The sequence below is a fragment of the Dyella sp. genome, assembly GCF_036746095.1.
GTDB lineage: Bacteria > Pseudomonadota > Gammaproteobacteria > Xanthomonadales > Rhodanobacteraceae > Dyella_B.
Genome location: NZ_DAIOEU010000002.1, coordinates 1 through 57671, shown reverse-complemented (window position 1 = coordinate 57671; position 57671 = coordinate 1). Strand labels below are relative to the sequence as shown.

At 61.5% G+C, this 57671-nt stretch carries 48 protein-coding genes (1 of these 48 running past the window's edge); 28 read left to right on the top strand and 20 right to left on the bottom strand.

Translation table 11 applies throughout. The annotated features are described in order from the left end of the window. From V7M64_RS01385 to V7M64_RS01370, 4 genes are all read right to left on the bottom strand, one after another. Nucleotides 1–1888, bottom strand: partial view of a serine hydrolase gene (locus V7M64_RS01385; RefSeq protein ID WP_333676489.1) — the 5' portion only. The gene continues 428 nt to the left of window position 1, outside the view; 1888 of the gene's 2316 nt are visible here — the first part of the coding sequence; the start codon lies at nt 1886–1888; the stop codon falls past the left edge of the window. 29 nt (nt 1889–1917) lie between these two features. Further along, the gene (locus V7M64_RS01380) at nt 1918–3180 is read right to left on the bottom strand and encodes a putative glycoside hydrolase (protein WP_333676488.1); all 1263 of its coding nucleotides are present in this window, start codon (nt 3178–3180) and stop codon (nt 1918–1920) included. Continuing rightward, nucleotides 3177–3878 carry a polysaccharide deacetylase family protein gene (locus V7M64_RS01375; protein WP_333676487.1) on the bottom strand — a complete coding sequence of 234 codons (702 nt, stop codon included), beginning with the start codon at nt 3876–3878 and terminating at the stop codon, nt 3177–3179. The genes V7M64_RS01380 and V7M64_RS01375 overlap by 4 nt, the downstream gene beginning before the upstream one ends. A 278-nt stretch (nt 3879–4156) precedes the next feature. Further along, on the bottom strand, nt 4157–5518 hold the full coding sequence (locus V7M64_RS01370; protein WP_333676486.1) for a cytochrome C: 1362 nt from the start codon (nt 5516–5518) through the stop codon (nt 4157–4159). A gap of 191 nt (nt 5519–5709) precedes the next feature. On the opposite strand from V7M64_RS01370, the gene V7M64_RS01365 reads away from it, so the two are divergent. The 3 genes from V7M64_RS01365 to V7M64_RS01355 all read left to right on the top strand — a co-directional run bounded on the left by V7M64_RS01365 (nt 5710) and on the right by V7M64_RS01355 (nt 8136). Further along, nucleotides 5710–6042, top strand: coding sequence for a high-potential iron-sulfur protein (locus V7M64_RS01365; RefSeq protein WP_333676484.1), 333 nt, complete (start codon nt 5710–5712; stop codon nt 6040–6042). Between the two features lie 72 nt (nt 6043–6114). Then, a complete protein-coding gene (locus V7M64_RS01360) occupies nt 6115–7551 on the top strand; it encodes an MBL fold metallo-hydrolase (RefSeq protein WP_333676483.1) in 1437 nt (478 codons plus the stop codon). A 249-nt stretch (nt 7552–7800) separates the two neighbouring features. Further along, the gene (locus V7M64_RS01355; protein ID WP_333676482.1) at nt 7801–8136 is read left to right on the top strand and encodes a hypothetical protein; all 336 of its coding nucleotides are present in this window, start codon (nt 7801–7803) and stop codon (nt 8134–8136) included. Nucleotides 8137–8279: 143 nt separating this feature from the next. Here the strand turns inward: V7M64_RS01355 and V7M64_RS01350 are convergent, their stop codons facing one another. After that, nucleotides 8280–8630, bottom strand: a complete 351-nt coding sequence (locus V7M64_RS01350) for a DUF3147 family protein (protein WP_333676481.1) — start codon at nt 8628–8630, stop codon at nt 8280–8282. Between the two features lie 257 nt (nt 8631–8887). Between V7M64_RS01350 and V7M64_RS01345 the strand changes: the two genes are divergently transcribed. Beyond that, nucleotides 8888–10645 (top strand): aspartyl protease family protein, encoded by a 1758-nt coding sequence (locus V7M64_RS01345; RefSeq protein WP_333676480.1) that lies wholly within the window; start codon nt 8888–8890, stop codon nt 10643–10645. A 323-nt stretch (nt 10646–10968) separates the two neighbouring features. Next, complete coding sequence (locus V7M64_RS01340; protein WP_333676479.1) at nt 10969–12120, top strand: serine hydrolase domain-containing protein; 1152 nt, start codon at nt 10969–10971, stop codon at nt 12118–12120. An 80-nt stretch (nt 12121–12200) separates the two neighbouring features. On the opposite strand, the gene V7M64_RS01335 is transcribed toward V7M64_RS01340, so the two are convergent. From V7M64_RS01335 to V7M64_RS01315, 5 genes are all read right to left on the bottom strand, one after another. Beyond that, on the bottom strand, nt 12201–12284 hold the full coding sequence (locus tag V7M64_RS01335; protein WP_333676700.1) for a hypothetical protein: 84 nt from the start codon (nt 12282–12284) through the stop codon (nt 12201–12203). Between the two features lie 109 nt (nt 12285–12393). Then, a complete protein-coding gene (locus V7M64_RS01330; RefSeq protein WP_333676477.1) occupies nt 12394–12582 on the bottom strand; it encodes a hypothetical protein in 189 nt (62 codons plus the stop codon). A gap of 271 nt (nt 12583–12853) precedes the next feature. Then, entirely contained in the window at nt 12854–15178 is a 2325-nt protein-coding gene (locus tag V7M64_RS01325; protein ID WP_333676476.1) for an FdhF/YdeP family oxidoreductase, read from the bottom strand. Between the two features lie 214 nt (nt 15179–15392). After that, the gene (locus V7M64_RS01320; protein WP_333676475.1) at nt 15393–16793 is read right to left on the bottom strand and encodes a heavy metal sensor histidine kinase; all 1401 of its coding nucleotides are present in this window, start codon (nt 16791–16793) and stop codon (nt 15393–15395) included. Next, nucleotides 16793–17473, bottom strand: a complete 681-nt coding sequence (locus tag V7M64_RS01315) for a heavy metal response regulator transcription factor (RefSeq protein ID WP_333676474.1) — start codon at nt 17471–17473, stop codon at nt 16793–16795. The genes V7M64_RS01320 and V7M64_RS01315 overlap by 1 nt, the downstream gene beginning before the upstream one ends. Before the next feature lie 228 nt (nt 17474–17701). Here V7M64_RS01315 and V7M64_RS01310 point away from each other — a divergent pair, with 228 nt between their 5' ends. Genes V7M64_RS01310 through V7M64_RS01295 form a run of 4 tightly spaced genes read left to right on the top strand, consistent with a single transcriptional unit; the run spans nt 17702 to nt 23709 of the window. Next, nucleotides 17702–20905 carry an efflux RND transporter permease subunit gene (locus V7M64_RS01310; protein WP_333676473.1) on the top strand — a complete coding sequence of 1068 codons (3204 nt, stop codon included), beginning with the start codon at nt 17702–17704 and terminating at the stop codon, nt 20903–20905. Between the two features lie 13 nt (nt 20906–20918). Continuing rightward, nucleotides 20919–22061: an efflux RND transporter periplasmic adaptor subunit gene (locus V7M64_RS01305; RefSeq protein WP_333676472.1), complete on the top strand. Its 1143-nt coding sequence runs from the start codon at nt 20919–20921 to the stop codon at nt 22059–22061. A 14-nt stretch (nt 22062–22075) separates the two neighbouring features. Beyond that, nucleotides 22076–23503 (top strand): efflux transporter outer membrane subunit, encoded by a 1428-nt coding sequence (locus V7M64_RS01300; RefSeq protein ID WP_333676470.1) that lies wholly within the window; start codon nt 22076–22078, stop codon nt 23501–23503. A gap of 29 nt (nt 23504–23532) precedes the next feature. Next, complete coding sequence (locus V7M64_RS01295) at nt 23533–23709, top strand: hypothetical protein (RefSeq protein ID WP_333676469.1); 177 nt, start codon at nt 23533–23535, stop codon at nt 23707–23709. 29 nt (nt 23710–23738) lie between these two features. On the opposite strand, the gene V7M64_RS01290 is transcribed toward V7M64_RS01295, so the two are convergent. Continuing rightward, nucleotides 23739–24713, bottom strand: a complete 975-nt coding sequence (locus tag V7M64_RS01290; protein ID WP_333676467.1) for an SDR family NAD(P)-dependent oxidoreductase — start codon at nt 24711–24713, stop codon at nt 23739–23741. Between the two features lie 143 nt (nt 24714–24856). Between V7M64_RS01290 and V7M64_RS01285 the strand changes: the two genes are divergently transcribed. The 5 genes from V7M64_RS01285 (at nt 24857) to V7M64_RS01265 (ending at nt 33698) form a co-directional block, all read left to right on the top strand. Next, entirely contained in the window at nt 24857–25435 is a 579-nt protein-coding gene (locus tag V7M64_RS01285) for a TetR/AcrR family transcriptional regulator (RefSeq protein ID WP_333676466.1), read from the top strand. A gap of 451 nt (nt 25436–25886) precedes the next feature. Further along, a complete protein-coding gene (locus V7M64_RS01280; RefSeq protein WP_333676465.1) occupies nt 25887–28298 on the top strand; it encodes a GH92 family glycosyl hydrolase in 2412 nt (803 codons plus the stop codon). A gap of 265 nt (nt 28299–28563) precedes the next feature. Continuing rightward, nucleotides 28564–31365 (top strand): TonB-dependent receptor, encoded by a 2802-nt coding sequence (locus V7M64_RS01275; RefSeq protein ID WP_333676464.1) that lies wholly within the window; start codon nt 28564–28566, stop codon nt 31363–31365. 61 nt (nt 31366–31426) lie between these two features. Then, complete coding sequence (locus V7M64_RS01270) at nt 31427–32176, top strand: DUF1080 domain-containing protein (RefSeq protein WP_333676463.1); 750 nt, start codon at nt 31427–31429, stop codon at nt 32174–32176. Between the two features lie 643 nt (nt 32177–32819). Further along, the gene (locus V7M64_RS01265; RefSeq protein WP_333676462.1) at nt 32820–33698 is read left to right on the top strand and encodes an SGNH/GDSL hydrolase family protein; all 879 of its coding nucleotides are present in this window, start codon (nt 32820–32822) and stop codon (nt 33696–33698) included. Nucleotides 33699–33769: 71 nt separating this feature from the next. On the opposite strand, the gene V7M64_RS01260 is transcribed toward V7M64_RS01265, so the two are convergent. Further along, complete coding sequence (locus V7M64_RS01260; RefSeq protein ID WP_333676461.1) at nt 33770–33931, bottom strand: hypothetical protein; 162 nt, start codon at nt 33929–33931, stop codon at nt 33770–33772. Nucleotides 33932–34300: 369 nt separating this feature from the next. On the opposite strand from V7M64_RS01260, the gene V7M64_RS01255 reads away from it, so the two are divergent. Next, entirely contained in the window at nt 34301–35005 is a 705-nt protein-coding gene (locus V7M64_RS01255) for a DUF1161 domain-containing protein (RefSeq protein WP_333676460.1), read from the top strand. A 335-nt stretch (nt 35006–35340) separates the two neighbouring features. On the opposite strand, the gene V7M64_RS01250 is transcribed toward V7M64_RS01255, so the two are convergent. The 3 genes from V7M64_RS01250 to V7M64_RS01240 form a co-directional block, all read right to left on the bottom strand. Next, on the bottom strand, nt 35341–37434 hold the full coding sequence (locus V7M64_RS01250) for a sulfotransferase (RefSeq protein ID WP_333676458.1): 2094 nt from the start codon (nt 37432–37434) through the stop codon (nt 35341–35343). Between the two features lie 104 nt (nt 37435–37538). Further along, nucleotides 37539–38450, bottom strand: a complete 912-nt coding sequence (locus tag V7M64_RS01245; protein WP_333676457.1) for a hypothetical protein — start codon at nt 38448–38450, stop codon at nt 37539–37541. Between the two features lie 403 nt (nt 38451–38853). Next, on the bottom strand, nt 38854–40074 hold the full coding sequence (locus tag V7M64_RS01240) for an SGNH/GDSL hydrolase family protein (RefSeq protein ID WP_333676456.1): 1221 nt from the start codon (nt 40072–40074) through the stop codon (nt 38854–38856). Nucleotides 40075–41032: 958 nt separating this feature from the next. On the opposite strand from V7M64_RS01240, the gene V7M64_RS01235 reads away from it, so the two are divergent. Beyond that, entirely contained in the window at nt 41033–42073 is a 1041-nt protein-coding gene (locus tag V7M64_RS01235; protein ID WP_333676455.1) for an AraC family transcriptional regulator, read from the top strand. Between the two features lie 134 nt (nt 42074–42207). Here V7M64_RS01235 and V7M64_RS01230 read toward each other — a convergent pair whose 3' ends face one another. The 4 genes from V7M64_RS01230 to V7M64_RS01215 are packed head-to-tail and all read right to left on the bottom strand — an operon-like array spanning nt 42208 to nt 44290. After that, nucleotides 42208–42738: a GTPase gene (locus V7M64_RS01230; protein ID WP_333676454.1), complete on the bottom strand. Its 531-nt coding sequence runs from the start codon at nt 42736–42738 to the stop codon at nt 42208–42210. Beyond that, nucleotides 42731–43663, bottom strand: coding sequence for a hypothetical protein (locus V7M64_RS01225; RefSeq protein WP_333676453.1), 933 nt, complete (start codon nt 43661–43663; stop codon nt 42731–42733). The genes V7M64_RS01230 and V7M64_RS01225 overlap by 8 nt, the downstream gene beginning before the upstream one ends. A 15-nt stretch (nt 43664–43678) precedes the next feature. Next, nucleotides 43679–43816, bottom strand: a complete 138-nt coding sequence (locus V7M64_RS01220) for a hypothetical protein (RefSeq protein ID WP_333676452.1) — start codon at nt 43814–43816, stop codon at nt 43679–43681. A gap of 45 nt (nt 43817–43861) precedes the next feature. After that, nucleotides 43862–44290: a roadblock/LC7 domain-containing protein gene (locus V7M64_RS01215; RefSeq protein ID WP_333676450.1), complete on the bottom strand. Its 429-nt coding sequence runs from the start codon at nt 44288–44290 to the stop codon at nt 43862–43864. Nucleotides 44291–44731: 441 nt separating this feature from the next. Here V7M64_RS01215 and V7M64_RS01210 point away from each other — a divergent pair, with 441 nt between their 5' ends. Then, the gene (locus V7M64_RS01210) at nt 44732–45151 is read left to right on the top strand and encodes a prepilin-type N-terminal cleavage/methylation domain-containing protein (RefSeq protein WP_333676448.1); all 420 of its coding nucleotides are present in this window, start codon (nt 44732–44734) and stop codon (nt 45149–45151) included. Nucleotides 45152–45396: 245 nt separating this feature from the next. After that, nucleotides 45397–47751, top strand: a complete 2355-nt coding sequence (locus tag V7M64_RS01205; RefSeq protein WP_333676447.1) for a winged helix-turn-helix domain-containing protein — start codon at nt 45397–45399, stop codon at nt 47749–47751. A gap of 317 nt (nt 47752–48068) precedes the next feature. Here V7M64_RS01205 and V7M64_RS01200 read toward each other — a convergent pair whose 3' ends face one another. Then, a complete protein-coding gene (locus V7M64_RS01200; RefSeq protein ID WP_333676446.1) occupies nt 48069–48254 on the bottom strand; it encodes a hypothetical protein in 186 nt (61 codons plus the stop codon). 189 nt (nt 48255–48443) lie between these two features. Here V7M64_RS01200 and V7M64_RS01195 point away from each other — a divergent pair, with 189 nt between their 5' ends. The 10 genes from V7M64_RS01195 to purF form a co-directional block, all read left to right on the top strand. Then, nucleotides 48444–48806, top strand: a complete 363-nt coding sequence (locus V7M64_RS01195) for a hypothetical protein (RefSeq protein ID WP_333676445.1) — start codon at nt 48444–48446, stop codon at nt 48804–48806. Between the two features lie 53 nt (nt 48807–48859). After that, the gene (locus tag V7M64_RS01190) at nt 48860–49072 is read left to right on the top strand and encodes a hypothetical protein (RefSeq protein ID WP_333676444.1); all 213 of its coding nucleotides are present in this window, start codon (nt 48860–48862) and stop codon (nt 49070–49072) included. A 193-nt stretch (nt 49073–49265) separates the two neighbouring features. Next, entirely contained in the window at nt 49266–50918 is a 1653-nt protein-coding gene (locus V7M64_RS01185; RefSeq protein WP_333676442.1) for a PQQ-dependent sugar dehydrogenase, read from the top strand. A 139-nt stretch (nt 50919–51057) separates the two neighbouring features. Beyond that, nucleotides 51058–52458, top strand: coding sequence for a nodulation protein NfeD (locus V7M64_RS01180; RefSeq protein ID WP_333676441.1), 1401 nt, complete (start codon nt 51058–51060; stop codon nt 52456–52458). Continuing rightward, entirely contained in the window at nt 52455–53204 is a 750-nt protein-coding gene (locus V7M64_RS01175; RefSeq protein ID WP_333676440.1) for a slipin family protein, read from the top strand. Before V7M64_RS01180 ends, V7M64_RS01175 begins: the two co-directional genes overlap by 4 nt. A gap of 98 nt (nt 53205–53302) precedes the next feature. Beyond that, nucleotides 53303–53464, top strand: coding sequence for a hypothetical protein (locus tag V7M64_RS01170; RefSeq protein WP_333676439.1), 162 nt, complete (start codon nt 53303–53305; stop codon nt 53462–53464). Between the two features lie 77 nt (nt 53465–53541). Next, nucleotides 53542–54825 carry a bifunctional tetrahydrofolate synthase/dihydrofolate synthase gene (gene folC / locus V7M64_RS01165; protein ID WP_333676438.1) on the top strand — a complete coding sequence of 428 codons (1284 nt, stop codon included), beginning with the start codon at nt 53542–53544 and terminating at the stop codon, nt 54823–54825. A 219-nt stretch (nt 54826–55044) separates the two neighbouring features. Further along, nucleotides 55045–56004, top strand: a complete 960-nt coding sequence (locus tag V7M64_RS01160; protein WP_333676437.1) for an SPOR domain-containing protein — start codon at nt 55045–55047, stop codon at nt 56002–56004. Between the two features lie 33 nt (nt 56005–56037). Further along, the gene (locus V7M64_RS01155; protein WP_333676436.1) at nt 56038–56640 is read left to right on the top strand and encodes a CvpA family protein; all 603 of its coding nucleotides are present in this window, start codon (nt 56038–56040) and stop codon (nt 56638–56640) included. Nucleotides 56641–56647: 7 nt separating this feature from the next. Then, a partial coding sequence (gene purF, locus V7M64_RS01150) for an amidophosphoribosyltransferase (protein WP_333676435.1) occupies nt 56648–57671 on the top strand: 1024 nt, incomplete at its 3' end.

The window sequence follows — 57671 nt, the reverse complement described above, 5'->3', positions numbered from 1 at the left end:
CATCCGGATAAAGGTCGAGTTGCGCCGGCGTGCGCAAATTCGGTGACAGTGGCACCCAGCCCAGGCCGGTGTCGAGGATATGCATGGAACGCAGATAACCGTTCATGGGAATGACGCGCAAATCCGCATCGATATGTTTTTCCTGATTGAAAAGATCGGCAAGCTCGCCGACCGTCATGCCCGGTTGCAGCGGCAACGGGAAATAACCGGTAAAGGACTCATGGCCGCTATCGAGCACGGGACCGCCGAAGCGGTCCGCACCAAGCGGATCGGGCCGGTCCAGCACGAACAGCGGCATGCGATGCGCCGCCGCGGCTTCCAGCGCGTAACCGAGTGTCGTTTCGTACGTGAAGAAACGGACGCCTGCGTCCTGGATGTCGAACACCAGCGCATCCAGGCCATCAAGCGAGCCGGCCGGAAAGCGTTGGTTGATGCCGTACAAACTATGCACGATGAGGCCGGTTGCGGCATCGCGCGCTTCGCCAACCGGCGCGTCGACATCGCCGTTCAAGCCATGCTCCGGTGAAAACAACGCCACGAGCGTGATGCCCGTTGCGCGAGCGAGCACGTCGATAGTCCGCCTGCCTTCGGCATCGAAACCGCTGCGGTTCGTAATCAGGCCGATACGCAAGCCGGCGAGCGGAGCAAGCCTTTGTGCCTCCAGCACGTCAATGCCGACTTGCACCGGCCCCGTCGAGATCGGCAAGCGCGATGCTTCGTGCAGCGTCGGCAACGTCCACGGTAGCAACCGGCCAATTTCGGCCGTGGCCTTGGGCGCAGTACGGCTTGCGAGCAGCGCCAGCACCTGTGCGCGCAGCGGGCGCGCGTCGCCTTCGTCATGGGGATGCACGCGGTTGGTCAGGATGACAACGAACTGCCGCGTCGCCAGATCGATCCACAAGCCCGTGCCGGTGTAACCGGTGTGGCCGATGGCGCCGATGGGTGGAACGCGGTCCTGATTGGCGACGAAGGGTGGGGCCAGTTCCCAACCGATGCCGCGCCACGATGTACCCGAAAGTGGCGATGCAGCGGACGCCAGCGCGGTAATGCTTGCCGGTTGCAAGATGCGTTGGCCGCCAAGGCGCCCGTTGTTGAGCACCATCTGCGCAAAGCGCGCCAGATCGGCGCCGGTGGAGAACAGGCCTGCGTTGCCGGAAACGCCACCCATCCAATTTGCCGTGGGATCGTGGACCCGCCCGCGACGCATGCCCGTAGCGTCCGCGGTGGTGGGGGCGCTGAGTCTGGACAACCTAGCGTTGGGCAGGAACATCGTGTCCTGCATGCCGAGCGGCTTGAAGATATGCGTGCGGCAATAGACGTCCAGCGGTTGATGCGTGATGCGCTGTATCAACTCGCCGAGCACGATGAAGTTGAGATCGCTGTAGATGACCTTTTCGCCGGGTGCGCTGAGCAGTGGTTCCGCAGCGATGGCGCGCAGTACGCTCTGCCGGCCGCGCTCATGCGGAAGGCTGCGCAAGTCCGGTCGCAAACCCGATGTATGCGCAAGTAGCTGGCGCACTGTTACCGTCCGTTTGCCGTTCGCCGCAAAGTCCGGCCAGTAGTAAGCGACCGGGGCGTCCAGATGGATGCGGCCCGATTCGACCAGTAGCATGACCGCCGTGGTCGTCGCCACTGCTTTGGTGAGCGAGGCGAGATCGAACTCCGTATCCAATGTCATCGGCTCATGCTTCGGCACGATGGCGCGTTGCCCGAATGCCTGCCGGTAGAAAACATGCTTGGCATCGCCGATCAGGATAACGGCGCCGGGAATGCGCCCGGCGGCGATTTGTCCCTGGACGATTTGCTCAAGCTGCTGTTCGTCGGCGGGGCGCAGGTCGGCAGCCACCGCAAGCGGCGGCGCCGCGACGACCAGTGCGGCCAATCCCATCGATAGCCGCCAGCGCCTGACCACGCCAGTCAGCGGCGGGGCAGGTCGTTGGCGTCGTACTGATTGCGCGGATTCCATAACATCCACCCATCGGCTCCAGCTGCTTCAGCGGCATCGGTTTGCGCACGGATCGCCTTGGCATCGAACTGACGATGATCGAACGCATAATCGCGAAACGCTTGCAGCCACGGACGAAACCGTACACCCGCAAGCCCGGTCCGGCGTATTGCCTGGGTCAGCGAGCGCTCGACGATCTGCCCCGGTTCGGCGACCGGATCGGCCAGACTCGGCAGACCCCAAGTAAAGCCAGACGGATACAGCATCGGCGATATGTAGTCGAGCGCGGCATCGAGTTGCTCGAGCTGCTGGCCGATCGCGGTGTCGTTGGTGTTCCAGCAAACGTAGCCAAAAATATCTGCCGCGATGAAGACGTTGTAAGGCGCAAGCCTTGCGCGAGCGGCTTGCAGAAATCCTGTGATGGCTTCGGTGCGATTGTCACGGGTGTTCGGCAAGGCAAAGCGTAGACCGCCCTGATCGGGGAAGCGCACATAGTCGAACTGGATTTCGTCAAAACCCATGCGGGCGGCTTCTTCGGCCACGTCCAGGTTGTGCTGCCAGACGTCGCGCGAAAAGGGGTCCATCCATTGCAAACCCTCGCGGTCGCGCCATGGCTTGCCTTGCGCATCGTGCACGTTCCATTCGGGATGCGCTTGGGCTAATGGTTCATCCTTGTAGACGACGATTCGCGCGATCAGGTACAGATGGCGGGCATGCAGCTCGGCAAGCAGGCCGGGGAAGTCCGACACGAATGGCACACGTTCGGTCACCTTGGCGGCGGCACCGATCATCTCGCGGGCATGACTGCGATAGGGCGTCAGGCCGCGATCGCCTTTTATGTCGATGACCAGCGCATTGATGGCGGTGTGCTCAGTGAGGTCGACGGCCGCACGACGTAGTGTTGTGCTGGTGATGCCATACACCGACAGGTAAACGGCCTTGGGCTGGAAGGGCGCCAGTGTCAACGTCATCGTGCGTTCGTTGGAGATCTGCATGTTGCTGCGCAAATAACCTGGCGCGCGAACCGCGATGCTTGTCACCGCTTGTTGGATATCGAAACGCCCTTGTTCGTCGGTGCGGGTGACGCCGGCGGAAGTCGTGACGATGGCACCGGCAATCGGCATCTGGGTAACCTGATCGATGACCACACCGGTGACAGCCAAGGTGGCCGGGCTTGCCAGCACGGTGGCGATGACCAGCATTGCGCATAGTTTCAGTCGCAGCGGCAAGCTCATGGCACGTGCTCCGTCTTTTTTTCGCCGAGCAGATGCGCAAGAGCGTCCGGCCCGTAGGCATCAATCATTAGAAAGCGCGGCAGCGCCAGCAGCGGTGCGTGCTGGTCGGCCTTGCACGGTTTGAGCGTAAAAGCGGCCACATAGCCTTCCTGTGTGGCAAGCGCGATCAATGCATCGTCATGAATGCCAAATGGCCACGCCAGCATGTCCACATGCGCGCCGGTTTCTGATTCGATGCGCTGGCGCGAGGCATCCAGCTGCCAACGCACGAACTGCTCGAAATCCGCGGCGCTCCGCCGATTGCGTTCGATGTTGAAATTGGGATGCCAGTAAGTGTGCGACTGGATGTCGAACCACCCGGTCCGTCTGAGTGTACGCAGCTGATCCCAGGTGAGTGCGTAGGATGCGTTGGAAATGGCCGATGGATAGATGAACAGCGTGACGGGAAAATGCTCGCTCAATACGACTGGGAGCAGCTTTTCGAACACCGAGCGATGACCATCGTCCACAGTGATGACGACTGATTTTCCGGGCAATGAGGTGGCTGGATTGCGCAGCCAGTCGACGGCGTCCCGCAGCGGCACTATGTGATAGCCATGCGTCTGTAAAAAATGTAGCTGCGATTTGAAGGTGGTGATGCGCACGGTCATTGCATCCGCCGCCGTATCGGCAAAACGGTGGTACACGAGAATGGTCACGCCGGGCTCGGGAGCCTGCGCGTTTCCAGGCAATGCCAGGCCATACAGAGAGGCCAAAGCCAGCCAACATATCAGCCATCTGATTGCTTTGTGCATGCGGACCTCGACGCGGAATGTTCCGGGTGCGCTTTATCTTGCGTGCGTAGCCGCGTTGTCCGCATGACCCACGTCAATTGGCTTGCGTGGGCCGGGACGAAATCCAAGCGCGCGCGGCGCGATAGATGCAGGGATTTCGCCCGGCCTTCGAAAGCCGTGCCGATGGTTATGCAACCGGCGGTTCAGAACGCAAGCCACACGTAGAAATAGAGCGTGTTGTTATCCGACGCACGCCTTCCTGCACCATCCACGTTGTAAACCAGCCCGTTGAAGCGGGTGTACCAGGTGTATTGCAAGCCAAGGCGCACATTGGCGTATGGCTGCGCCCAGGAAGTGGCTTGGCCGAATGGATTCCAGTTCAGCTCCACGGTGCCGCCGTTGGTGTTGGGACTGCCGTTGTTGCCGTACAGGATCACGTCCTTGCTACCGTCGTTGGCAAATGCGCCCAACGTGACGCCCCATGTGTTTTTGTACCAATAACTTGCATTGGCATTGAGGGCATGCAGGTTGTCGTGCAGGTTGGATGAGCCGCCGGATGGATAGGTTGCATCCAGCCTTTGCTGTTCGGTGAGGTAGATCGTGTTGACCGTAACGATGTGATCGCTGCCGTTCAAAAGCTGATAACTCGCATCCACGCCGTAGTCGTGGAACTTGTCGGTGGGGCCGGCCATGGCCACGGGTTTGCCTTGTGCGCTGACACCTACCTGTCCACGTGCCGTTTCCAGTATGAAGCCGCCGAGTTCGACATTGCCGTTAGGCAGATTCCACGTATAGGCCACACGTGCGTAGGGCGAAATACCCGCCAGGCGCCCGCTGAAGTCGGCATTGACGTCGCGCAGAAAAGCCGGCGACAGCGAGCGATAAACGCCGGCCTCCAGGTAGAACGCATTGTTGTATTGGGTATACGCGTTAAGGCCCACCACTTGTCCGGCAAGGCCGCCCATCAAGACGGGCGCGGCTGGGGCGCCAGGGGCCAGGTCCGGTGCCATATAGGGGAACTGCCAGGCCGGTGCCGTATTGAATACATCCGTGACGCTGGGATTGTTGTTGAGCGACAAGCCCCAGATCGCAGGGTGCCCGGCAAGGTTGAATGATCTTGCGTAGCGCAGATCGCTGTTATCCCAGCCGAGTAGGCCGCCATTCTGCGAATACGTGCCTTGCGCCAGGATACCGAGATTGTCGGCAAGACGGCCGGCCACGAAGATGGAAGCCTGTTGCAACTCGACGTTGTCGTTGGTGCTGAAATTGCTTGCCGGTGGCGAGGTTTGGGCTTTCGCCGTATGCGTATACGTTTCGACTACCATCAGCGACAGTGGCACTTTGGTATCGCTGCCCACCGAGAGCGTGTAACCCATCAACTTGAACTGGCGCCCAAAGGGTGTGAGCTGCGGTCCGAACCCGCCAACGTGGCAGGCCGTGCACGGCTGGTGCGTCTGTCGCGCAAACGCCGGTACCGCGTGGCTGGTGACAGGGGATAGCAGCACCAGCATGCCCAGTACGAGGGCCAGCATGCCTGGTACGACGCGTTTGCTGGATGTGCGCATGCACGTGCTTTCGCCGACCATGTTCTTCCCCTTCTTGTTGGCCATTTGCCCTGGCGCGATGCTTCGGGCGCGCTCGAAAAAGTAGCTGGAGGAAGTTTGTGCACGCCAAACCTGACCGGTTTGATCTGGATCAATCGAACGGGCCATCCGATGGCTACAGTGATGATCATCGCCCTCGCGGAGAGCATCCCATGTCACAAGCCAAAGCAACGATCGAATCGCGCCGGCGGTTTCTGCAACGGGTTACGGTCACCATCGGGGGTGCTTGCGTGGGCGGCATGTCCATGTTCGTTCGCGGTGGAGAACTGCCTCATCTCACCGATGCAGATCCCACGGCCAAGGCGATGAACTACGTGGAAGATGCCGGTAGCGCGAAGAATGCCCTGTATCGGGCCGGCAGCACGTGTGCCAACTGCCAGTTCTATAACGGACCAGATACAGGCTATGGCACTTGCCAGCTGTTTCCAGGTAAGGCCGTCAATGCGAAGGGCTGGTGTTCGTCATACACGCCAAAGAAGGCCTGAGTTTCCCTGGTTCTGGCAAACCTGGAACGCGACATGTTTTCACCTGTCAAGCAAGTTCAGCCGGCAAAAGCCATGGCAGCCGGCAAAAGCGCCATCCGCTACGTCTGTTACGGCGCAGCGAAGGAAGTCACGGGTTCGTGTCACTTGCTTGAATGTGGCGGCCGGCGCGTATTGATCGATTGCGGCCTGTTCCAGGGTGGCCGCGAGCAGGACAGGGAAAATGCCAAGCCTTTCGGTTTCGAGCCCGCCAGCATCGACGTGCTGCTGCTTACGCACGCGCATCTGGATCATTGCGGGCGTATCCCAAAGCTCGTCAAGGAAGGGTTCCGCGGTCGCATTCTGGCTACGGCAGCAACGCGCGATCTTGCCCGCATCGTGATGCTGGACGCAGCAAGCCTCCAGGAAGAGGACGCGCGCCGGGCACAGCGGAGAAGCCGCAGGCGCGGCGACCTCAACGGGGAGCCCTTGTATACCTTGGATGATGCGCTGCATGCGATGGATTTTTTTTCCGAGCCTGTGGCGTATGACAGCGAGATAACCATTCTTGACGGTGTTCGCGCCACGTTTCGGGATGCTGGGCATATTCTTGGTTCCGCTTCCATCCTGCTGAAACTGGACAGCGGCGGCTGCACATGCAAGGTGTTGTTCTCTGGCGACCTGGGTAATCCTGGTCGGCCGATCCTGCGCGATCCGGAGCGAGCGCCGGCAGCCGACTATGTCGTGATGGAAACCACCTATGGCGATCGCCCGCATCGCGCACTGCCAGATTCCGTGGATGAGCTATATCACGCGATCAAGCAAACGATCGATCGGGGCGGCAACGTCATCATTCCGACTTTTGCCCTGGAGCGTGCGCAGGAAATTCTGTACTACCTCCATCGAGGTATACAGAACGGTGTTTTGCCCGCGCATACACCCGTATTCATGGACTCGCCGATGGCGATCTCCGCCACCGACATCTTCCGCAGGCATCCTGAGTGTTTCGATGAGGCATTCCATCAGGAACTCCGGCGTGGGGATCCGTTCGCCATGTCCAACTTGCATTTCTGCCGCGATACCGCGGACTCCATGGCGATCAACCATATCCAGAGCGGCGCCATCATCTTGGCCGGTTCCGGCATGTGCACGGGCGGCCGGGTACTGCATCACTTGAAACATAATCTATGGCGTGAACGATGCAGCATCGTATTTGTGGGATACGCGGCGGAGGGAAGCCTGGCCCGACGTATCGTGGATGGCGCGGCAACCGTTCGCATTTATGGAGAGGACGTGCGAGTAAAAGCCCAGGTCTGGACCATCAACGGTTTTTCGGCACATGCCGACCAGCCCGCTTTGCTGGATTGGCTTGGTCGCGAGAAACGTCAACAGGTACTGTTGGTGCATGGTGAGTACGAGCGGGGCATGTGCGCCATGGAAGCTTGCCTTAAGCAAGCTGGCGTGAGTTGTCGGATTCCAGGCAGGGGCGAACCGATTGCGCTAGCGACGGCTACGGCACGTGAACCGTGCTGATCTTGTAACAACCATATTCATGGTCGATAGGGCTCCACTATCGGGCGGATGGCCTTGTTTGCGCTTGTGCGAACCTGTGAGCGGCCAGCAAGCATGGATCTAAAGAAACACGGATGTGGGTTTTCCGTCGAATTGGCGTCAAGGAAATGTATGCGTGGCCATGGCTGCCATAAAGGACGTTACCTGTAGGTTCGAGCGGGTGCATACTCCAGTTGCTGTTCTCATTAACCACGCTCTGGGGAGAAGATCATGAAAAACACGCTTGCCAAAATCCTGCTGCCGACGCTGGGTGCGCTTGCCTTGAGCGGTGCCGTGCTTGCGCAAGACAGCATGCCTAGCAGTGCTTCATCCAGCATGGGCTCGATGGGCAGCATGCACGACCACATGTCCGGCATGAAGGGCATGCATCACATGATGGGCATGCACGCCATGCCTGCCACGGTGACATCGGTCGACACCAAGACCGGCATCGTCGAAGTCGATTCCGCCGGCATGAACCTGAAGGTGCATTTTCCGCCGTCGTCCGTGGCGGATTTGAAAGCAGGGGACAAGATCACCTTGCATATGGGTTTTAGCAAACCGTGAGAGTCATCGGTGCCAGGTTTGAAATCCCAGCTTTGCTGGGATTTCATTTCTCTAAGAGATTCGCTCATGTGCCGGCGTGGGCTGGGATGAAATCCAAGCTTGTTCGTCATTCCTGATGCCGGGATTTGATCCCAGCCTACGTGCTACAGCAGCTTGATGCCAAAGGGACGCACCGCCATTGCAAACAACGCGAACGACACGATGGTGATCAAGGCGCTGAACCCAAGCGCCGGCCAGAAGCCAAAACGGATGAACAAGCGCGGAAAGGCAAGGAACATGGGCGGTGTGGGCACCACGTACCAAAATGTATACCAGGCATGGTTGGTGATTTTATCGACGGGCTGTTTGTCGATATAGAGCCACGTCAGCGCCAGCAGCGTTACCAGGGGAAGCGATGCAATCAGCGCGCCAAGACGATCGCTGCGCTTGGCGACTTCCGATACGACAACGACCACGGCGGCGGTGATCAGGTATTTGGTGATGAGCCAAGGCATGGACGTCCCTTCGGCGATGATGGCGCTGCAGGCGATTAGAGCATAAGGTCGTGTGGGACAAGCAGGCTGGGATGAAATCCCAGCACCCTTAAGGCAACACTGAAATAAGTATCGCCTTAGGCATGTCACCAAGCCTAGGCGTGGCTCAACAAGACTGGGGGTGAATCCTGCCGAGCCGTTGATGTGGGAACATGCTACACGCAGGCACTCGACGGCCAAGCCCGCATTCTGCGAGCATGGCGCGACTGGGGGCACTGATGATCAAGATATTGCGTTTCTGCTGCGTAGGCATCGGCATTTTATTCGCAAGCCATGCGTGGGCCGAAGGCTGTCACTTGGGACGGTACGGTACCTTGCCGGTGGAAGTGATCGGCCAGCGCGCCACCACCATGGTGAAGATCAATGGAAGCGACACACGCTTTCTGCTCGATACCGGCGCTTTCTTCAACATCATGTCGAAGGCCAATGCGTCGGCGTTGGGGCTGAGGTCGCGGTCGCTGCCGTTTGATTTTCGCATTTACGGCATTGGCGGTGGTGCGAATGCCGACTTTACCGAGGTCAAGGAATTCGGAGTGCTCGATACGACGCTGCACAACATCGATTTCATTGTCGGCGGCACGGATATGGGCAACGGATTGCTGGGCGCCAACCTGCTCGACATGGCCGATCTGGAACTCGACCTGGCCCACGGCAAGTTGACCTTGTTCGAAGTGGATCATTGCAAGAAGGCGTCGCTGGCCTATTGGTCCAAGGATGGCAATTACAACGTCGCCGATCTCGAATCGTCCAGCAGCCAGCTTGACCGGCGTACGTTTGTCAGCGTGACGATAAACGGCAAGCATGTGCGCGCGTTGCTCGATTCCGGCGCGCCGGCCACCTTGCTGACGCGACGCGCCGCGGAACGGGTCGGGCTTGATCTCAATGCGCCCGGCGTCAAGGCCGGGCATCGCACCTTCGGCATTGGTGCCAAGTCGGTCAAGACGTGGATGGTGCCCGTCGACGCGTTCTCGGTGGGCACGGAAACCATCCACAACAGCCAGGTACTGGTGATCGACGACGACATGGGCGGCCGTGACACCGACATGCTGCTTGGCCTGGATTTCATCCTCGCCCATCACATGTTCATCGCCAACAGCGAAAAGAAAGCGTTTTTCACTTACAACGGCGGCCGTGTGTTCGCCCTCGCCGCCGCGCCTGGCGACGGCGACAACGCAAGCCCCGCCGCGGACAGTACGCTCAAAACCGCCAGCGACTACGCGCTGCGCGGCGATGCCGACTTGTCGCGCGGCGAGCCAAAAGCCGCCATCGCCGACCTGGACGAAGCGATCCGCATGGCGCCCGATCAAGCGGCTTATTACTTGGCCCGCGCCAGAGCCCACATAGCGAACAAGCAGCCGGACGATGCATTCGCCGATCTGGACAAGTCACTCAGCCTGGATCCGAAAAACGCCGATGCCTTGTTGCTGCGTGCCGAGGGTCGCCTGCGGCACAAAAACCGCGAAGGAGCAGCCGCGGACGTCAAGGCGGCCAGCGCCTTGGCACCCGCCGGATCAGCGCAGGCGCGCTTGATTGCCAGCCTGTATATCCAGCTCGATCAACCCGACGCGGCACTGCCCTTGCTCGATGATTGGATTAACCTGCACCGCAGCGATGCCTTGCTTGGCTCGGCGCTCAACGAGCGCTGCTGGGCGCGTGGATTGAGCAACCAGATGCTCGACGATGCCTTGAAGGATTGCCATAAGGCGATCAAGCGGGACGGCGAAAACGCCGCGTACCTCGACAGTCTTGGCCTGGTGGAATTGCGGCTGGGACATTATCCCGAATCGATCAAAGCCTACGAGCAGGCCGTCGCCCAAAACCCGCGTTCCGCCTGGTCGCGCTATGGCCTTGGCCTGGCCAAAATCCACAGCGGCCAGGTCGATGCGGGCAAGGCGGACCTGGTCGCCGCACGCGCGCTCAGCCCGGAGATCGAGGCACGTGCAACGAAATATGGCTTGACCACGGCAGGGCAGTAGGACAGCGCGTTGTCCGTGCACCGTCCGGACAACGTGGACAACTGTCCGCGGACAGCGCGGAGAAAACGGTCCCATTTCCGCAAATGGCGCTACCACGCGGCTTTCCGGGCATCGGTGAGTTTGGCATCGGCTATGCATTGCTTAGCGCCAAAGCCTCAATCACAGATCGGATGGAGAACCGCCATGAAATTCGAAACCTTGATGCTCAACAGCTTCTTCGCCGCTTGCGTAGCGATTTGTGTATCCACGCTGGCCGCGATGCTGGTGTAAGCCAAAGCCACGGCGGGATGGTTACTGGCTAGCAATGTTTTGAAGGAACATCGATGTCTCAACGGATTCGGCAACACAAGTGGTGGCGTGGTTGCGCCTTGGCACTGATCGGTTTGCCCGCCATGGTTTCCGCACATGGCGCCAATGCAGAAATACCCAGCGACAACCCGCACCGATCGGCATTGGACATTGCCGTCGACAGCGCCGCCAAGGATTACTTTCGCCATCGCTGCCATGTTGGCGTTTCGATGGCGGTAGTGAAGGGCAGCCATATCTACTTCTACGATTACGGCAGCACGTCGGCGCGTAAGGCCGTGCTACCGACGCCGAAAAGTATTTACGAGCTGGCATCGGTCACCAAGACGTTTACTGCAACCCTCGCGGCGCAAGCGGTGGTCGATGGCCGCATGAGCCTGGATGGCGATTTTCGCCATGATTTGCCCGGCGACTACAGCAATCTCGCTTGGAACGGCCAGCCAATAACCTTGCGCACGCTGCTTACGCATCGCTCCGGCATGCCGCGCGACATTCCCGATACGGATGCGCTCTTTGCGCATAAGGATGCGCCTGATTTCGCGGCGCGCATGGTCGCGCTCAACAAGGGCTTCGGCCGCGAGCAATTCCTTGCCGCCCTGCACGGCACCAGGCTGCGCAGCGCGCCTGGCGAGCGGCAGGTCTATTCGAATGCCGGTTTCCTGGTGATCGGGCTGGGCCTGGAAAAGGTCTATGGCAAGACGATCGATGCGTTATTGCATCAAGCCATCACGCAACCGTTGGGCATGACATCCACCGGCCTGGCACTCGATGAGAGTGAACAGCCGCGCCTTATCCAAGGTTACGACCGTTACGGCCATCCTGCGCCATACCATCCGCAAAATGCGGGCGCCGCATGGGGCTTGTACGCTTCCACCGAAGACATGGCGAAATACGTCCGCTGGCAACTGAACGACGGTGATCCCGTTATCCATTTATCGCATCAGGTGTTGACCGGTAGCGTGGACGATGGTGAAGCCATGGCATGGAACGTGGGTAATGACCACGGTCAACCCATTATCTGGCACGGCGGCGGTAGCTTTGGCATGTCCAGCCAGGTGGTGCTCTATCCAAAGCAGCACGAAGGTTTTGTGCTGCTGGCCAACGATACGTGCGCAGGCACCGAAAGTGCGTTGAAGGCCATGGCCGAGGCGGTTGAAACAGGTAAGTAGGTTGCGATGATTCCAGCAGATTGGAGTGATTCAACCTGCGAGAGCAGCTAAAACATGCTCCGGGTCGTTCTTGATCGCTTTTACTGTAAAAGTGCCTTGGCAGGCCCCGTCGGAGCGCGGCGACCTTGCTCCCAATTCCGGAGCGTACTCACCTCGACTTGCATCAACATTGCAAACTTGGGTTGAGACAACCCAATCTTGGCGCGCAACGCCTTAATGTCATCGGGGCCCATGTTGAATTCACGCGCGGGTGATCGTTCACCTCGCGTGATTTCACCGACTGCCGCCACGCTTTCCCTTGCCTCGTCCCATCCATCGGATCTTCCGAAGGCCACCTGCTCCTTGAATGACTTTCCCTGCTTTAGGGTTTTCCACCAAATAATCCAAGAATTCGGAGTATTCGTCGTCCGTCATATGTTCTTTGACGAGCGCAATGAATATATGCGTCTCGACGATCACCATCGGATCGGATACATCCTCTTTAGCGTGGAAGCACGCTTAGTGCGTCAACGGCGTATGCGTCAATGACGTATGGCTTGGTGCGTGATGTTGGCGGCTGATTCGTAGCCGACGCGGCTGTGTTGGTTTGCATCGGACCAAGTGCGCAACTGGGATGGCGCAGCGTAACCCAATATCTTTGCGTCAATTCGTTACGCTTCGTTAACCCAACCTACGTGTTGATTCCCGCTCGATGGAGCAAGCGATTCGCGCAGTACGCGTTGTCGGGATTTCGTCATGCATCCACCGGCAGCGCCTTCACGCGCGACCGGCGCAATGACACCGGTACCGATTTATACGTCGGCGTGCCCGATTCGGGATCGAAGCTGTCGAGGCCGACCAGGCAGTTGCCTTCCGGGTAATAGATCGCCACGGTGCCGGCGGCGATGGGGTAGGCCACCGCGACAAAGCCGCGCACGGCACGCGCATTGCCGTGGCTGTCGGCGGCGTGAGGGCCGACCACTTCCACGTCGATGCGGTCGCCGTGTTGCAATCCGCTGGCTTTCAAGTCATCCGCGTTGACGAACACCACGTCGCGCCGGCCGGTGATGCCGCGGTAGCGGTCGTTCAAGCTGTAGATGGTGGTGTTGTACTGGTCGTGCGAGCGGATGGTGGTGAGCTTCAGGTGCTTGGCGGGAAGGGCGGGGTCTTCGTCCAGGCCGCGTGCTACCAACAGATGCGCCTTGCCGTCCAGCGTCGCCCACTTTCGTTCGGAGGCGGCAATGTAGAGCCGGAAGCCGCCGGGTTGGCGAATGCGTTCGTTGTAGTCGAGGAAATCGGGATACACGATGGCGATCTTTTCGCGAATGCGATCGTAGTTGGCTACCAGCGCATCCCATTCGACGCGCGTATTCGGCAGCGTGGCCTTGGCGATATGCGCGACGATCCACGGTTCTGAGCGCAGGTGTTCAGAAGCCGGCGCCAGCTCGCCCGCGGAGGCGTGCACCATGGACATGGAATCTTCCACCGTGATGGATTGCGGGCCTTCGGCCTGGATGTCCAATTCCGTGCGGCCCAGGCAGGGCAGGATGATGGATTGCTTGCCGATAAGCAGATGCGAGCGGTTGAGCTTGGTGGTGATGTGTACCGCCAGGTCAAGGTTGCGCAACGCGGCGAAGGTGGCTTCCGGATCGGACATGGCCACGGCGAGATTGCCGCCCAGGCTGATCAGCACTTTCGATTGGCCGTCCCGGATCGCCTGGATGGCGCGCACGGCATCGTGCCCATGTTCTTTCGGCACGGTGAAGCCGAAGGCGCGCTGGATGCCGGCAATCAGCGCATCGTTGGGTTTTTCGGTGATGCCGACGGTGCGATTGCCCTGCACGTTGGAGTGGCCGCGCAACGGGCAGATGCCAGCGCCTTCGCGGCCGATGTTCCCGCGCAACAGCAACAGGTTGGCAATTTGCTGCACGTTTTCCGTGCCATGCGCGTGCTGGGTGATGCCCATGCCATAGCACACGATGACACGCTTGGCCTGTGCGTAGACCTTGGCGATCGCCTCGATCTCCTCGCGCGACAGCCCGCACTTGGCGACGATGGCATCCCATGAGGTGCCATCGATATCGGCCCGCAGCGCATCGATGCCGGTGGTGTGTTCACGAAGGAATTCGTGGTCGAGCACACCGGCCACGCCTTTGCCGATGGCGTTGCGGTCTTCATCGAACAGCCACTTCATCATGCCTTTCAGCATGGCCAGGTCGCCGCCCGACTTGATCTGGTAATAGGTGGAAGCGATCGGCGTGGACATGCCGGCGACCATTTCCACCGGATCTTGCGGCGAGGTGAAGCGTTCCAGTCCGCGTTCGGGCAACGGGTTGACCGCAATGATCGGTACGCCGCGCTTGGCGACCTCGCGCAAGGTGGCGAGCATGCGCGGATGGTTGGTGCCGGGGTTGTGGCCGATGCAGAACAGCGCGTCGCAATGGTCGAAGTCATCCAGTGTCACCGTGCCTTTGCCCACGCCGATGGACTGCGGCAGGCCTACGCTGGTGGCTTCGTGGCACATGTTTGAACAATCGGGGAAATTGTTCGCGCCGTACTCGCGCACGAAAATCTGATACAGGAACGCGGCTTCGTTGGAGGCGCGGCCGGAGGTATAGAACTCCGCCATGCGTGGATCGGGCAAGGCGCGCAGCGCTGCGCCGATGCGTTCCATCGCCTCGCTCCATGCCATGGCGACGTAGGTGTCGGTGCTGGCGTCGTACGCCATCGGGTGCGTAATGCGGCCCAGGCTTTCCAACGCGTAGTCGCTTAAGTTCCATAGCGAGGTCACCGTATTGGCGGCGAAGAACTCCGGCCGCACGCGTTTGGCCGTCGCTTCCCATGAAACTGCCTTGGCACCGTTCTCGCAGAACTCGAACGAGCTGGTGTGCTTGGGATCGGGCCACGCGCAACCGGGACAATCGAAGCCCGCGGGTTTGTTCACGCGGCGCAGCGCGGCGGTTTCGCGGCCGATCGCCATCTGCCCGCCAATGGCTTTGGCGACGGCGCGCAATGCACCCCAGCCACCGGCTGGTCCGTCGTAGGTGCTTACGCCTGGGATCTTGGTTTTGCTGGCCATGGTGGGTGTCTCGGGTGGTCGGAGCGGGTCTTTGCGTAGGGTGAGGTGCGAACCCCAGCATTGTGATACATGACGTTGCAAACCATGTCATGCGATTACCCTAATGGTCGTCATTCCCGCGAAAGCGGGAATCCATTTGCTCTCATGCAACAGGCAAGATGGATTCCCGCTCTCGCGGGAATGACGGCCATGAGGAACTGAGGAACGTGAATGTTCATGGGGATCTACCTTGCGGCGGTGGAAAATGCAGCGTAAAACACGTGACGTTTGCATGACTCCACACCGACACCGACCCGCCATGCAATTCCATGATGCTTTTCACGATCGACAGCCCCAAGCCGGTAGACGTCGCCGAATCACTGCGTGAGCGGTCCACGCGATAGAAGCGGTCAAACAGCTTGTCCAGGTGCTCCGGTTCAATCCCCTTGCCAGGGTTCTCCACGCTGACGTCCACACCTTGCTCGGTATGCATGGCACGCAGGTGAATGGCATCCCCGGCGGGCGTATAGCGCAGCGCGTTGGAAAGGAGGTTGCTGACGGCGCGGCGAAACAAATCACGATCAGCATGCACGCACGCCGAGGCATCCACCTCGATCGTCACACCCGCCTCGGCCGAAAGTCCTTCGAAGTAGTCGGCAATGCGCAGCAGTTCCAGTTCCGTATCCAGTTCCAGGCGTTGCATCGCAAATTGCGGGCTTTCCGCACGCGCCAGGAACAGCACGCTTTCGATGGTGCGGCTGACGCGGTCGCATTCTTCGATATTGGAACCGAGCAGCGCCTCGTATTCGTCCAGGGAGCGGCGCCGGTTCAAGGCGACTTCGTTGGCGCCGCGCAGATTGCCGATGGGCGTGCGCAAGTCGTGTGCCAAGTCCACCGTGAATTGCCATACGCGCGCAAAACCTTGTTCCAAGCGTGCGAGCATGTCGTTCAACGACGCGGCCAACGCGAGCAATTCGGTCGGCGCGTCCTCCAGCGGCATGCGCGTGCTCAGGCGCTGCGCGGTGATGGCCGAAGCGCTTTCCGCCATCGCCCTGAGCGGACGCAGCGCACGGCGCACCAGCAGATAGCTCAGCAGGACCGCAACCAGCAAGCCCGCCAGCAAGGAAAGCCATACGTCGTCGCGATACTTGTCCAGCAAGGCGGTGCGGTCTGCCAGCGAACGCGCCACGGCAATGGTCACCGAATCGCCATTTTTCAGCGTGGCGGCCGTCGCGACGCCGCGTATCTCGTTGCCGTCATGGTCTTTCCACGATTGGATGCTTTCCGGCACGATGCGCTGGTTTTCCGGGACGACCGGCTGGGCAGGCAGCTCGTAGCGCAAGGGAATGTGATCGATCAGCATGCGGCCGCCACGATCGACAACGCGCAGGCCGTTGGCATTGTCGCCCAGCACCAAGGCGATCAACCGGTCCTTGTGCGCGGCAAGATCATCGGCCGATTGCAACTCTTCGGCCAGCCTGCGCAGGTGCCGCGCATCCAGCATGATGTTGGTCTGGTCATGGATATAGACGCGCCGCGAAACCACTTTGAACAACAGCAGGCCCACCACGCTGAAACAGGCCACGGTGATCACCACGAACGTGATGGTGAGCCGCGCGGTGAGTGACAGGCGCATTACTCACCCTCGTGTTCGAGATCGAGCACGTAGCCCATGCCGCGCACGGTGTGGATCAGCTTTATGTCGAAGCCTTCGTCGATCTTCGTGCGCAGCCGGCGGATGGCCACTTCCACCACGTTGGTGTCGCTGTCGAAATTCATGTCCCACACGTAGGAAGCGATTTGCGTGCGGCTCAGTACTTCGCCGCGGCGGCGCGCCAGCAATTGCAGCAACGAGAATTCGCGCGGCGTAAGTTCGATACGCTGGCCACCGCGCCGCACGCGCCGGCGGATGGCATCGATTTCCAGGTCGCCGATGTGCACGTGTTCCACGTCGCGGGGCGGGCCGCGGCGGAGCAGGGTGCGGATGCGCGCCAGCAGTTCGACGAAGGCGAATGGCTTGACCAGGTAATCGTCGGCGCCCAGTTCCAGGCCGCGAACGCGCTCTTCCAGTTCGTCCATCGCGGTGAGGAACAGCACGGGCGTGTCGCGCTTGGCGCGCAGGCGCTTCAGTACCTCCCAGCCGTCCATGCCCGGCAGCATGATGTCGAGCACGATCAATCCATAGTCTTCTTCCAGCGCGTTATGCAGGCCATCGATGCCATTGGTGGCGATGTCGACAGTGAAGCCGGATTCCTCGAGACCCTTCTTCAGGTACTCGCCGGCCTTCTTTTCGTCTTCGACTACGAGCAGGCGCATGGGGGTTCTCGCCCTTGGGGTAAGCAGATCATAGTCGTATGCCTGGCCGCCTGCGATTACAAAATTGTCAGTTGCGCAAATGCCCGCGTAATTTCCATGGGGGGCGAAGGCCGCATCGCCCCCGATTACAAAATCGTCAGGTCCTTGTCAGTACCCGGCAAGCACCCGACGCCTAGCCTCTGAACCATCTTCCGTTCAAAGGCCGGTTGGCCCGGCAAGGGGCTCGATATGTGGATCGTTCACCTGGCGCTGCGCCGGCCGTACACCTTCGTCGTGCTGGCGTTGCTGCTCTTCATCATCGGCCCGCTGATGATCCTGCGCACGCCCACGGATATTTTCCCGAACATCAATATCCCGGTGCTGAGCATCGTCTGGACCTACAACGGCTTTTCCGCCGATGACATGGCCAACCGCATCACGACGCCGTTCGAGCGCGCGCTCACCTCCGACGTGGACAACATCGAGCACGTGGAATCGCAGACCGTCAACGGCACGGCGGTGGTCAAAGTGTATTTCCACCAGGGTGCGGATATTAACCGTGCGATCGCCGAGGCGGTATCCAGCGCGCAATCGATCATTCGCGTGCTGCCGCCGGGCACGTTGCCGCCGCTGGTGATCTCCTATAACGCGTCCACAGTACCGATCCTGCAGCTGGCGCTATCCAGCAAAACACTGTCCGAGCAGCAGCTGTACGACCTGGGCAACAACTTCATCCGCACGCAGCTGGCCACGGTGCAGGGTGCGGCGGTGCCGCTGCCGTTCGGCGGCAAGGTGCGGCAGGTGGTGGTAGATCTCAATGCGCAGGCGATGCAGGCACGTGGCCTGTCGCCGCTGGATGTGGTCAACGCGGTCAATGCGCAAAACCTGATCCTGCCCGGCGGCACGGCCAAAATCGGTACGCGGGAATACAACGTCAACATGAACGGCAGCCCGGCCACGGTGGCCGAGTTGAACGACATGCCGGTCAAGGCGACGCAAGGCGGCGTGATCTACCTGCGCGACGTGGCGAACGTGCGCGACGGCTATGCGCCGCAAACCAATATCGTGCGCGTGAACGGCACGCGCTCGGCCCTGCTGCAGGTGGAAAAGAGCGGTGACGCCTCGACGCTGGACATCATCCAGAACGTCAAGAACTTGCTGCCGAAAATCGCCGCCGGTTTGCCGAAGGCGCTGCAAATCAAGCCGGTATCCGATCAATCGATTTTCGTCAGCTCCGCCGTGGCCGGCGTGGTGCGCGAGGGCGTGATCGCCGCGGGGCTTACCGCGATCATGATCCTGCTGTTCCTCGGCAGCTGGCGTTCCACACTGATCATCGCCATCACCATCCCGCTGGCCGTGATCACCTCGCTGATCGTGCTGTCGGCGCTGGGGCAGACGATCAACATCATGACGCTGGGCGGCCTGGCGTTGGCGGTCGGTATTCTGGTTGACGACGCCACGGTGGCGATCGAAGCGATCAGCCATCATCGCGACTCGGGCAAAGCGCTGATGCAGGCGATTATCGACGCCTCCGCACAGATTGCCTTGCCGACGCTGGTGTCGACGCTTTCCATCTGCATCGTGTTCCTGCCGATGTTCCTGCTGTCGGGCGTGGCGCGCTATCTGTTCGTGCCGTTGGCCGAAGCGGTGGTGTTCGCGATGCTGGCGTCGTACGTGTTTTCGCGCACGCTGATTCCCACGCTGGCGATGTACATGCTCAAGCACGAGAAGCGCGCTGGCCAGGAAGGAGCAGGGCGGTTCCGGGCGCTGCGCCGTTTCCAGCAACGTTTCGAGCACGGCTTTGATGCCTTGCATGGCCAATACAAGCACGCGCTGCAGATGGCTATCGCGCATCCGAAGCGTGTTGCGGTGATCTTCGCGGTTGCCTGCGGCGCATCGCTGCTGTTGCTGCCGGTGCTCGGCCGCGATTTCTTTCCCTCCTCCGACACCGGCGAAATCCGCCTGCACCTGCGTGCGCAGACCGGCACGCGCATCGAACAGACCGCGCGCCTGGTGGATCAGGTGGAGCAGCGCATCCGTACGATGATTCCGGCCTCCGAGCTGGACACGGTGATCGACAACATCGGCTTGCCGGTCAGCGGCATCAACATGACGTACGACTCCTCGCTGCCGGTGGGTTCGTCCGACGCGGACATCCTGGTCAGCCTGAAGGCCGATCACAAACCTACCGCGCAATACGAAACGCTGTTGCGCGACCGCCTCAACCAGGCATTTCCCGGCATCACGTTCTCGTTCCTGCCGGCGGATATCATCAGCCAGACATTGGATTTCGGCCTGCCATCGCCGATCGACGTGCAGGTCGTCGGCAAGGATGCCGAAGGTAATCGCCAGGTGGCGGAAAACCTGCTGCGCTCCTTGCGCAACGTGCCCGGGCTGGTCGATCCGCGCATCCAGCAGCCGAATGATGCGCCGTCGATCAATGTGAACGTCGATCGCGTCGAGGCACTGGAAGCCGGCTTCCAGCAGCGCACGATTGCACAGGACCTGTTGATTGCGCTCTCGGGCAGCTCGCAGACCTCGCCGAATTTCTGGTTGAATCCCAAGAACGGCGTGAGCTATCCACTGCTGACCGAGTCGCCGCAATACACCATCGATTCGTTGCAGGCACTGGGCAATATTCCGCTGAGCGTCACCACCGGTAACAACCCTCAGGGTGTGCCGCCGATCCTCGGTTCGCTCAGCAGCGTGTCGCGTACTTCGCAGGATGCGGTGGTGTCGCACTACAACGTGCAGCCGGTGATCGACGTCTTTGCCGGCGTGCAGGGGCGCGACCTGGGTGCCGTGTCGACCGACGTGCAGAAGCTGGTGAAACAGGCCGAAACGCAATTGCCGGCCGGTTCCAGCATTGTCGTGCGTGGCGTGGTGCAGACCATGCAGTCCTCGTTCCAAGGCTTGCTGTTCGGGCTGCTGTTTGCGGTGCTGCTGGTGTACGCGCTGATGGTGGTGAATTTCCAATCGTGGGTGGACCCGCTGGTGATCATCAGCGGCCTGCCGGGTGCGTTGGCGGGCATCACGTGGATGTTGTACGTGACGCACACCACGATCAGCGTGCCGGCCTTGACAGGCGCGATCATGTGCGTGGGCATCGCCACTGCCAATAGTATCCTGGTGGTGAGTTTCGCGCGCGAACGCCTGGCGGCTGGCGCAACGCCGATCGAAGCGGCGTTCGATGCCGGGGGCACGCGTTTCCGCCCCGTACTGATGACCGCATTGGCGATGCTGATCGGCATGCTGCCCATGGCGCTGGGCCTGGGCGATGGCGGCGAGCAGAACGCGCCGCTGGGCCGTGCCGTGATCGGCGGCCTGATGTTCGGCACCGTTGCCACGCTGGTGTTCGTGCCGACGTTGTTCGCCGCCGTGCATCAGTGGCTGCGTGCACACGCGGGTACCTCGGAAGACGAATCCTCCTCCTTGCCTTATCCCTCGGTCTGACCGGAGCCGACTCATGAATCGCTCGAAATCCCGACTGATCATCACGCTGGTTGCAGCGGCTGTCTGCGCGGCGCTCGCCGCCGGCGGCCTGCCGCGCCTGGTCGCACGCGACCAGGTGGCGCAGCAGACGGCCGCCTTGAGCAAACCGACCGTTGCCGTGATCACGCCCATGCGCGCAGCCACGCAGCAGGAGCTGATGCTGCCCGGCGATATCCAGGCCTATCAGCGCGCCGCGATCTACGCGCGTACCAGTGGCTATGTGAAAGCCTGGTACGCCGACATCGGCACGCACGCGCACAGCGGACAGTTGCTGGCCGAGATCGAAGCGCCTGAAGTGGATGCGCAACTGGACCAGGCGCGCTCGGATGCAGCCATGGCGTCGGCCAATTATCAAATTGCCAAGGTCACGGCGGATCGCTGGGCGGACTTGCTCAAGAAGAATGCGGTATCCCGGCAATCCGCCGAGGAAAACATCAGCATCATGAAAGCGAAGCAGGCCACGCTGGCGGCCGCGCTCGCCAATGTGAAACGGCTGGAGCAATTGCAATCCTACGAGAAGGTGTATGCGCCGTTCGATGGCGTGATCACCGTGCGCAATGTGGATGTCGGTGCGTTGATCGATGCCGGCAACAGCGGCGCGCCCGCTCCGTTATTCGAGTTGTCGCAAACCGATCGGCTGCGTGTGTTCGTCAACGTGCCGCAGGACGATGCGCCATACGTTGCCGCCGGCACGAAGGCGCAGTTGAGTTTGTCGCAGTATCCCGGCCGCACGTTCGCCGGCACGGTGACGCGCACGTCGGGCGCCATCGATCCGCGCAGCCGCAGCTTGCGTGTGGAAGTGGACATGGACAATCCGGATGGCACGTTGTTGCCCGGTGCATTTGCCCAGGTCAGCCTGACGCTTGCCAATGCGAACCCTGGTCTTTCGTTACCTGCCAACGCTTTGCTATTCCGCCCGCATGGCGTGCAGGTGGCGGTGGTCGATACGCATGGTGTGGTAAGCCTGCGCACGGTCACACTGGGGCGTGATTTCGGCACGCGCGTGGAAATTCGCAGCGGCCTTGCTGGTAATGAGCAAGTCGTGGTCAACCCCAGCGATGCGATCAGTGCGGGGCAGGCGGTTCGCATCAACCAGCATCCCGCCACCTCGGCGTGATGAGGAGCGCGGTCATGGTCGCACGCAAGCACGTGATGAAATTTGCTTATCTGTTGGCAGCGGTGATGGGCATCGCGGCCATGTCGGGCTGCACGCCCGGTCCAGCCTATGTGCGTCCGTCGGTGACGGTGCCCATGCATTACAAGGAAAGCACGCCGCCGCAAGGTTGGGTGGCTGCGCAACCGGGCGACGTCGCGGATCGCGGCGAATGGTGGAAGGTATTCAACGACGCCACGCTGGACGAACTGGAAGCGCGGGTCGACGTGGGCAACCAGAACATCCAGAAAAGCCTGGCCAATCTGCAACAGGCACGCGCGATGATCGGCGTGGCGCGCTCGTCGTACTTTCCGCAAGTGACCGCAGGTGCCGATGCCAATAGCAATCACACGTCCAAGGATGTGCTCGGTCACTCGTTGGCCGGGCGCACCGTGCAGGATTACGCTGCGGGCGTAAGCGCATCCTGGGAGCCTGATCTGTTCGATCGCATTGGCCATGCCGTGGATGCTGCCAACGCGCGTGCGCAGGCCAGCGACGCGGATCTCGCATCGATGCGCTTGAGCATGCATGCGGAACTTGCGCTCGACTACGTGGACTTGCGTCAGATCGACGTGGAAGCGGCGCTGGTGAAGCAACTGGTCGACAATTACGCCAAGGCGAAGGATCTGGTGCAGACGCAATTCGATGGCGGCATTGCATCGGAATCGGAACTGGAACAGGCCCAAACGCAGCTGCAAGCGGCCAAGGCGCAGTGGATCGATCTGGGCGAGGCGCGTGCGCAACGCGAGCATGCCATGGCCGTGCTGATGGGTGTGCCGCCGGCGGATTTCAGTTTGCCGCCAGTCCATAGAGCGTTGCCGTTGCCGACGATTCCTGCCGGTTTGCCGTCCACCTTGTTGCAACGCCGTCCCGATATTGCAGCGGCGGAGCGCCGGGTGGCCGCCGCCAATGACGATGTCGGCGAAGCGACCTCCGCGTTCTTTCCCGATCTGCTGATCTCGGCGACCGGCGGCTTTGAAAGCTCGCATTTGGCGCAATTGGCTACACTGCCAAGCCGCTTCTGGGCGATCGGTCCGGCACTGGTCGGAACCTTGTTCGATGGCGGCCGCCGCCATGCACAACTGTCCGCGGCCGAAGCAACGCGCGATGCAGCGGCAGCGGATTATCGCCAGGCCGTGTTGAGCGCCTTCCAGCAAGTGGAAGACAACCTGGCATCACTGCATGTGCTGGCCGATGAATCGATGGCGCAGCAGCGAGCGGTGGATGCGTCGTCAAAAGCGGCTGATCTGGCGATGGTTCGTTATCAGGATGGCGCCACCGATTATCTTGAAGTGGTGACGACGCAGAGCGTGAACCTGACGCAGACGCGTGCGCTGGTGGAGTTGTCGCGGCGCAGGTTTGCGGCGGATGTGGGGTTGATCAAGGCGTTGGGTGGAACTTGGTAGCGATCGGCTCGCAGCTTTCGCAGGCTGGGATGAAAGCCGAGCATAAGAACTTTCAAGAGCGCTGGGATTTCATCCCAGCCTACGATCTCTTGTTGGGGCGTTGGGCGAATCGAGGTATCGCCCTGAAGGCCGTCATTCCCGCGAAAGCGGGAATCCACTTTGCTCTGAGGCTGCCTGAAAATGGATTCCCGCTTTCGCGGGAATGACGGGCTTGAGGTAGGCACAGCCAGAATGCTTAGAACCGCTCTCCCACCATCGCCTCACTCTTCACCCACAACGCTTTCGCCCGCTCGGCATCCAACGCATACGGTCGCACACCTGCGCTGATCATCCCTGCTTCTTCACTGTCACCCAGCGGTTCGCCCACGTGGCAATCTTCGCAATAGCGCCCGCCGACCTCGTCCGCATCTGCAACAGCCGCTGCCCATACCGTGGTGGCTGCGCCTTGCTCAAGCGTTTTCCATCGGAAGGGCGGCTTGCCAGCCTTCTTTGCCTGCGCGTTGATTTCTTCGATGCGCTGTTGAATCACAGTGCTGTCCATGTGGCGCGTCAGTTCCGTCTGGATGCCGCCCGGATGCACTGCCGTCGCGCGAATACCGTTTGGCTTATGGCGGCGATCGAATTCGACGGCAAACAGAATATTGGCCGTCTTTGAACGACCGTACGCAGCCCAATCGTTGTACGGCGTGCGATCGAAGTTCGGGTCTTCCAGATCCACATCCGAAAAACGATGGCCGGCAGAAGACAGGTTCACCAGGCGGCTGCCGTTCTTCATCAGCGAGGCGATGCGATTGACCAGCACGAAGTGGCCAAGATGATTCGTGCCGAACTGCATCTCGAATCCATCCACGGTCTTGCCGAATGGACAGGCCATGATGCCGGCGTTGGCAATCACCAGGTCGAAGGTGGCGCCCTGGGCCAGCAGTTGCTCCGCGCACTTGCGAACGCTGGCCAATGACGCCAGGTCGAGTTCGATCAGCTCAAGACCGCCCGGTTTTTTTGCATCGGCCAGCCCTCTTTGCGTGGCGCGCCGGGCTTTGGCGATATCGCGCACCGCGCCGACTACATGGGCGCCGTGTGCGGCCAAGGACCGTGCCGTCTCCACGCCCAGCCCGGCCGATACACCGGTAATCAATACGCGCTTACCCGCGAGATCCACACCGTCGAGAACCTGGTCGGTGGTCGAACTTGCATCAAATGACTTGCTCATCATTGCCTCGTTGCTTGAAGGTTGCGGGCCGGGATTGGCTGCCGCGATATCGGCGGGCGTTCGGGCCGGCTATCATGGCCGTAAAACGGAGACGACCTCCGGATATTTTATGTGGAGGAATCCTCCGTTTTTCAAGGGTCATCATGGAAAGGCCGAAAAAAGCTTTAAAAACAGTACGCAAGCCGCGTGCCGACGCGCAGCGCAATCGCCGTCGGCTGGCCGACGTGGCGAAGGTCGCGTTCGCGGAGCAGGGTGCGGACGTAAGCCTGGAAGAGATTGCGCGCCGTGCCGGCGTCGGCATCGGCACGCTGTATCGGCACTTCCCCACGCGCAATGCCATCCTCGAGGCGATCTATCGGCAGGAAGCCGAACAGCTTGGCGCAGCGGCCACGGCCTTGCTGGAGAAGAAGACGCCAGTGGAAGCACTGCGTGCGTGGATGCGCCTGTTCGTCGATTACATAGGCACGAAGAAACTGATCTTGCCGGCGCTCAGCGCCTCGACCGGCGACACGTCGGCGCTGACCGCATATTCCTCGGCGCAGATCATGACTGCGGCCAATCTGTTGGTGACGCGCGCCGTGGAAAACGGCGACATCAAGCGCGACGTGCAGGCATTGGACCTTATGTATGCCTTGTATGGCTTCGCCAATACCGACAACCGACCTGACATGACGTCGCGAGCCTTACGCCTGATCGACATTCTTATCGCGGGCTTATCGTAGGCGACGACGACATTCCAGCCGCCGCCAGCTCATCGAGTACGCACCACGCTTCGTGACGAAACATGCACGCGCTGCGTCAGCCGCGCGCTTGCAGGAACACGCCCAGTAAAGGACCGATGCCGGTTCACACGTCAGCGGCGAAAAATGGAGTGCCTCCAGTGCACGTCAGCCAGGCACGGAAGGCGCGCCGGTATTCACCTCTGCTGCGCCTCGCAAGGAAGTTGCAGTGAGGCGGAGCATACGGCCAAGGCCGTCCGCAAGTTTTCACACCTGCCAACCATGACGATGGTCATATGTCCCTGGCTGTCATTAAGTATTATTTTTGGCCCGAAGGGACAGTTGTCATGCAAAGCGTATAGGCGTCCAAAGCTGGTAGGGACGCATGTGCGCATTTTTTCGAACTGTCATTTAGATCGATTTAAATTCGATAAATCATGTGGGGCGAATGGGCATGTGCTTTTCTTTGTGGCAGGTCCCGGGGTTGCGTTGGCAGGGCATGGCGGTGCTGGCCAGCAGTCTTTTCGCAGTAGCAAGTTTTGCCAGCGCCGGGCAGCCGGGTGGGTTTGCCGACAAGGTCAACCCACTGATCGGTAGCAGCAATGGCGGCAATACCTATCCCGGCGCAGTGATGCCGTTCGGCATGTTGCAGTGGAGCCCGGAGAACACGCGCGGCAAGCACGTGCGCACCGCCTCGCCCAGCGGCTATCAATACGATGCCAGGCGCATACGCGGCTTCAGCCTGACGCATCTATCCGGTGCCGGTTGTGCCGGCGCGGGTGGCGACGTGCCGCTGATGCCGGTCACGCTGCCGATTACGACCTCGCCTTCGGCCGACCTTCGCGATGAACGCTATGCGGCGGACTTCCGCCATGAAGGCGAACACGCCACGCCCGGCAGTTACCAGGTCAAGCTCGCCAATGGCGTGGATGTCACCCTTGCCGCGGCCACACGCAGCGGCATGGCGAGCTTTGACTTCCCCGCGCACAAGCCGGCCAACCTGTTGATACGTGCGTCTGATTCGGAAGTGGGCAGCAGTGATGCGTCCATCGATGTCGATGCCAATACGCGCACGGTCAGCGGCTCGGTCAGCAGCGGCAATTTCTGCGGTTATCTGGCCAAGGCCGATCAACGCAGCTATTACACGCTGTATTTCGTGGCGCAATTCGATCAGTCCTTTACGGCGAACGGCGTCTGGCAGGATGCACGCGTGCAGAAGGGAGCGACCGCTGCCCAAGGCGGCACCGGCTACGACGCAAAAGGTTTTCCTACACCCGGCAAGGGCTCGGGGGCATGGGTGGCGTTCGATCCGGCCAAGGGCCCGGTGCATGTGCGCGTAGGCATTTCCTATGTCAGCCTGGATAACGCGCGCGCCAACCTGAAATCGGAAATCGCTGCGGACGCGACGGTGGCGCAAGTGGCGCAACACGCCAAGGACGCCTGGAACGACCTGCTTGGCCGCATCGCGGTCGACGGCGGCAGTGCAGAACAGCAAACGGTGTTCTACACGGCGCTGTATCACTCGCTGTTGCATCCGAACATCTTCAGCGACGTCAACGGCGAATACTTTGGTTTCGATCAACGCGTTCACCGCCTCGAAGGCGGGCAGAAAAACCAGTACGCCAACTTCTCGGGCTGGGACGTCTATCGCTCGCAATTGCAACTGGTGACCTGGCTGCTGCCGGACGTGGGCAGCGACATCGCCCAATCGCTGTACAACCAGGCCAAGCAGAACGACGGCGAATGGGATCGCTGGACGCACAACAGCGGCGGCACGCATGTGATGAGCGGCGATCCTTCCGGGCCTGCCCTGGCGGATATCTATGCATTCGGCGGCCGCGATTTCGACCTGCAGGGCGCTTATGCCTCGCTGGTGCATGCCGCAACGGTGCCCACGGCACACGATCTTTCCGATGACGGTTGCAATGTTGAATGCGTCGGCGAGCGGCCATCGCTGGAGCAATGGCTGAAGCTGCATTACATCGCCACGCAATCGCACTCATGGGGCGGGGCGGCCGAAACGCTGGAAGACGCGACGGCGGATTTTGCGCTATCGCAACTGGCCCAAGACGTGCACGACAGCGCGAATGCGCAACGCTTCCTGGTGCGTGCCGGCTATTGGCGCAATCTCTACAACCCCAAGGCCACGCCGCAGGAAGGCTATATCCAGAACCGCAACGCCGACGGCAGCTGGCCGGCGTTTTCGCCTGGCTCCGATGACGGCTTCGTGGAAGGCAGCGCGGCGGTGTACCTGTGGATGGTGCCGTTCGACGCGCGGGGATTGTTCCAGGCGATGGGCGGCACGGCGAAAGCCAGTGCGCGGTTGGATGGTTTCTTTCATGACGAACACGGCCAGTGGGCGGTGACCAATGCCGGTCCGCTGCATGCCGAGTTGAACAACGAGCCCTCGGTAGAAACGCCGTGGCTCTACGACTTCGCCGGGCAGCCTTACAAAACGCAGGACGTCGTCCGCACCGTGCTCGAGCGCTATTGGAAAAACGCACCCGATGGCATTCCCGGCAACGATGACCTCGGCGAGATGTCGTCCTGGTGCGTGTGGTCGGCATTGGGGCTTTATCCGGAAATTCCCGGGCGCGCGGAGTTGCTGGTAAGCAGCCCGCTGTTTGCGCACGCGGTAGTGCATCGCGCCGATGGCGACGTGACGATCGATGCGCCGGATGCATCGAACGAAAACCGGTTTATCCATGCGATGTCGGTGGATGGACATGCCTATGCCAGGCCTTGGCTGCCGTCGTCATTCGCGGCACACGGTGGGCATCTGCGCTTTGAACTTCAGCGCTCCATCGATAGCGCATGGGGCAGCAAATCGACCGATGCACCGCCTTCGTTCTCAGCGCGGGGCTGAGAAATCGTTTCCGGGAGCAAGCACCACGGAAGGATAGGGGAAAGGGAGCGAGCTGGCTGGATGCGGAAGAGGAGGAGGCGTTGGCTTTATGGCCGTCATTCCTGCGAAAGCGGAAATCCATCTTCGCTCTTGCATCAGAGCAATGGATTCCCGCTTTCGCGGGAATGACGTCTTTGAGGGCGCGCGGCAATCGCGGATAGGGACGTCTTAGGGCATCGCCGCGTCTGCGGCGAATTGACTGTGACGTAAGGGGAGGGTGTACCTGATGAAGACGCAGTGGATGTACGTGTGCGCGGCCTCGTTATTGGCCTGTTCCATTTCGCAGGCCTTGGCGCAACAAGCGGCGGTACCATCGCAACAGAATACGGCTGCAAGCAATAACGCATCGAACAACAATCCGCAGAACGACCAGGAGCAGAACAAACCCAAGAAACTCAAGATCGTGCAGGTTACCGGCTCGCTGATCCCGCAGGCGCAGATCGAAGGATCGTCACCGGTCACCACCATCACCGCCAAAGACATCGAGAAACAAGGTTTCGTCGACACGTACGACGCCCTGCGTTCGCTCCCCGTTGCGAACGGTTCGGTGCAGGACCCGCAATTCACCGGCGGCTACACGCCGGCTGCGAAAACCATCAGCCTGTTCGGCCTGAGTCCGGATTTCACGCTGACCTTGCTCAATGGCCGGCCGATGGCCAGCTACCCGCTGGCTTACAACGGCAGCTTGAACATCACCGATATTTCCAATATCCCGGTGGGTTTGATCGATCGCATCGACGTGCTGACCGGTGGCGCGTCATCGATCTACGGTTCGGCGGCGATTGCCGGCGTGGTGAACATCGTGTTGAAGGACCACGTCGAAGGCACGCACATCGGTTTTCGTTATGGCACTTACTCCGAGGGCGGCGGCGCCAGCAAGCGCTTGCAGATCAGTTCCGGGCATACCTGGGGCAAGCTGGATGTCAGCGGTGGCGTGCAGCTGTCCAAGGAGAATCCCATTTGGGGCTATCAGCGCAGTTACATCGATTCCCAGGATGACGATCCGGATGTAGCGGGCCGCGTCAACTCGCGCAGCTTTCTGCGCTTGAACTCCAGCATCAGTCAATACATCGATCCAGGCGCCGACACCTGCGCACCGCTGAGCTATCTGTATCGCGGCAGCACCACGTACAGCTACCGCCCAGGCCTCGGCTACTACTGCGGCAGCCCCAAGAACGTCGGCAACGCCACGCTTTCCAACGACGAAACCGATGCCAATGGCCTGCTGCAACTGCGCTATCACATCAACGACCACACGACGTTGTATGCCGATACTTTGTATAGCTACAGCAACCCCACCTATGTGGGCGGAAGTCCGTTCTGGAACAACACGTTCTATAACCAGACCAGTGGGCAATACGAGGAATGGCAGCGCATTTTCGCGCCGGAGGAAGCCGGCTCCGACGCGGGTGAGCAGCATGTGTTCACCAAGACGTACAACGTGAGCATTGGCGTGCGCGGGGAGCTTTTCGATAATTGGAACTACGACGCCTACTACAACCGTTCGCAAACGGATCTGGTGCGCAAGTCGCGTGATTTCCTGGCCAACAATGGCATAGACCAGTATTACCTCGGGCCGCTGCTCGGCACGGATGCGAACGGCTACAAGATTTACGCGCCCAACCTTGATCGCCTGTACCAGCCCATCACCCCCGCGCTGTACAACGCATTCACCGCCGTCGACCGCGCGGCGTCCACTTCCTGGACGCAGAACGAGACCTTCACCGCCAATACGACTAGCCTGTTCTCGTTGCCGGCAGGCGATGTGGGTGCCGCGCTGATCGCCCAGACCAGCAACCAGCGTTTCGCCAACGCCTCGGCCAGCCCGCTTGCCGCAGAAGGGTATTTCCGTGGTGTGGGTGGTACTACCACGGCGGGCGGTGCGAGCAGCCAGTTCGCCTTTGGCGGCGAGCTGCAGGTGCCGCTGTTCAAGCAATTGACGGCGGACGTTTCCGCACGCTTCGACAAATACGACTACGGTGGAAGAGGGCACGGCCGCCCCACTTACAAACTTGGCCTGGAATACCGGCCGTTCGATACGCTGCTGGTGCGGGCCAGTGCCGCCACGGCATTCCGCGCGCCCGACCTGTTCTATCTGTTCTCCGCGCACAGCAGTGGCTACAGCACCAACACCGACTATTACAAATGCCGCGTGGCTGGCTACAACCCGGCAACGTATGGGCAGTGCCCGTACAACGGCTTGTCGATTCTGTCGGTGACGTCCGGCAACACGAACTTGATGGATATCACCGCCAAGACCTATACGGCTGGCTTCGTCTGGTCCACCTCGGACAACCGCCTGAGCTGGTCGGTGGATTACGACATCATCCGCGTCAACAACGAAGTGGTGACGTTGAGTTCTGATCAAATCTTGTCGGAAGAGGCCAACTGCCGCCTTGGCGTATCGGACAATGGAGAGCAGACCTACGACATCAACTCGCCCACCTGCCAGCAGGTGATTGGCGAGGTGCAGCGTTATCCGGCGACCGACCCGATCAATGCGAACGTCATCAAGCAGGTCAGCACCTATCCCATCAACGTGGCGTCGGAATACCAGACCGGTGTCCAGTCCAGCGTGAAGTACCGGCTGGAAACCGACAATTTTGGCTCGTTCCAGTTCGGCCTGGATTACTACGATGAACTCAAGCACACCTATCAGGAGAAGTCGGGCGACCCGACGCTCAATTACCTGTGCTGCAACAACAACGACGAGTTCAAGAGCCGCGTGAACGGCACGGTCACCTGGAACATCGGCAAATGGAGCAGCACGATCTACGGCCTGCGCAACGGCAACACCTGGAACTACGCCGGCACCGGGCCGAAGATCGGCCCGTGGATCACCTTCAATGGCAGCGTGGGCTACAAGGTGACGCCCAAGACCACGGTATCGGTCACTGCCAACAATATGTTCAACAAGCGTCCGCCGATGGATAACACCAACAGCGGTTGGCCGTATTTCGACGTGACCGACTACAGCGCGCTGGGACGCTCGGTGTATCTGGACATCGGTTTCGACCTGGGTATCTGACCGGTGGCCCGGTGCCGCACGACCCACGCGGCACCGGGCCACGACATCGACGAGGCAGCACATGATTCGCAAGAAATTGATGAGCAGTTTGTTGGCCACCACCAGCCTGGTTCTATGCGGCATGGTGCATGCGCAGCAGCACAACACGCTCACGCCGCAAGAACAGGCGCAGGGCTGGCAGTTGCTGTTCGATGGCCACAGCCTGGGCGGATGGCATTCCTACCACGCAAAAGCCCCGGGCAAGGATTGGAAGGTGAGCGATGGCGCCATCCTGATGGAAAAGCGCCCGAAGGATCCCGAAGCCGATTTCCAGGACCTGGTTACCGATGCCGAATACGGCAATTTCGACCTGAAGCTGTCCTGGAAAATGAGCCCCTGCGCCGACAGCGGCGTGATGTTCTACGTGCACGAATCGCCCAAGTACCAGTACACCTTCGAAACCGGCCCGGAAATGCAGATTGCCGATCTCGCCTGCACCAAGCCGGACAGTCGCGTGCTCAAGGAACGTTCCGGCGACTTGTTCGACCTGATTTCCTCGGACGTGGAATGGGTGAACGAAGCCGGGCAGTGGAACGACTTTGAAATCATTGCCGACCATGGGCACGTGCAGTTTTTCCAGAACGGCCACAAAGTGATCGATACGCAGTTGTGGTCGGACGACTGGAAGCGCCTGGTGGCGAAGAGCAAGTTCACCGCGTGGCCGGATTTCGCCACGTTCCAGCAAGGGCATATCTCGCTGCAGGGCACGGAGGATAAGGGCGAAGTGCCGATACGCTTGTGGTTTAGGGATATCAAGATCAGGAAGTTGTGATGGCCTGATCGAACGTCGCTTGCTACGGGCAGTACGTATTGGTCGCCATGATCGACTCCCTCCCTTGCGACAGGGAGGGGCTGACGTCTCCCCACGTTTTTTTGCTCGTCGTTCCGGCGGAGGCCGAGGCGCTTTACAACAGCGAAGCTGGTCAATCCAGTGAAATATGGCGTGCGAAGCACCCGGCAAAAAAAAATGTGTGCTAATGCACGACGTATTTGGACTGGATGATTCGCTTCGCTCCCCCCTTCGGTGCCATCCTTCGGATGTTGTCCGCGCTTCGCGCTACGTCCGGCCTTCGCCGGAATGACGGTTCGCTTGGAAATGGGCTCATGCAACCCCGGATTTTTCTGAAGTAGCCAACGTGGGGATACCTCCGGGGCCGGGATGGTTGCTTGTGCGTTGGCGTGCAGCCTTGGATCGCCGCGACGCGTAGCCTCAGGACTCGCTTCGGTCGTACGTCACCCTGGCTCCCCTACCATCGCAAGGGAGATGCAGTCTTTCGCAATGATCACGATGTGCGCGACACTGTTGTCCGGGTTTGCACGTTGACTTGAGCCAGTCGAAGCCGCATGTGTGGGAAGACGGGGAACTAGTCCACTGTTACAGCGGTCTGCACGCAGAACCAAACGGGGAGATAACCGTGAAAGTTTCGGCATTCGTTTCTTTTGCCTTGGCCATGGCGTTCACTTGCAACATCTGCATGGCGCAAACCGCCGCGCCGGCAAGCTCATCCAGCACCGAACCTCCCGCCGCAACCGTCGGCATCGTGGACAACCCGTGCGACACCTTGCTTCCCCCGCCTGAAGCGCCCGCATTGGCCGGTCCGAAGCGTCCCTTGCTGCCGCAATCCAGAGCCGCCCTGGCGGCCGCCTCCAAGGCGTGGGAGGAGCAACGCCTGGCGTTCGACTTCGGTGGCCTGTGCCATTATCGCGAAGCCAACGCCAAGCTGCCGGCAGCCACGGCGCATCGCGTGGTCTTCATGGGCGATTCCATTACGCAGGGATGGATCGATGCAGATCCAGGCATCTTCACCGATGACGTGCTCGACCGCGGCGTCAGCGGACAGACCACGCCGCAGATGCTGGTGCGCTTTCGGCAGGACGTGATCGACCTGCATCCGGCGGTGGTGCACATTCTTGCGGGCACCAACGACATCGCCGGCAACACCGGCCCGACCACGCTGCAGGACATCGAGAACAACATCCAGACCATGGTGGAGCTGGCGCAAGCGCACCACATCCACGTGATTCTTGCCACACTGACGCCTGCCGCCAGGTATCCATGGCGGCCAGGCGTTGAATCGGTCGAAAGCATCCGTGCACTCAATGACTGGATCAAGACGTACGCCAAGCAGAATGGCTTGACCTATGTCGACTACTTCACGGCGCTGGACGATGGCCATCGCGGTTTTATCGCCAAACTCTCCATCGATGGCGTGCATCCGAATGCGCAGGGTTATGCGGTGATGGATAAGCTGGCAAGGGAAGCGATCAAGCAGGCGCTCTCCGCGTCGCCATAAACACGGGCCGGGTTGCGCTTCGCCAGCCCGGCTTGTGACTGCCATTGCACTCGCTCACCGGACAACCTCGGTCAGACCGTGATGTTGGTCTTGCTCTGGTTGTAGCTGAAGTTGCCGCTACCGCCGTCCATGCCAATGACCACCTTGCCGCCGGCTTGCCATTGCTTGCTAGCGTAGTCGTCGGTGTCCTGTTCGCTTTGGATCAGGAGATTGCCGCCGAGCAAATATTGCACGCGTTATCGCACAGAAAGACTTCCGCTTGGCCGGCACGCGACCGGTATGTACCAAGTTACTGATGTGAAGTAGAAGTGTTCGTTTTTTAAGTCGCGGCGCGCCGGACCTCACGGTCGGGCAGTGATGCGCATGCAGCGGCCAAGCGGAAGTGACGAGTATGTTGGAGGCTGGCCTATGAAAAAGACAATCATCAATGCCTGGAAGAAGCGTCAGCTTTTGCTGACGCGCGATACCACCTATTCGACTTGCGCTTGAAACGTCGCGCATTGTGACCAAGCCTATAAATTCCGGCGTGCCGATCACCAGCGTATACGTCAACGCGCCATATCCAAGCTGGTCAACCCGACACTGTTAGGCCTGTAATTTCCATGACCACCTTCCAGCACTGTTGGCGTGTCAGGCGGCGAGCGCAGCGCAGCATTACCCATGTTGCCGCTGATCATGTCAGCACCACCACCACGGATGCCGTCAATGGTTCGGAACTCTATGCCAGGAATCAGCAGGTCAACGCCAACACCAGCAGCATTGCCAACCTCACGGCGGCCGTCGACAACCTCACCCACGGCAAGGCGGCCCCGCTCGTTTCCGATAAGTCGGTGAATGCTACGCAGCCGGGTTCTTCCGGCGGTAGCGGTACAGACGGCCAGTCTGCCCCGCGCCATGTGGCACCCCCTTCGAACCCTCTGGACGCCATGCTGGGTGCATGGAATAGATCAGAGCATCCCTCTACACTCGCATGGTTCACCCCAACCAAGGAGGTTCCTATGAAAATCCGCTTCAGCTTGATGGCCCTTGCGCTGCTGTCCGCATCGTTCGTTGCGCATGCTTCATGCGATGACGTGAAATCCAGCATCGATGCGAAGATCAAGGCCAACAACGTGTCGAACTATTCGCTGGACGTGGTGGCGAAGGACCAGGCCGGCGACGGCAAGGTGGTAGGCCAGTGCGATGGTGGCGCCAAGGTGATCGTGTATACGCGCGGCGAAGGCAAGAACGCGGGTGGTGCCGATGCTGCTGCCAAGCCGCCTGCGGATAGCGCGGCGCCGGCAGCGGCGTCGTCGAGCGGTCAGTAAGGGTTTTGCTTGATGGTCGAAAAAGGGCGCCGGTGGCGCCCTTTTTTTGTGGGTGGCCTGTTTTGCGAAAAAGGTCATCATCGCCTCGCCGTCATTCCGGCGCGGCTGGAATCCAGTGCAAACATGGCGTGCGAAGCACACGACATAAAAAGGTTAGGAGTGCTTCGTGCTGTGTATTTGAACTGGATTGACCAGCTTCGCTGTTGTAAAGCGCCTCGGCCTTCGCCGGAATGACGATAAGGCTGCTTTGAGTGTTGCCGGCAATCACGTAGGCTGGATGACAATCCCAGCTTTCATGTGCATGGCGATGCTGGGATTTTCATCCCAGCCGACGATTATCGATAGTCCTGCACGATAGCCAGCAAAGGCTGCAAGTGCGTCTCGAAATGCCTCCACCGCGCCACCGATGAGCGATACACCGGCCGCCGCACCTGTGCTGCGCTGGCCGTCTTTACCACGCGTTTGTTCTCATGGAAATTCAAACAGCGCGCATCCCACGGCAGCCCCAGATAATCCAGCAACCGGCGCGCCTGGTTCTCGGTATCGGCCACCATGTCTTCATAACGCAGCTCAAGGATGGAGCCTGCCGGCAGCACGCGCTGCCAGTGTTTCATCAATTCGATATAGCGTACGTAATAGCGTCCCACTTCGCCCAGGTCGTAGGTGTAGTCGAGATTGTTCTTGTGGAACAGGGTGGCGTAGCAGGAGAAGCACGAATCCATCGGGTCGCGCATGGCGTGGATGATTTTCGCGTTGGGCAGCATCAAGCGAATCATGCCGATGTAGGCGAAGTTCGCCATCATCTTGTCGGTGATGCGGGTGGCGTGCGGAGCCAACCGCCACACGCGCTCGGTATACGCCTCGCCCAGTCGCAGCAGGTCCTTCGCGCTCAGGCCGGATGCGACCTCTGGAAAAGCTTCCCCCGGTTTGCCGGCCTCGCTAGCGATGGCGAACAGAATGTTTTCCAGATCGGACAATTCCCCGGCGCCGTGAATGTCTGGATGCGTCGACAGAATCTGCTCGATCAGCGAGGTGCCGGAGCGTGGCATGCCGACGATGAAGATCGGCGATTTGCTGCTCGAGGCCGAAATGGCCCGGCTGGCAAAAAAGCGCTCGTCGAACACGGCGCGCACATTGTCGATCAGCGCGATCTTGGCCGCTTCGTCCGGCGCCAGCTGCTTGTACTTGAGGCGATTGCCCTCGGCATAGGCATGGAAGGCTTCGTCGTAACGGCCGAGGTCTTCGCGCATCTTGCCCAGCGAGAACCAGTAGCGGATGCGCAGGTTTTCCGACAGGGTGGGGAGTTTGTGCGCGAGTTGCTCCAGCCGCTTCGGTTCGGTGTCTTCGGGCGTGAACGTGCGCAACGAGGCCAGGTTGCAATATGCCTCGACCGAGTCCGCGTCGATTTTCATGGCGTCTTCGAAATGTTTGCGCGCTTCATCCAGTCGCCCTTGCCGGCGAATGCTGCGCCCGAGGTTATTGCGGGCTTCCACGTAATCGGGTTTCAGTTCCAGCGCATGGCGGTAGTTCTGCTCGGCCTCCACGTAGCGTTCCTGCAGGTAAAACAATCCGCCGAGATCGAAATAAGCCCGCGCAAATCGGCCGTTGAGTGCTATCGAGCGCGCATAGCTGGCTTGCGCATCGGCGAACGCGCCAAGTTCACGCAGCGCGTTGCCGAGGTTGGCGTGCGCGTCGGCATCGTTGGGCAACAGTGCGATGACGCGTCGAAAGCTTTCCGCCGCATCCGCCATGCGGGTTTGCCCATACAGCACCACGCCCAGCGCGTTGTGCAGCGGTGCGCTGTTGGGGTGTGCCTCGAGCGCATTGCGCAGATGCGATTCGGCCTCGACGTAGCGATGCGCACTCATCAGGGTGAAGCCGAGGTTTGCGTGCGCTTCGCGGAAATCAGGTCGAAGCTTCAATGCATCGCCATATGCCTCGATCGCTTCCTCCAGGCGGTTCTGCACTGCCAGCGCGTTGCCGCATTTGAAATGCGCGTCGGCAAAATCCGGCTTGATGGTACGTGCACAGTGATAGCTTTCCGCGGCGGGGCCGGTTTGCTGCATCGCCATCAGGCTTTCGCCCAGCACGTAATGGCCGACCGCATCCCACGGCGACAGCGATACCGCCGTACGTTGTGCTTCCACGGCGTCGGCAAAACGGCCTTGACCATGCAATGCGGCACCCAGCGCCTGCCATACGCCAGCCTGCGATGTGCCGGCGTCGATCAGCTTGCGTGCCAGCGCCTCGGCTTGCAGGTGCTGGCGCTGCCTGATCAGGCCGCCCAGCCGCTGGATGTCGTGCTTTTCCGCAGCCTGGTTCGTGGTGGGGTTGGCGTTCTGCGGCATGGCTGTCACCGTCTTGGCAAAAGAGTGGCAAACAGGACGATCGAACAACAGGCACAAGGGCAACATATATGGCGACGGCATGGATATGACGCGTGTTTGCCGGCGCTTGCTTGCGCGTCGCTTACGTTAGCGCAAATGCATGCTGCGGATTTGAAACAGCGCACGTAATCGGCTTCCGCCCATCATCAGACATTCACGCCGCGCTTGGGTATAAAACCCGTGGCGATGCAGGCGGAGCTCGCCGAAGGCGAAATACAGCCTGGCGATTCGGTACCGTCGTCCAGGCGCAAGGCACCGCTTGCCCGCATCGCCCAGCAGAAGGCATTGGCAACCGCCACGGAGACGCCGCAATGTTCGGCGAGATCCGCCACGCGCCAGCTTTTGCGGTAAAGCGCGGACGACAGGCGCACGGCCTCGCGGTTGTCCGGAAAGCCGATGAAATCCGGCCACACGTCAAGCCGATAGGCGGTGTCGCCGATCCTCGACAAGCTGTCGCGATGGCGCAGGCAGGCGGCGATGAGGAAGCTGTCCAGCGTTTCGCACGCCAGGCCTTCGTATTGATGCGCGCACGGCGCGGTTACCGGCACGCTTGCCCATGCATCGTCCAGCAGGTGTTGCTTGGCGCTATCCAGTTCTTCCCTGGATCTGGCGTAAAGGCGCCGGTCGTTATCGCGCAGGATGACCGAAATCCTGCCGTTGCTGGCCAGTACTTCATGTCCGTTTCCACCTTGCAACAGGCAGATGCCAAGCAGGCCGTCGACGGCGGGACGGGTGCGGCGCGGTGCGGCCAGGAGCATGCTTTCCAGCGTCTTGGCGATGGCCGATGCGGTGGCGTGCTTGTCGATGCGCCTGCCTGCCGGCTGGTCGGCGGGCATTTCCTTGCCCAGGAATAGCACGCGCGTATCGCCGTGAATGGCCATTTCGTAGGCGACTTGTCCTTGCTCGCTATCCAGGTCGATAACCAGAATGTCGCACGGTTTTCCGTCCCACCTGTGCAGTTGTACCGGTGTGGACGAAGACATCAGGAGCTTGCAGGCAAGCCAGAAGCGCAGTTCGACGTCATAGGGGAGACCGGCGAGGCCGATATGGACTTTCATGATGATCCTCCCGATGCGACGTGTGCAGGTTTTCCCCTGAAAAACCGGCACGCCTGAACATTGGGGTTGCGATGAATGGATGCCCGGCAGTGCGCGGGCGACTGCAGCATGCGGGAGCATCATCGCGGTTGCGAAGCGGGACGGCTATCGCAACTTGGGTCGATTAACTGTCAGATAGGGTCAATGTTTTTTGGAGGATGATGCGACGTCCTGGCATGACAGGGATGCGGCCATGGCGAGCCCAGCATGCATGCGTGCCGTGAAGTGACGCGGTTGATGAGCCGATGTGTGCGGCTTACGTCACAGCTTCTTCGATTGGGTGATGCGGGGATTTCGTCCCGGCCCGAAGGCTACGGCTCAGATACCGTGGCCCCGGCGAAAGCCGGGCCACGGTTCCTTATGTTCAAGGCGTGCTGAACCACTTCAAGTCAATCGCCTGCGCCATCACTTTGTAACCCGCACTGCTCGGATGCAAATGATCGCCGCTGTCGTACGCAGGCAGCATGCTTTGCGGTGCGGACGGATCGCGAACGGCCTTGTCGAAATCCGCTACGCCATCGAACGCGCCGGAGTGGCGAATCCAGTCATTCACTTCCTCGCGCGTCTTTTCACCGGCAACGCTGTGGTAAGGCCAACCGTTGCCGCCGTAAGGCGTCAAGGTGGCGCCGTAGATCTTCACGTGCCTGGCATGCGCACGGGCGATCAAGGTTTTCATGCCATCGATGAGCTGCTGCGCGGAGACCTTGTCCTTGGCTTCCCACGCGTAGCCCGAGCCGCCGATGTCGTTGATGCCTTCCAGCAACACGATCCAGCGCACGCCCGGCTTGTCCAATGCATCGCGATCGAAGCGGGACAGGGCGCTGGGGCCGTAGCTGTCGTGCAGGATGCGGTTGCCGCCGATGCCCGCGTTCGACACGCCGATCGATGAAAGCTTCGCATCGCCCTGCAGTCGCTCCGCCAGGTAATCGGGCCAGCGCGTGTTGGCGTTTTCCGTCGAACCTACACCGTCGGTGATCGAGTCGCCGAAGGTGACGACGGTGGATTTGGCGGCGGGGCCAGAGACTTCCACGTCGGTGAGAAAGTAGCGCATGCCACTTACTTCACCCCGCGGGTAGTGCGTCGCAGCGGTGGCATCGCCGCTCTCGGTGATGTATGCCGTGGCGAGGCCTGCATTGTGGGCGGTCGATGCGTGATATTGCGCATCGGCCGGCGCGTAAAGGCTCACCGCCAATTCCTGCAGCGGCTTCACCTCCATCTTCACCGGATCGCTCAGCACGCTTTCGCCTTTGGCGATGGTCACCGTGGGCTTGCCGTTGAACAGCAAGGCGTGATCGCTGCCGGGCACGGTATCCGCACCGCTGGCGTGCAGCGCGATGTGGGCGGGGCCAAGCGTGATGGGCACATTGCCGAACAGGTTGGAAAGGCGGATGCGCACTTCCGTGCCCCCCACGCTGGTGCGCACGATCTGCCGCACGGTTTGCGCGTTCACGACGGGGCCGGCGGTATCCGGCGCGGCAGCCCAGGTATCCACCCAGGTGCGATGATCCGTGCCCGCGGCCATGGCGCCTGCCACGTATCCGCATACCGAACCGGTCAAAACCCATTTCAAAAGCCGATGATGCATGCCGTTCCTCCCATTGGTCTTTGGCAGCGGACGTATAGCAAAAGGCGCTTTATCTTAATTGTCGTTCGGTATTACAAAAGTGTCTGTTGCGGTGCGGAAGGCCTCATTGTCGCAAGGCTTCCCAAACTGGTTTGAGGTAGCGCGCGCGAAGAGGGCGACATGCCTTCAGCGAAACTCGCACTTCGCCGCATGCGTACGATCACCGCCGCCAAGCTTCTGCAAATGAGTCATGCCGCGCCCGGCTCTGCGCAAGGTTGTTATTCGAGGTCGGCCTGCCGAGACACGTGACAATCGCGATGCGTGCAATGTGGGGTTTCAATCCCAGCCTAGATGGTGGAGCGCTCCCTAAAGAAAACGCGGCCGGCAAAGTCAAACCGCACTCTGCCGGCCACGCCAGTCCAACCGGAGGCTCTGCGGGGGAGAAGCCACGTCAGTGCTCAGAGCCGGGAACTCGCCTGCGATCCCGCCGTGCAGTCCGCGAAACCCAAGGCGGAATGGATGCAGGGAGGTGATTGGGTTGAAGGAAAGTCTAGGGGGCGGCCTGGCGGAAGCGCAGGGTCCGGTGGGACACATTGCTGTGCTTATGGGCCATTGTTTAAGCGCGGGGGGCTGGGTGGGCCATATGTATGTAGGTCCGCTGCAATCGTCACAGGGCCAAGACTTGTCCAGACGGATCGCGCGCCCCTGACGCGTCCGGGCAAGCACATCACCACCATCACCAGGCATGACAGGCCACATTCCGCCTCGTTCCGGTCGCCATGGATACCCTGAAATCCAACGGCTTTGCCGCGCCTAACCTGTTGATCCAAAAGCTTGTCATCACAAACGAATAGTCCGCATAGGCAAACCGCATGCGTGACATGACACCCCTCCCGATGATTCCACCCCGCCGCCGAGGGCGACAGGCCGAAGCTGGGTCGGCCGGCCCCTGGCGATTGAACATAACGAGGGTTGGACGATGAACGAGTGGTACCGGGGCGACGTCTCGGCGGAGTATGCGATTGGGTTGCTTGAGTACCTGGAGCAGTTGGGTATCGGCGCGGACCAGGCCCTGGCCGAGACGGGCATCGGGTCGGCCCAACTGAAAGGCGATCTTCGTCTCACTACACAGCAAGACGCCGCCTTGAGCGAAAACGCCATGCGCTTGACCGGCAACAAAGGGCTCGGGTTCGAGCTCGGCCTGCGTTGCACTTTGACCTGGCACGGCATCCTGGGATTGGGGCTGATGAGCTGCAGCACCCTGCGCGATGCGTTGCGCCTGTGGACCGGCTACCTGGACGTGCGCACCACCGGTTTCTGCATCTACCTGCATGAACACGACGGGCTGGCCGAGCTGAATATCCAGGACCTGGCCCCCGGTGCCCTCATGCGCAGTTTCGGACTGGAGCGCGTGGCCACCATGACCGCGCGCCTCGCCGCGCAACTGACGCAGCAGGAGCTGCCCGAGGTGGAGATGTGGTTCAAGGACGAAGAGCCGTCCTACCTCGCCGCCTACGCTGAGCGCCTGCCGAAAGTGCGCTTCGCCACCGGCCTGTGCCAAGTGCGCATGCCCAGCGCCTACCTCGACCTGCCGCTGCCCACCGCGCACACGCTGGTGCTGAACCAGGTGAAGCAGCATTGCGAGCGCGAGCGCATTTCGCTCGGCCAGAACAACTGCCTGATCGCACGCATCAAGGGCCTGCTGCCGCTGGAAGACGGCACCTACCTCGGCATGGAAGAAGTGGCGCAAGCCTTGTGCATGTCCAGCCGCACGCTGAAGCGCAAGCTGCGCCACCTGGGCTTCAACTTCCGCCAGTTGGTGGACGAGGCGCGCAAGCAGGAAGTGCTGCGTGACGTGTTGAACACGACGATGACGATCGACGAGATCGCCAACCGCCGCGGCTATTCGGATGCCGCCAATTTGACGCGTGCGTTCCGGCGTTGGACGGGCGAGTCGCCGAGCCAGTACCGGGCGAAGTTGCCGTACAAGCTGGAGCGTGGGTTGGTGCAGGTGGCGTGATCGACAACGGCTCCCTCTCTTTGGGGGAAGGGTTGGAGTGAGGGGCGTAGGCTGGAATGAAAATTCCATTCGTACCGATGGCCATCATTCCTGCTTTCGCGGGAATGACGGCCAGAAGGGCTCGAATTGCCGATTCAAAGCACATACAGCAACGCCTTCACCAACTGCCTGACCTGCGCAGGATCGCGCGGATCGATACAAAAAATGGGTACGAACAGACTCATGCGACGCGCAAGCGCGTACATCGTTTCCATCGAAAAGCTGGGAGTGATGTCGCTCTTGCTGATGCCGATCACGAACCTGAGGTTGGGATCGATACGCGCCACTTGCTCCACTGCCGCGCGGCAATCCTGGGCCAGGGTTTGCGAGGAAGCATCAAGCAGCAGCACGGCGCCGAGTGCGCCGGGGCCGACGATCGGGCCCATGAAATCAAGGTATTGCTGACCCGGCAGGCCGTACACGTGCAAGGTCTCGTCGGGGTTGAGCTGGATGGTGCTGTAGTCGAGCGCAACCGTCGTACTGGTTTTTTCACCGGCCCTGGCCTCCATCCATGGCACTTCCGACGACACCGGAGGGGTATCGGAAATGGCGCGAATGGCCGTGGTCTTGCCGGAGCCGAGTGGGCCGACGAACAGGAGTTTGATGGTCTTTTCAGAATCAAGCATGCGAATAACCGAGCTTCAGCCCGAAGTGGCGTGCGACGCGTTGAAGGAGGGAAGAAGACAGGGTGGTTGGCGCCGGCTGGACCATGAAGGCCACCGCGCTCTCATCGGCGCAGGCGAGCGCACCGCTGGCCAGCGTCGCCCAGAGGAACGCATTGATGCAGCCCGTGGCGATGCCGGTGTGTTGCGCCAACGTGTCGGCCGACCACGCAGAACGTTGCAGCAGCGCGGAAAGGCGCAACGCTTCCTCGTTCTCCGTGACGCCGCCCAGGTCCGGCCAGCGCGTGAGTCGATACAGCTTGCCACCGAGCGAAGGCAGGCTGGCCTGATGCCGCATGCATGCCTTGATCAGGAAACTTTCCAGGCTGCGCGATACCAGCCACTCGTTGGCATACGGATCGTTCGCCGGGCGCGCCATGCACAGCCAGGTGTTTTCCAGCAAGCGCGCTTCCAGCGCCGGCAGATCGCTGACCGAGCGCGTAAGGATGCGGCCTGCCGCATGCCGCAGGATCATCCCGATGTTGCCGCGCTTGACCAACAGATCCTGATTGCAGCCGGACTCGCGAATGCAGATGCCGAGCAGGCCCTGCACATCATCGGAGCTCGGTTCCGATGCAGGCTGCAGTTTTTCCTGCAGCGCGCGTGCGATGGCCGCCGCCGGTGCATCGCGATCGAGCCGGGACGTATAGGGCGTTTCGTTGTCGCCGCTGCGCGGAAACACCATCAACGGCAGCTTGCGTCGCGTGGCCATTTCGTAAGCCAGGCGGCCATGGCCGCTATCGATATCGACAATCAGGAGGTCGCTTTCGTTGCCGCGCCAATCCTGGATTTCAATGTGGATCTGCGATGCGGCCAGCAGTCCGCACGCCAGCGACAGGCGCAATTCCAGCGCTTCGGAAAGACCTGCCGTGCCGAGCTTGATGTGCATGGGTTTGGTTTCCGCTCAGGAAAAGTCGAGCGTCTTCTCGAACGCGTTCAGCTGATGACGTGCCATCGCCAGGCCGATGCCGCTTTCGTCGACCAGGGCGCTGGCGACGTAGCCGTCGATGGTGCGCAACATTGCGGGGCTGAAATGAGTCATGTCGTTCGTTCCATCAATAGGACGGCGCAGAAGCGTGGCGCGTGCTTACGCCACGTTCTGCAAATGCAAGGAAATGCGCGTGGCCAGATCCAGCGCCACGCGGCGCGACAGGGCCAAAAGAATGTTGTGCCCCACGCCGATCGCCAGCGCGAGCGGATGACGCGGATCGGCGATGCGCACGATGATGCAGGTGTACTGTTCCATCGAGACCACGGTCGATTGGCAACTGCCGCCGGCAAGCTCGCGCGCCAGCGATTCGCACAAGCCAAGCAGCGCGCCGGTCATGGCGGCAATGCGGTTGCCATCGTGGATGATGGAAGAACGCATGCTGATGAGGCGTGCATCGGCTGTGGCGACCACAGCCAGGCTGATTTCGGGATATTGCTGGCAAAGCTCGGCCAATTCGCGGTCGCAGATTGCGCGGAGCTCCGCCAGCCTGCGAAAGGCGGCATGGGCTGCAAGGGGTTCGTGCATGTGTTCCAACCAGGCGGCATGACTGTCCAAAGTCGTGACGAACGCAGTGCGATGTCCATGTCGCTTGAGCGCGCTCGCGATATGGCGCGCATGATCGCCTTACGCGCGAGTGACGGCCATCGCCTTTGCGGCTCGATTAACTGTCACTTGGGGTCATCGGCATTTGCCGCGGAAATAACGGGAAAAATAATGTGTCGTGTGTCCCACTGTGACAGAGATTGGGCTGCGTAATGCCATGGCTTGCTGGGTCATGCCGGCCTACGATTTTCACCAGCCGATCGCGCCAATGCATGCCATTCGCTATGGAAAAAAAACAGCGCAGCAAGGACTCATGCACGTCAGGTTTGCATCGCCGGTTCCCGGGGCGCTGCCGCCGGGAACCGGGTTGCGCGGGCCGCACGGCGATGCTCATGTAACGCACGCAAAGCAAGGGAAATCCTCATGACCACTAGACGCTTGCCGCGCGGCTTTACCTTGACCGAGTTGATGGTGGTGATGGTGATCATCGCCATCCTGGCTTCGATCGCGGTGAGTGCCTACGGCACATACATCACTCGCGCGAAAGTGCAGGCGGCCAAGGCCGATCTCACCGCGCTGGCGCTCAATCTCGAAAACGAGTTGCAGCGCAATCTGGTGTACGGCACCCACAGCAACATCACGACCCGGGCCATTGAAGCTGCGTACAAGGGATGGGTGCCCTCGCAGGCAAACTATTTCACCTACATACTCAATTCTTCCGCCACGACGTATACGCTGACGGCGCAAGGCCTCGGTGGTTCGCTTGCGACCTGTGAGCTGAAGCTGGACAGCACGGCAACGGGATCCCTGTCCGGCAACTGCGCTTCCATAACCGCCTGGTGAGCCATGACGACATGCAACAGGGGCGTTACGCGTGGCTCACATTGATCGAATGATGTCGACCGTCGCGGGCGGCCTTTTTTCTCCCATCGGCATTTCGCGGGCACGCGAATGGGCGCTATCGGGCGAATGACTTCGGTCCGCCGTCTCGTACTGCCTTACCTGCCACAGCCAGCGCTTGTCACCAGGCATGTATCATTTCCCCAAATGGGGTCGGTGCAGACAGGCGTATGGCGGAAAAGGGGGCTATGGTTTTTTGCTTCGGCGAATTCCAACTCAATCCGTTGGCGCGCGAGCTGAGCCGTAACGGTGAGCCGGTCGAACTGGCCGCAAGTGCTTTCGACTGCCTGGTCTATCTGGTCGAGCATCGCGAGCGCCCGGTCGGCAAGGATGAATTGATCTCCGCGGTATGGGGCCGCGCCGACGTCAGCGACAACCTGCTTGCGCAAACCATCGTGCGTTTGCGGCGCGCGCTCGGCGATGCCGAACAGCGCTGCATCAGGACGGTGGCGCGCGTGGGCTATCGCTGGATGCTCCAGACCCAGGTACTGCAGCTATCGGCCGAACCTGCCCAAGAGGCGGTGCTTGACGACGCGACGCCTGCCAAACCCGACACTCCCCAGCCACTACCGCCGCCGGCACTACGTCGCTCGCTGCGTGCCGCGTTGGCGCTCACGCTGCTGCTGGGCTTGGCATATGGCGGCTGGCAGTTGCTCAGCGGCCGGGCGGCCAAGGCCAGTTTTCAATTCAATCTCAGCGCGGCGGTAGTGCTGCCGGTCGACGTGCAGGCGCCGGATGACTGGCGATGGCTGCACCTGGGGATGATGGACATGCTCGCCAATCGCCTGCGCGATGCGCGGGTGCCGACCGAAAGCAGCCAGGAAGTGCTGGAGCTGCTCAAGGAGAACGGCGGTGTCTCGGGCGCGAAGCTTTCCGCTTTTGCGCTGGTGATCCAGCCGCGCGCGCAGTTGTCGGCCGATGGCTGGCACATCCACTTGCATGCCAAAGCCAAAGACGGCCGCAGCTGGACCGCCGAATCCAGCGCGAGCGACGTGTTGGCGGCAACACGCGCAGCCAGCGATCAACTGCTGGCGCAACTGGGTTATGGCGGCGGCCTTTCCGCGCCTGCGCCTGGCGATGCGCTGGAGGAATTCATGCAGCGGGTCGATGCCACGCGGCTGGCCGGCCAGCCGCAACTGGCCAAACAGCTGCTCGAAAACGCGCCGCCGGCGTTGCGCGAAAAGCCCGATCTCGCCTACGCCTTGGCATCGATCGATTGCGACGAAGGACACAACGATACCTGCGAGCAACGGCTTGAGGCCTTGCTCAAACGCCTGCCCGACGGCCAGCACCCCATATTGCGCGGGCAGATCCTTACGGTGCTTGGCCAGCTCTATCTGGATCAACGCCGCACTGCGGAGAGCGAAGCGGCGCTGGAACAGGCCGTGCGCATTCTTGAAGGCGTACGTCGTACCCACGGGCCGAAGGACTTCGAGGCGTTGGCAACTGCGTATCTGGTGCGCTCCTATGTCCACACGCAGTTGTGGCGATTGGAAGAGGCCACCGCAGATCTGGGCCGCGCACGCGTCAACTACAACCTGGCGGGCGATCTCGTCGGCGTAGCCAAGGCGGATCAGGCGATGGGCGGCCTTGCCTTGCGCCGCGCGCAGCCGGATGCCGCCGTGACCTTGCTGCAACATGCATACGATCAGTTCGTCGGCATGGGCATGCGCTCGATGTTGCCATCCATCCTGGATGCGCTGGCTTATGCGCAGCAGATGTTGCTGAAGTTTCCGGATGAATTGGCTACCACCGACCGTTTCTGGCCGTTGCAAGAAAAAGCCAAGGATTTCGGTTTCATCAGCGACGACATGCGTCACGAGTTGGCCATGGTGCGGGCCGCCGCGCTGGCTGACAACGGGCGCACCGGCGAAGCATCGGCGCTGTTCCAGGAGGTACTGCACGAGGCCGATGCGGCCAAGGAGCCGGGGCTGCGTGCCGAAGTCAACAAATGCCTGGCGCGCCTGGCGCTGGATCGCGGCGACAACGAGCGCGCAGATGCGCTTGCCGCCGATGCGCTGACGCCGGCGTTGCAGGAAGACGATCAGCGCGATTACGCCGAAGCGTGGCTGTTGCGCATTTCAGCGCTGCAGCGTGTGGGCAGGAGCGACCAGGCCAAGCATGAGATTGCCGCCATGCTGGCGTGGGAAACGCAGCTGCCGGTGAAGAACGATTGGACGCATGTCTACGTGTTGCGCGCCCAGGCGGCGCAAGCGTGGATCGATGGCGCGCACGACCAGGCCCTTGCGCAGTTCAAGCAGGCGATGGAACTGGCGGACAAGCTCGGCGTGCCGGAAGTGATCGTCAGCGCCGGCAAATCCTATGCGCTGGCGCTGCTGGCCGCGGGGCAGGTGGACCAGGCGGTGGCGATCAGCGGGCGGCTGTCTTCCTGGAGCCGTACCGATTGGCGCGCGGCGTGGGTGGAGGCGCGCGTCTATCAGGCGCTGGGGCAGGATGATTCCTGGCAGAAGTCGCACGATGTCGCGCAGCGATTGGCCGGCGATCGGCCCATGCCGACGGCATCGGCCGCGTTTGAATTCTGAGCCCGGAATCCAACGCTACCGATTCGTCGCCAGTGGGCATTCGCCGGGATGACGAACGATCAAGCATTGCCGTAAATGCGGGCGATATTTCCCGCGCAGCCGTGCGCTTGCGCGGGAAAGGCGGCCGTTGGGGGTTACGCAGATTGCAGGCAAAAAAAGAGGCGCGGCAGTGAGAAGCGGAATATCACTGCCAACGCCATCAGTCTGGGAAGACTGTTAAGGGTGGATGTCCGATGAATATAGAGCGGCTACCCCGGCGCCAGGGATTTCCCGACAGGCCAAAAGCATGTCATATCAGGCCGATATTTTTTTCGGGATCAGGGCGCAGGCACGTGCTGTTCTTCCAGCATGGTGATGCTGCGCAGGCTGCTCGCGGCTTCCAGCGCAACGCGCCGTGGCCAGCTGTCTTCGATATGTTCGGCGACCAGGCATGGATCGCCGGCGCAGCATTGGGGACAGGAAAGGTTGTGCAGCATCAGCTCTTCGACTATCGAGAGGGTCATGGCCGTTTCCCCTGGTGTGGCGTGCGAAGCCTCGCGGTTGCGCGAGGTCCTGAATGCATATCGGCGACACGGGGGCGCGGCTTGAATACCGGGTCACATATTGATGCTCGGCATTCGGCCGCAAATACGCACAGGCACGACCTATGCATGATGCCTCGCATCCAAACGTCGATGCGCAGGTGAACGCCCATGACAACGAAGCGCCTGGAAGTACTGGCCCGTGAAGGCTGTTCCTTCATGCTGTGGCTGGCCGCGGTGATGCTGAACATGGCGTCGGTGTTATGGCTGGGTTTTCAGGGCTTGCAGTGGCTGCACGACGGGCACTGGACCCGCCAGCCGCCAGTGATGGCATGGATTCACGGCGTTTGCCCCGGCGCCTGCGAGTTCGCGACCAATCCGCATTCCTGGTATGGCGTCGCCAAGCTGGTTCGGTTCCTCTCCGATGTGCCTTCCGGTCTTGCACTGGCGTTGATCGGCATCGCGCTCGGCGTACTCAGCGTGTCAGTTTCTGACCGCCGGCCGATGGCGCCCAGCGTCACCCTGGCGCGCTGACCGCCGCCGCGTTCGTTACACTTGCCACCTGACGCACAACCGGCAAGGCACGCATGAGTTCCGACCAGCAGTTCGGCGAATACCGCGGCATCAAGTTCATGCACGAAAACCACGGCGGCACGCGCGGCGGCATGATTTATTTCCCGGAAGATCCGCAGCACCATAGCGCCGGCGATGGCGCGCAATGGGAAGCACAAGCGCGCAACCTGATCGATCACTATTTCCGTGAAATCGACGTGGAACCGGACGACGATTCGGAAGCGTAGTCCCATGGCCGGCTTCGTTGATGCCGTGCGCAACATGCATGACTGATGGCACGGTCATGGGATTTGGCAGGTTTCCCGTAGCATCGTGCACCTCTCTGCGACGACAATGGTCCGACAATTGACGCGGCTTGCGCCCGTTCGATAGGGGAGCACGCAAGCCAAACTTGGTTCTTGCGATCAGAGGCAGCAGCTCATGGCGAAGCATTCTTGGGTGTCGTCGGCAGCATTCCGCGCAGTACCGTTGGCTCTTGCTGGTTGCCTCGCCACGGCGACGACGCATGCCGCCGAGAATTTCCACGACGCACCGGCCGCTGCCTCGTCCGTAGCCAATCCGTATCACGGCCAGGCCGCTGCCGCGCATGCTGGCGGGCAGTTGTACGGCAACTATTGCGCCAGCTGCCATGGCGGCACGGGGCAGGGCAGCGGCAATATCCCCGCGTTGCGGCAAGGGCCTGCGCAACAGGCGACGGAAGGCGCGTTGTTCTGGTTCATCACCAAGGGTTCGCCGGCTAACGGCATGCCTGCGTGGTCCAGCTTGTCCGAGCAGCAGCGCTGGCAGATCGTGACGTACGTGAAAACGCTGCCGACCGTGACCACCGCGGCGGTGGAGCCGGCGGCGGTGCAATCGCCGATCAATACGCCACCTCCCACGCCGCCGTTTACCGACTTCCGTTACGAAGCTCCCGGCCACTCACGCAAGATCACCGTGAACGACCTGCCAGCGCCGTATGCCACCCATTCCGCCGGCAACGGACCGGAAGTGGTGGCGCGTCCCGACGGCGTGCTGCCGAAGGCGCCGGCCGGTTTCAAAGTGAATCTGTTTGCCGAAGGCCTGCACACGCCGCGCGTGATTCGCCAGGCGCCGAACGGCGACATGTTCCTGGCCGAAAGCGGCAACGGGCAGATCCGCATCTATCGCGGCATCACCGCGGATGGAAAGCCGGCGCAAACGGCGGTGTTCGCTACCGGCCTGAAAAAGCCATACGGCATTGCGTTTTATCCGGTAGGGCCGAACCCGCAGTGGATATACGTCGGCAACACCGATGCGGTGATTCGTTTTCCGTACCGCAACGGCGATTTGAAGGCACGCGGACCTGCCGAGCACATCGCCGACCTGCCGAGCGGCGGCCATTGGACGCGCGACATCGCTTTTTCGCTCGACAACAAGACGATGTTCGTAGCGGTGGGGTCGGCATCGAACATTGATGATCCCGACACCACGCCGGCGGAGCACGAGCGCGCGAATATCCTTGCGTTCAATCCAGATGGATCCAACAAGCGCGTCTATGCCTCGGGCATCCGCAATCCGTCCGGCATCGCGATCGACCCGAAGAACGGGCAACTGTGGACCACCGTCAACGAACGCGACGGCCTGGGCGACAACCTGGTGCCGGACTACATCACCTCCGTGCGCGAAGGCGGTTTCTACGGTTGGCCGTGGTGGTACATGGGCGGCCATCAGGACCCGCGCCACGAAGGCAAGCACCCGGAATTGAAAGACAAGGTGATCACACCCGACGTGCTGCTGCAGCCGCATAACGCGTCGCTGCAGATCACGTTCTACGAAGCGAACCATTTTCCCGCCGAATACCGGGGCGATGTGTTTGCCGCCGAGCACGGTTCGTGGAACAAGGCCACGCGCGTGGGTTATGAAGTGATCCGCATTCCGCGCCATCACACCGGCAAGGCGAGTGGCGAGTACGAGGATTTCCTCACCGGTTTCGTGTTGCCGGATGGGCGCGTGTGGGGACGTCCGGTGAGTCTTGCGACGGCGCCGGATGGTTCGTTGCTGGTGACGGATGACGGGTCGGATTCGATCTGGCGGGTGGATTACGTGGGCAAGTGATCGCTTGCTCCCCTCTCCCATTGGGAGAGGGGCTATGCATCGCGTCGCACGCATCACCAAACGTATCAGCGTAATATCCTTTCCGAAGCCGCCACGCACGACGGCGACGCGTTGAACATGCCGGCCGAGGGCCCATGCCATGTCACGGAAAGGCTGGATCGTGTGGGGAGCCATTCTTGGCGCCGCGTTGGCGCTGGCATGGACGCGCACGGCCAAGGAAGCGCCCGGCGCTGACGGTTTCGTCGCACGCATCGAATTGAACGGCCCGATCGGCCCGGCCGCAGCCGAATACGTCGGCAACACCATCCAGCGCGCCATCCACGACGGCGCCAAAGCGATCGTGCTGCAGATGGATACGCCGGGCGGCTTGCTGGAATCCATGCACGACATCATCAACAGCATTCTGGCGGCGAAGATTCCGGTACTAGGCTACGTGGCGCCCAGCGGTGCGCGTGCCGCCTCGGCCGGTACCTACATTCTGTATGCCTGCCCCATCGCGGCGATGGCACCCGCCACGCATCTTGGCGCCGCTACGCCGGTGGATTTGGGTGGCGGCTCGCCGATGCCGCCGCCGCTCAACAACACACCGTCGTCGAGCAAGTCGAGCGACAAGGCCGGCAACCACGCGGACGACGCCGAAAGCCACAAGGTTCTCAACGACGCGATCGCCGATATCCGCGCACTCGCGCAGATGCACGGGCGCAACGCCGTGTGGGCGGAGCAGGCCGTGCGCGGCGCCGCCACGCTCACCGCCAATGAAGCGGTTGCGCAACATGTGGCCGATTTCATCGCGCCCGATACCGAGGCGCTGCTCGCGCAGGCCGACGGCCGCACAGTGCGAGTGGATGGGGGCACCGTCACGCTCGCTTTGCGCGGCCTGCCGGTGCGCGACTACTTGCCCAATTGGCGCGCGCGTTTTCTCGGCATCATCACGCATCCCACCATTGCCTACATCTTGCTGCTGGCCGGCATCTATGGATTGATTCTGGAAGCGTTCCATCCCGGTTCGTTCTATCCGGGGGTGACCGGCGGCATCTGCTTGCTGATTGGCCTGTACGCGTTGCAACTGCTGCCGGTGAACTATGCGGGATTGGCGCTGATGGCACTCGGCGTCGCGTTGCTGCTGGCGGAAGTGTTCCTGCCCACGGCGGGCGTGCTGGGCATCGGTGGCGTGATCGCATTCGTGCTCGGCTCGATCATGTTGTTTCGCTCCGGTGTACCGGGTTACGCGGTGAACTTGGGCGTGATCGCCGGTATTGCCTGTTGCGCCATGGTGATCCTGGCCATGCTGCTGCGCCTGGTGATGCGCGCACGCCGCGCACGCGCCTTCAACGGCGAGGAACAGATGCTGCAGAACACAGGCGAATTGCTGCAGGCCGTCGCCGCAGGCGGCGAAAGCTGGGCGCGCATCGGCGGCGAGCGTTGGCGCGTGCATAGCGATGTACCGCTTCCCGCCGGCGCGCGGGTACGGGTGATCGGTCGTCAGGGCTTGCTGCTGCAAGTGGCTGCATCGGGATTGGGCAAAGGAGAATCTTCATGATCGGTTTTGTGGGCGTCATCGTGATTTTCGTGATTGCGCTGCTATCGTCGTCGATCAAGGTATTGCCGGAATACCAGCGCGGCGTGGTGCTGACGCTGGGCCGTTACACCGGTACCAAGGGGCCGGGCCTGGTAGTGCTGGTCCCGCTGGTGCAACGGATGATGCGCGTGGACCTGCGCGTGACGGTAATGGACGTGCCGCCGCAGGATGTGATTTCCCGCGACAACGTTTCCGTGCGCGTGAACGCGGTGGTCTACTTCCGCGTGGTGGAGCCGGACAAGTCGGTGCTGCAAGTGGAGAGCTTCTACCAGGCCACCAGCCAGCTCTCGCAGACGCGCCTGCGTTCGGTGCTGGGCCAGCACGATCTGGATGACATCCTTTCGCAGCGCGATTCGATCAACCACAGCCTGCAGCAGATTCTCGACGAGGCGACCGATCCGTGGGGCATCAAGATCACCAACGTCGAGATCAAGGACGTGGACATCAACGACACCATGGTGCGTGCCATCGCGCGCCAGGCCGAGGCCGAGCGCGAACGCCGCGCCAAGGTGATCCACGCCGAGGGCGAATTGCAGGCTGCCGAAAAGCTGCGCGATGCCGCGGCCATGCTGGCGCAGCAGCCACAGGCTTTGCAGCTGCGCTATCTGCAGACGCTGGCGAACATGTCCAGCAGCGGGCAGTCCAGCACCATCGTGTTTCCGCTGCCGCTGGATCTGTTGAAGCCGTTGCTGGACAAGGGCACATGACGGTTGTCAGATGCGACAAATGACGCCTGCGCCTGCCGCCACCATGGGCTTGGGCAGATGATTCCTCCCGCACCAAACGGGGTGCGGGAGGACACGTCATGAACACCATCAACGACACACGCAGCACACTCGACAAATATATGCCCTGGTTGTTGGCCCTGTTGGCGGCGTTCCTCGCCGGCAAGGCGCTGAAGCGCATGTTCTGGACCGCGTTCGCCATGTACTGGGTGTTCCACGCAAGCGGCATGCACCTTTTCTGACACGCGGCGGCTGCAACAAAGGATTGTGCAAGGGCTTCGCTGCGTTTATGTTCGCGGGCTTGGAACAGGAGCCGCGCGTGAAGCCCAGCACGAGACCCACCACTCTGGCCGAATGGCTGGATTACCAGCAACACGTCCATGCATTGGGCATAGACATGGGGTTGGATCGGGTGCGCGCCGTGTGGCAACGCATGGGCGCGCCGGCGATAGCGCAGCGGGTGATCACCGTCGGTGGCACCAACGGCAAAGGCTCCACGGCGGCATTTCTGGAAGCCATGCTCGCCGCAGCGGGCCAGCGCGTGGGCTGCTACACCTCGCCGCACCTGTTGCGCTACAACGAGCGAATTCGCATCGCCGGCATCGATGCCAACGACGCGATGCTGATCGAGAGCTTCGAGCGCATCGAGCTGGCGCGCGGCGACATCACCCTTACGTATTTCGAATTCGGCACGCTGGCCGCGCTCGATCTTTTCGCACGCGCCGACCTGGACGTGGCCGTGCTGGAAGTGGGATTGGGCGGCCGGCTGGATGCCGTCAACATCATCGATGCGAATGCGGTGATCATCACCACGGTGGATCTGGATCACGTCGAATGGCTGGGACCGGACCGCGACAGCATCGGGCGCGAAAAGGCTGGCATCGCACGCCGCGACCGTCCCGCCATCGTCGGCGAAACCGAACCGCCGCGGGGCTTGCTGGAGGCATTGGCCAAGCAGGGCGCGCATATCGAGCGGGCAGGGCACGACTTTTATGTGGAGCGCGAGGCGAGCCGCTGGCGCTGGCACCATCGCGACGGCACCGTGCTGAAGCTGCCGGCACCGGAATTGGCCGCGCCCGTGCAATACGCGAACGCCGCGGCGGCCATCGCTGCCCTGCATGCCGTGCAAGCGGTCAATCCGGTGGAACTGGAACGCATCGCGGCACTTGGCATGCACTTTCCGCGTGCGCCGGCGCGCTTGCAGTCACTAGGTGGCGATCCAGCGCTGATCGTCGACGTTGGCCACAATCCGCAGGCGGCACGTGCATTGGCCGCCTGGTTGGATGCGCAGCGCGGCGGCCGCGTGCATGCCGTCTATGGCGCGCTGGCGGATAAGGATGTCGGCGGTGTGATGACGGCGTTGGGCTCGCGCATTGCGCACTGGCATCTGGCAAGCCTGGACGAAGACACGCCGCGCGGACTTTCCGCGTCGGTGCTGGCCGGCGTGCTGCGCCAAGTGTTGCCGCGCGCGAATTTCGCCATGCATAACAATGTGCATCAGGCGCTCGCCGCTGCGCGTGCCGCTGCACGGCGCGGGGAGCGCATTCTTGCGTTCGGTTCGTTCTTCGTGGCGTCGGCGGTGCTGGCCGAAGCCGGCAACTGACGCGTCGCTGCGCCGCTAAACATTGAATCGTCACCCCGGCGAAAGCCGGGGCCCAGCGACTTTTAGCTTCTCAAAGATACTGAGCCCGGCTTGCCGGGGTGACGATGTTCAAGCAAGGTCGTTGGCATGCGCACCGATCGCCATCCGTTTGTCATGTAACCGAGCACGGGCAGGTATAATCCGCCGCGTCACGCACAAGCTGGTTGTCTGGAGTCCGTCTTGAACACACGCCTGTTGGGAGCTGCCGTACTCGTTGCGCTGGCCATCCTGTTCGTGCCGATGATGTTTTCGAGCAAGCCGCCCTCGACCGCCAGCACCGACCAATCGGTCAGCCTGGCCATTCCCCCCGCGCCCGATCGCGACCTGCAGACCAAGACGATGAGCCTGTCCGGCCCGGCTTCCGCAGGCAGCAGCATGCCGGCGCCGGCCAGCACGGCGGCGAACGTGGAAGGCATGACGCCGGTGAACACGACCGCCGCCAACGCGGCACCGCCAGCGCCGCAGCCGCAAGCCGCGCCGCAACCGTCGCAACCGTCGCAACCGGTGATTCCGGCGATACCACCGAAGACCGCTGCTGCGCCGAGTCGCCCGGCCGCGCCGGCTCCCGCGCCTGCTACCCCTGTCATTCCCGATACCCCGCCGGCCACCGCGGCGCGCGGCATTTATGCCGTCAACCTCAGCGCCTACAGCAGCAGCGAAGCGGCCAACCGGCTGACGCAGAAGGTGCGCGCCATGGGTTACCCGGTTCGCAACCAACCCATCCAGCGCGCCGGCAAGACGCTGACCCTGGTCAGCGCCGGCCCGTTCGAGACCCGTGCCCAGGCCGAGGCCGCCCGCCTCAAGATCACCCAGGCCATTCCCAGCGTGCCGGCCCGCCTGGAAAGCGGCGCCACCACTCCGCAGGGCGATGTGCCGGCACCACCGGCCGGTGCGCCGGTGCGTGCCGGCGCCTGGGCAGTACAGGTAGCGGCCATGGGCAGCCAGGCCGATGCGCTGGCCCTGCGCGACAAGTTGCGCGCCAACGGTTTCGACGGTTTCGTCGACAGCGTGAACGCCGGTGGCCGCCAGCTGTGGCGCGTGCGCGCCGGTCCGCAGACCCAGCGTAGCGACGCGGTGGCCCTGCGCGACCAGATCAAGGCCAAGCTGGGCCTCGACGGCAACGTGGTCAGCGCCAACTAAACTCACGCCCTCCGACCGGTAGCGATTTATTACATGAACGCGGTTGACCTCATCATCATCGCGGTATTGGTGCTGTCGGTCCTTGTAGGCTTGTGGCGCGGCCTCATATCCGAGGTGCTGGCGCTGGCGACGTGGATCGCGGCGTTCTGGGTGGCATGGACGTACGGCCCGGCGGTATCGGCGCACTTCGAGCACTCGGTCCAGACGCCGATTTTGCGTGTACTTATTGGTTACGGGTTGTGTTTCGTCGCCGTGCTGATTCTTGGCGCCCTGGTGCGGTTTGCCATACGCGCGCTGGTGGACAGCACGGGTTTGGGCGGCACGGATCGCCTGCTTGGAATGGTTTTTGGCTTTGCGCGCGGCGTGCTGCTGGTGACGCTGATCGTGTTCCTGGTCAACCAGACCGGTTTCGCGCGCGAGCCGATGTGGCAGCAATCGACCCTGCTGCCGCAGTTCAACAGCCTGGCGACGTGGCTGGAAAGCGACATGCCGCCGAACGTACGCCAGCACTTGCGTCCGGAAAATTTCCCGGCGCACCTGCCCAATGTGTTGCCGAAGGGATTCCCGGCGCACAGCTCCACTTCACCGGCTGCCGCTTCGAGCGCGGCCGGCACCACGCATCACACTAACGGGTAGCAACACCATGTGCGGACTCATCGGCATCGTCGGTACCACTGAAGTGGCATCGGCGCTTTATGACGGCCTTACCGTCCTGCAACATCGCGGACAGGATGCGGCCGGTATCGCCACCGTGGACGGTGCGCGCCTCAGGTTGCACAAGGACAACGGCTTGGTGCGCGACGTCTTCAACCAGTCCGCCATGAACCGGCTGCGCGGCCGCGTGGGCATCGGGCATTGCCGTTATCCCACGGCGGGTTCCGAGGGCGCCACCGAGGCGCAGCCGCTGTACGTGAATTCGCCCTACGGCATTGCCATCGTGCACAACGGCAACCTGGTGAACACCGAAACGCTGCGGCGCGAGATGTTCGAGGACGACCGCCGCCACATCAATACCGATTCCGATTCCGAAGTGCTGCTCAACGTGTTGGCGCACGAGCTGCAGATCCAGGATCGGATGGCATTGACGCCGGATCACATTTTCAAAGCGGTAGCCGGCGTGCACGCGCGTGCGCGCGGCGGCTATGCCTGTCTGGCGTTGTTGCTGGGCTACGGCTTGCTGGCATTCCGCGATCCGAACGGCATCCGCCCGCTGGTGCTGGGCGAACGCATCACCTCGGAAGGCCGCGAATACGCGCTCGCTTCCGAATCGGTGGCGCTGGACATTCTCGGCTTCAAGCGCCTGCGCGACGTGGCGCCGGGCGAAGCGGTGTTCGTCACCAACGACGGCCAGCTGCACACCCGCCTGTGCGCCGAAGGCGCGGTGCACGCGCCGTGCATTTTCGAATACGTGTACCTGGCACGTCCCGATTCGATGATCGAGAACGTGTCCGTGTACAAGGCGCGCCTGCGCATGGGCCAGAAGCTGGCGGAGAAAATCCTGCGCGAGCGGCCCGACCATGGCATCGATGCAGTGATCCCGATTCCTGACACCGCACGCACGGCAGCCAGTTCGCTCGCCGAAATGCTCGGCGTGCCGTTCCGCGAAGGCTTCGTCAAGAACCGCTACATCGGCCGCACCTTCATCATGCCGGGGCAGGGCGAGCGCG

What these genes read in the sequence shown, in the direction of transcription:
- V7M64_RS01255 (WP_333676460.1), top strand. Translation starts at nt 34,301, where the DNA reads ATGACCACCTTCCAGCACTGTTGGCGTGTCAGGCGGCGAGCGCAGCGC.
- V7M64_RS01325 (WP_333676476.1), bottom strand. Translation starts at nt 15,178, where the DNA reads ATGGCCAGCAAAACCAAGATCCCAGGCGTAAGCACCTACGACGGACCA.
- V7M64_RS01245 (WP_333676457.1), bottom strand. Translation starts at nt 38,450, where the DNA reads ATGAAAGTCCATATCGGCCTCGCCGGTCTCCCCTATGACGTCGAACTG.
- V7M64_RS01315 (WP_333676474.1), bottom strand. Translation starts at nt 17,473, where the DNA reads ATGCGCCTGCTCGTAGTCGAAGACGAAAAGAAGGCCGGCGAGTACCTG.
- V7M64_RS01300 (WP_333676470.1), top strand. Translation starts at nt 22,076, where the DNA reads ATGGTCGCACGCAAGCACGTGATGAAATTTGCTTATCTGTTGGCAGCG.
- V7M64_RS01290 (WP_333676467.1), bottom strand. Translation starts at nt 24,713, where the DNA reads ATGAGCAAGTCATTTGATGCAAGTTCGACCACCGACCAGGTTCTCGAC.
- V7M64_RS01275 (WP_333676464.1), top strand. Translation starts at nt 28,564, where the DNA reads ATGAAGACGCAGTGGATGTACGTGTGCGCGGCCTCGTTATTGGCCTGT.
- V7M64_RS01210 (WP_333676448.1), top strand. Translation starts at nt 44,732, where the DNA reads ATGACCACTAGACGCTTGCCGCGCGGCTTTACCTTGACCGAGTTGATG.
- V7M64_RS01335 (WP_333676700.1), bottom strand. Translation starts at nt 12,284, where the DNA reads ATGCAAGTCGAGGTGAGTACGCTCCGGAATTGGGAGCAAGGTCGCCGC.
- V7M64_RS01250 (WP_333676458.1), bottom strand. Translation starts at nt 37,434, where the DNA reads ATGCCGTCGCCATATATGTTGCCCTTGTGCCTGTTGTTCGATCGTCCT.
- V7M64_RS01225 (WP_333676453.1), bottom strand. Translation starts at nt 43,663, where the DNA reads ATGCACATCAAGCTCGGCACGGCAGGTCTTTCCGAAGCGCTGGAATTG.
- V7M64_RS01200 (WP_333676446.1), bottom strand. Translation starts at nt 48,254, where the DNA reads ATGACCCTCTCGATAGTCGAAGAGCTGATGCTGCACAACCTTTCCTGT.
- V7M64_RS01185 (WP_333676442.1), top strand. Translation starts at nt 49,266, where the DNA reads ATGGCGAAGCATTCTTGGGTGTCGTCGGCAGCATTCCGCGCAGTACCG.
- V7M64_RS01205 (WP_333676447.1), top strand. Translation starts at nt 45,397, where the DNA reads ATGGTTTTTTGCTTCGGCGAATTCCAACTCAATCCGTTGGCGCGCGAG.
- V7M64_RS01360 (WP_333676483.1), top strand. Translation starts at nt 6,115, where the DNA reads ATGGCAGCCGGCAAAAGCGCCATCCGCTACGTCTGTTACGGCGCAGCG.
- V7M64_RS01380 (WP_333676488.1), bottom strand. Translation starts at nt 3,180, where the DNA reads ATGAGCTTGCCGCTGCGACTGAAACTATGCGCAATGCTGGTCATCGCC.
- V7M64_RS01215 (WP_333676450.1), bottom strand. Translation starts at nt 44,290, where the DNA reads ATGCACGAACCCCTTGCAGCCCATGCCGCCTTTCGCAGGCTGGCGGAG.
- V7M64_RS01155 (WP_333676436.1), top strand. Translation starts at nt 56,038, where the DNA reads ATGAACGCGGTTGACCTCATCATCATCGCGGTATTGGTGCTGTCGGTC.
- V7M64_RS01175 (WP_333676440.1), top strand. Translation starts at nt 52,455, where the DNA reads ATGATCGGTTTTGTGGGCGTCATCGTGATTTTCGTGATTGCGCTGCTA.
- V7M64_RS01190 (WP_333676444.1), top strand. Translation starts at nt 48,860, where the DNA reads ATGAGTTCCGACCAGCAGTTCGGCGAATACCGCGGCATCAAGTTCATG.
- V7M64_RS01310 (WP_333676473.1), top strand. Translation starts at nt 17,702, where the DNA reads ATGTGGATCGTTCACCTGGCGCTGCGCCGGCCGTACACCTTCGTCGTG.
- V7M64_RS01195 (WP_333676445.1), top strand. Translation starts at nt 48,444, where the DNA reads ATGACAACGAAGCGCCTGGAAGTACTGGCCCGTGAAGGCTGTTCCTTC.
- V7M64_RS01235 (WP_333676455.1), top strand. Translation starts at nt 41,033, where the DNA reads ATGAACGAGTGGTACCGGGGCGACGTCTCGGCGGAGTATGCGATTGGG.
- V7M64_RS01170 (WP_333676439.1), top strand. Translation starts at nt 53,303, where the DNA reads ATGAACACCATCAACGACACACGCAGCACACTCGACAAATATATGCCC.
- V7M64_RS01270 (WP_333676463.1), top strand. Translation starts at nt 31,427, where the DNA reads ATGATTCGCAAGAAATTGATGAGCAGTTTGTTGGCCACCACCAGCCTG.
- V7M64_RS01320 (WP_333676475.1), bottom strand. Translation starts at nt 16,793, where the DNA reads ATGCGCCTGTCACTCACCGCGCGGCTCACCATCACGTTCGTGGTGATC.
- V7M64_RS01280 (WP_333676465.1), top strand. Translation starts at nt 25,887, where the DNA reads ATGTGCTTTTCTTTGTGGCAGGTCCCGGGGTTGCGTTGGCAGGGCATG.
- V7M64_RS01240 (WP_333676456.1), bottom strand. Translation starts at nt 40,074, where the DNA reads ATGCATCATCGGCTTTTGAAATGGGTTTTGACCGGTTCGGTATGCGGA.
- V7M64_RS01355 (WP_333676482.1), top strand. Translation starts at nt 7,801, where the DNA reads ATGAAAAACACGCTTGCCAAAATCCTGCTGCCGACGCTGGGTGCGCTT.
- V7M64_RS01365 (WP_333676484.1), top strand. Translation starts at nt 5,710, where the DNA reads ATGTCACAAGCCAAAGCAACGATCGAATCGCGCCGGCGGTTTCTGCAA.
- V7M64_RS01220 (WP_333676452.1), bottom strand. Translation starts at nt 43,816, where the DNA reads ATGACTCATTTCAGCCCCGCAATGTTGCGCACCATCGACGGCTACGTC.
- V7M64_RS01180 (WP_333676441.1), top strand. Translation starts at nt 51,058, where the DNA reads ATGTCACGGAAAGGCTGGATCGTGTGGGGAGCCATTCTTGGCGCCGCG.
- V7M64_RS01345 (WP_333676480.1), top strand. Translation starts at nt 8,888, where the DNA reads ATGATCAAGATATTGCGTTTCTGCTGCGTAGGCATCGGCATTTTATTC.
- V7M64_RS01295 (WP_333676469.1), top strand. Translation starts at nt 23,533, where the DNA reads ATGAAAGCCGAGCATAAGAACTTTCAAGAGCGCTGGGATTTCATCCCA.
- V7M64_RS01230 (WP_333676454.1), bottom strand. Translation starts at nt 42,738, where the DNA reads ATGCTTGATTCTGAAAAGACCATCAAACTCCTGTTCGTCGGCCCACTC.
- V7M64_RS01370 (WP_333676486.1), bottom strand. Translation starts at nt 5,518, where the DNA reads ATGCGCACATCCAGCAAACGCGTCGTACCAGGCATGCTGGCCCTCGTA.
- V7M64_RS01350 (WP_333676481.1), bottom strand. Translation starts at nt 8,630, where the DNA reads ATGCCTTGGCTCATCACCAAATACCTGATCACCGCCGCCGTGGTCGTT.
- V7M64_RS01285 (WP_333676466.1), top strand. Translation starts at nt 24,857, where the DNA reads ATGGAAAGGCCGAAAAAAGCTTTAAAAACAGTACGCAAGCCGCGTGCC.
- V7M64_RS01305 (WP_333676472.1), top strand. Translation starts at nt 20,919, where the DNA reads ATGAATCGCTCGAAATCCCGACTGATCATCACGCTGGTTGCAGCGGCT.
- V7M64_RS01340 (WP_333676479.1), top strand. Translation starts at nt 10,969, where the DNA reads ATGTCTCAACGGATTCGGCAACACAAGTGGTGGCGTGGTTGCGCCTTG.
- V7M64_RS01330 (WP_333676477.1), bottom strand. Translation starts at nt 12,582, where the DNA reads ATGGTGATCGTCGAGACGCATATATTCATTGCGCTCGTCAAAGAACAT.